General features: G+C 44.8%; 54 protein-coding genes and 2 tRNA genes (1 of these 56 running past the window's edge). 28 read left to right on the forward strand and 28 right to left on the reverse strand.

What is annotated here, in order from left to right; all coding sequences use genetic code 11:
* Positions 1 to 143 precede the first annotated feature (143 nt).
* On the reverse strand, positions 144 to 1,196 hold the full coding sequence (gene ompA, locus EDC16_RS10885; protein ID WP_132967887.1) for a porin OmpA: 1,053 nt from the start codon (positions 1,194 to 1,196) through the stop codon (positions 144 to 146).
* A 376-nt stretch (positions 1,197 to 1,572) separates the two neighbouring features.
* Between ompA and ydiJ the strand changes: the two genes are divergently transcribed.
* Genes ydiJ through hemH form a run of 3 tightly spaced genes read left to right on the forward strand, consistent with a single transcriptional unit; the run spans position 1,573 to position 6,100 of the window.
* Positions 1,573 to 4,644, forward strand: coding sequence for a D-2-hydroxyglutarate dehydrogenase YdiJ (gene ydiJ, locus EDC16_RS10890; protein WP_132967888.1), 3,072 nt, complete (start codon positions 1,573 to 1,575; stop codon positions 4,642 to 4,644).
* Positions 4,645 to 4,674: 30 nt separating this feature from the next.
* On the forward strand, positions 4,675 to 5,130 hold the full coding sequence (locus tag EDC16_RS10895) for a PaaI family thioesterase (protein WP_132967889.1): 456 nt from the start codon (positions 4,675 to 4,677) through the stop codon (positions 5,128 to 5,130).
* Positions 5,117 to 6,100 carry a ferrochelatase gene (gene hemH / locus EDC16_RS10900; RefSeq protein WP_132967890.1) on the forward strand — a complete coding sequence of 328 codons (984 nt, stop codon included), beginning with the start codon at positions 5,117 to 5,119 and terminating at the stop codon, positions 6,098 to 6,100. Before EDC16_RS10895 ends, hemH begins: the two co-directional genes overlap by 14 nt.
* On the opposite strand, the gene tilS is transcribed toward hemH, so the two are convergent.
* From tilS to EDC16_RS10925, 5 genes are all read right to left on the reverse strand, one after another.
* Positions 6,097 to 7,404 carry a tRNA lysidine(34) synthetase TilS gene (tilS, locus tag EDC16_RS10905; RefSeq protein WP_132967891.1) on the reverse strand — a complete coding sequence of 436 codons (1,308 nt, stop codon included), beginning with the start codon at positions 7,402 to 7,404 and terminating at the stop codon, positions 6,097 to 6,099. The two genes, hemH and tilS, sit on opposite strands and share 4 nt — an antisense overlap.
* 339 nt (positions 7,405 to 7,743) lie before the next feature.
* Entirely contained in the window at positions 7,744 to 8,607 is an 864-nt protein-coding gene (pdxY, locus tag EDC16_RS10910; RefSeq protein WP_132967892.1) for a pyridoxal kinase PdxY, read from the reverse strand.
* 120 nt (positions 8,608 to 8,727) lie between these two features.
* Complete coding sequence (gene accA, locus EDC16_RS10915) at positions 8,728 to 9,681, reverse strand: acetyl-CoA carboxylase carboxyl transferase subunit alpha (RefSeq protein WP_132967893.1); 954 nt, start codon at positions 9,679 to 9,681, stop codon at positions 8,728 to 8,730.
* A 374-nt stretch (positions 9,682 to 10,055) separates the two neighbouring features.
* On the reverse strand, positions 10,056 to 13,529 hold the full coding sequence (dnaE, locus tag EDC16_RS10920) for a DNA polymerase III subunit alpha (RefSeq protein ID WP_132967943.1): 3,474 nt from the start codon (positions 13,527 to 13,529) through the stop codon (positions 10,056 to 10,058).
* Positions 13,530 to 13,560: 31 nt separating this feature from the next.
* Positions 13,561 to 14,913 carry a cation:proton antiporter gene (locus EDC16_RS10925; protein WP_132967894.1) on the reverse strand — a complete coding sequence of 451 codons (1,353 nt, stop codon included), beginning with the start codon at positions 14,911 to 14,913 and terminating at the stop codon, positions 13,561 to 13,563.
* Positions 14,914 to 15,036: 123 nt separating this feature from the next.
* Between EDC16_RS10925 and EDC16_RS10930 the strand changes: the two genes are divergently transcribed.
* Positions 15,037 to 15,927 carry an endonuclease/exonuclease/phosphatase family protein gene (locus EDC16_RS10930; RefSeq protein ID WP_132967895.1) on the forward strand — a complete coding sequence of 297 codons (891 nt, stop codon included), beginning with the start codon at positions 15,037 to 15,039 and terminating at the stop codon, positions 15,925 to 15,927.
* Positions 15,928 to 16,464: 537 nt separating this feature from the next.
* On the opposite strand, the gene EDC16_RS12720 is transcribed toward EDC16_RS10930, so the two are convergent.
* From EDC16_RS12720 to EDC16_RS10945, 3 genes are all read right to left on the reverse strand, one after another.
* Positions 16,465 to 16,641 (reverse strand): hypothetical protein, encoded by a 177-nt coding sequence (locus EDC16_RS12720; RefSeq protein WP_165894236.1) that lies wholly within the window; start codon positions 16,639 to 16,641, stop codon positions 16,465 to 16,467.
* A 381-nt stretch (positions 16,642 to 17,022) separates the two neighbouring features.
* On the reverse strand, positions 17,023 to 18,066 hold the full coding sequence (locus tag EDC16_RS10940) for a porin (protein WP_132967896.1): 1,044 nt from the start codon (positions 18,064 to 18,066) through the stop codon (positions 17,023 to 17,025).
* 627 nt (positions 18,067 to 18,693) lie between these two features.
* Positions 18,694 to 19,770 carry a porin gene (locus tag EDC16_RS10945; protein WP_132967897.1) on the reverse strand — a complete coding sequence of 359 codons (1,077 nt, stop codon included), beginning with the start codon at positions 19,768 to 19,770 and terminating at the stop codon, positions 18,694 to 18,696.
* Between the two features lie 1,063 nt (positions 19,771 to 20,833).
* Here EDC16_RS10945 and galE point away from each other — a divergent pair.
* Both galE and EDC16_RS10955 read left to right on the forward strand, forming a co-directional pair.
* On the forward strand, positions 20,834 to 21,850 hold the full coding sequence (galE, locus tag EDC16_RS10950) for a UDP-glucose 4-epimerase GalE (RefSeq protein WP_132967898.1): 1,017 nt from the start codon (positions 20,834 to 20,836) through the stop codon (positions 21,848 to 21,850).
* A gap of 71 nt (positions 21,851 to 21,921) precedes the next feature.
* Positions 21,922 to 23,211, forward strand: coding sequence for an AmpG family muropeptide MFS transporter (locus EDC16_RS10955; RefSeq protein ID WP_132967899.1), 1,290 nt, complete (start codon positions 21,922 to 21,924; stop codon positions 23,209 to 23,211).
* Positions 23,212 to 23,280: 69 nt separating this feature from the next.
* Here EDC16_RS10955 and gloB read toward each other — a convergent pair whose 3' ends face one another.
* Entirely contained in the window at positions 23,281 to 23,979 is a 699-nt protein-coding gene (gene gloB / locus EDC16_RS10960) for a hydroxyacylglutathione hydrolase (RefSeq protein WP_132967900.1), read from the reverse strand.
* A 37-nt stretch (positions 23,980 to 24,016) separates the two neighbouring features.
* On the opposite strand from gloB, the gene EDC16_RS10965 reads away from it, so the two are divergent.
* Positions 24,017 to 24,766 carry a methyltransferase domain-containing protein gene (locus EDC16_RS10965; protein WP_132967901.1) on the forward strand — a complete coding sequence of 250 codons (750 nt, stop codon included), beginning with the start codon at positions 24,017 to 24,019 and terminating at the stop codon, positions 24,764 to 24,766.
* Here the strand turns inward: EDC16_RS10965 and rnhA are convergent.
* Positions 24,754 to 25,218: a ribonuclease HI gene (gene rnhA, locus EDC16_RS10970; protein WP_132967902.1), complete on the reverse strand. Its 465-nt coding sequence runs from the start codon at positions 25,216 to 25,218 to the stop codon at positions 24,754 to 24,756. The two genes, EDC16_RS10965 and rnhA, sit on opposite strands and share 13 nt — an antisense overlap.
* Before the next feature lie 157 nt (positions 25,219 to 25,375).
* Between rnhA and EDC16_RS10975 the strand changes: the two genes are divergently transcribed.
* From EDC16_RS10975 to EDC16_RS11005, 7 genes are all read left to right on the forward strand, one after another.
* On the forward strand, positions 25,376 to 25,639 hold the full coding sequence (locus EDC16_RS10975) for a type II toxin-antitoxin system Phd/YefM family antitoxin (protein WP_132967903.1): 264 nt from the start codon (positions 25,376 to 25,378) through the stop codon (positions 25,637 to 25,639).
* The gene (locus tag EDC16_RS10980) at positions 25,629 to 25,943 is read left to right on the forward strand and encodes a type II toxin-antitoxin system RelE/ParE family toxin (protein WP_132967904.1); all 315 of its coding nucleotides are present in this window, start codon (positions 25,629 to 25,631) and stop codon (positions 25,941 to 25,943) included. Before EDC16_RS10975 ends, EDC16_RS10980 begins: the two co-directional genes overlap by 11 nt.
* Before the next feature lie 16 nt (positions 25,944 to 25,959).
* Entirely contained in the window at positions 25,960 to 26,745 is a 786-nt protein-coding gene (gene dnaQ, locus EDC16_RS10985) for a DNA polymerase III subunit epsilon (protein WP_132967905.1), read from the forward strand.
* A 139-nt stretch (positions 26,746 to 26,884) separates the two neighbouring features.
* A tRNA-Asp gene (locus tag EDC16_RS10990) sits at positions 26,885 to 26,961 on the forward strand.
* A gap of 81 nt (positions 26,962 to 27,042) precedes the next feature.
* Positions 27,043 to 27,119: transfer RNA gene (locus tag EDC16_RS10995), tRNA-Asp, on the forward strand.
* A gap of 179 nt (positions 27,120 to 27,298) precedes the next feature.
* Positions 27,299 to 28,825 carry a ribosome biogenesis GTPase Der gene (gene der / locus EDC16_RS11000; RefSeq protein ID WP_132967906.1) on the forward strand — a complete coding sequence of 509 codons (1,527 nt, stop codon included), beginning with the start codon at positions 27,299 to 27,301 and terminating at the stop codon, positions 28,823 to 28,825.
* A gap of 54 nt (positions 28,826 to 28,879) precedes the next feature.
* Positions 28,880 to 29,842 (forward strand): AEC family transporter, encoded by a 963-nt coding sequence (locus EDC16_RS11005; RefSeq protein ID WP_416069080.1) that lies wholly within the window; start codon positions 28,880 to 28,882, stop codon positions 29,840 to 29,842.
* Position 29,843: 1 nt separating this feature from the next.
* Here EDC16_RS11005 and EDC16_RS11010 read toward each other — a convergent pair whose 3' ends face one another.
* A complete protein-coding gene (locus tag EDC16_RS11010) occupies positions 29,844 to 30,395 on the reverse strand; it encodes an NAD(P)H nitroreductase (RefSeq protein WP_132967907.1) in 552 nt (183 codons plus the stop codon).
* A gap of 117 nt (positions 30,396 to 30,512) precedes the next feature.
* On the opposite strand from EDC16_RS11010, the gene sppA reads away from it, so the two are divergent.
* Positions 30,513 to 32,378, forward strand: a complete 1,866-nt coding sequence (sppA, locus tag EDC16_RS11015; protein ID WP_132967908.1) for a signal peptide peptidase SppA — start codon at positions 30,513 to 30,515, stop codon at positions 32,376 to 32,378.
* Positions 32,379 to 32,450: 72 nt separating this feature from the next.
* On the opposite strand, the gene trxA is transcribed toward sppA, so the two are convergent.
* On the reverse strand, positions 32,451 to 32,777 hold the full coding sequence (gene trxA / locus EDC16_RS11020; protein WP_132967909.1) for a thioredoxin: 327 nt from the start codon (positions 32,775 to 32,777) through the stop codon (positions 32,451 to 32,453).
* 180 nt (positions 32,778 to 32,957) lie between these two features.
* Positions 32,958 to 33,950: a 2-hydroxyacid dehydrogenase gene (locus EDC16_RS11025; protein ID WP_132967945.1), complete on the reverse strand. Its 993-nt coding sequence runs from the start codon at positions 33,948 to 33,950 to the stop codon at positions 32,958 to 32,960.
* A gap of 156 nt (positions 33,951 to 34,106) precedes the next feature.
* Between EDC16_RS11025 and EDC16_RS11030 the strand changes: the two genes are divergently transcribed.
* Positions 34,107 to 34,337: a putative hemolysin gene (locus EDC16_RS11030; protein WP_132967910.1), complete on the forward strand. Its 231-nt coding sequence runs from the start codon at positions 34,107 to 34,109 to the stop codon at positions 34,335 to 34,337.
* A 48-nt stretch (positions 34,338 to 34,385) separates the two neighbouring features.
* Here the strand turns inward: EDC16_RS11030 and guaA are convergent, their stop codons facing one another.
* From guaA to guaB, 3 genes are all read right to left on the reverse strand, one after another.
* Positions 34,386 to 35,960 (reverse strand): glutamine-hydrolyzing GMP synthase, encoded by a 1,575-nt coding sequence (gene guaA / locus EDC16_RS11035; protein ID WP_132967911.1) that lies wholly within the window; start codon positions 35,958 to 35,960, stop codon positions 34,386 to 34,388.
* 167 nt (positions 35,961 to 36,127) lie between these two features.
* Positions 36,128 to 37,030: a DUF4299 family protein gene (locus EDC16_RS11040; RefSeq protein WP_132967912.1), complete on the reverse strand. Its 903-nt coding sequence runs from the start codon at positions 37,028 to 37,030 to the stop codon at positions 36,128 to 36,130.
* A gap of 118 nt (positions 37,031 to 37,148) precedes the next feature.
* Entirely contained in the window at positions 37,149 to 38,612 is a 1,464-nt protein-coding gene (gene guaB, locus EDC16_RS11045; RefSeq protein ID WP_132967913.1) for an IMP dehydrogenase, read from the reverse strand.
* A gap of 202 nt (positions 38,613 to 38,814) precedes the next feature.
* On the opposite strand from guaB, the gene EDC16_RS11050 reads away from it, so the two are divergent.
* Complete coding sequence (locus EDC16_RS11050) at positions 38,815 to 39,924, forward strand: pyridoxal phosphate-dependent aminotransferase (RefSeq protein ID WP_232517227.1); 1,110 nt, start codon at positions 38,815 to 38,817, stop codon at positions 39,922 to 39,924.
* A 37-nt stretch (positions 39,925 to 39,961) separates the two neighbouring features.
* Here EDC16_RS11050 and EDC16_RS11055 read toward each other — a convergent pair whose 3' ends face one another.
* The 5 genes from EDC16_RS11055 to EDC16_RS11075 form a co-directional block, all read right to left on the reverse strand.
* The gene (locus EDC16_RS11055) at positions 39,962 to 40,522 is read right to left on the reverse strand and encodes a cytochrome b (RefSeq protein ID WP_198362743.1); all 561 of its coding nucleotides are present in this window, start codon (positions 40,520 to 40,522) and stop codon (positions 39,962 to 39,964) included.
* Between the two features lie 115 nt (positions 40,523 to 40,637).
* Positions 40,638 to 41,984 (reverse strand): exodeoxyribonuclease VII large subunit, encoded by a 1,347-nt coding sequence (gene xseA, locus EDC16_RS11060; RefSeq protein WP_132967914.1) that lies wholly within the window; start codon positions 41,982 to 41,984, stop codon positions 40,638 to 40,640.
* 415 nt (positions 41,985 to 42,399) lie between these two features.
* Positions 42,400 to 43,614, reverse strand: a complete 1,215-nt coding sequence (locus EDC16_RS11065; protein WP_132967915.1) for a ribosomal protein uL16 3-hydroxylase — start codon at positions 43,612 to 43,614, stop codon at positions 42,400 to 42,402.
* Between the two features lie 28 nt (positions 43,615 to 43,642).
* On the reverse strand, positions 43,643 to 44,017 hold the full coding sequence (locus EDC16_RS11070; RefSeq protein WP_232517228.1) for an RnfH family protein: 375 nt from the start codon (positions 44,015 to 44,017) through the stop codon (positions 43,643 to 43,645).
* On the reverse strand, positions 44,010 to 44,444 hold the full coding sequence (locus EDC16_RS11075; RefSeq protein WP_132967917.1) for a type II toxin-antitoxin system RatA family toxin: 435 nt from the start codon (positions 44,442 to 44,444) through the stop codon (positions 44,010 to 44,012). The genes EDC16_RS11070 and EDC16_RS11075 overlap by 8 nt, the downstream gene beginning before the upstream one ends.
* Positions 44,445 to 44,676: 232 nt before the next feature.
* Between EDC16_RS11075 and EDC16_RS11080 the strand changes: the two genes are divergently transcribed.
* Positions 44,677 to 45,336 carry a hypothetical protein gene (locus tag EDC16_RS11080; protein ID WP_132967918.1) on the forward strand — a complete coding sequence of 220 codons (660 nt, stop codon included), beginning with the start codon at positions 44,677 to 44,679 and terminating at the stop codon, positions 45,334 to 45,336.
* A gap of 63 nt (positions 45,337 to 45,399) precedes the next feature.
* Here EDC16_RS11080 and EDC16_RS11085 read toward each other — a convergent pair whose 3' ends face one another.
* Positions 45,400 to 45,822 carry a type II toxin-antitoxin system HicB family antitoxin gene (locus EDC16_RS11085; RefSeq protein WP_132967919.1) on the reverse strand — a complete coding sequence of 141 codons (423 nt, stop codon included), beginning with the start codon at positions 45,820 to 45,822 and terminating at the stop codon, positions 45,400 to 45,402.
* Between the two features lie 39 nt (positions 45,823 to 45,861).
* The gene (locus tag EDC16_RS11090; protein ID WP_132967920.1) at positions 45,862 to 46,038 is read right to left on the reverse strand and encodes a type II toxin-antitoxin system HicA family toxin; all 177 of its coding nucleotides are present in this window, start codon (positions 46,036 to 46,038) and stop codon (positions 45,862 to 45,864) included.
* A 310-nt stretch (positions 46,039 to 46,348) separates the two neighbouring features.
* Here EDC16_RS11090 and EDC16_RS11095 point away from each other — a divergent pair, with 310 nt between their 5' ends.
* Together EDC16_RS11095 and EDC16_RS11100 are read left to right on the forward strand one after the other, a co-directional pair.
* The gene (locus EDC16_RS11095) at positions 46,349 to 46,627 is read left to right on the forward strand and encodes a type II toxin-antitoxin system RelE/ParE family toxin (RefSeq protein WP_132967921.1); all 279 of its coding nucleotides are present in this window, start codon (positions 46,349 to 46,351) and stop codon (positions 46,625 to 46,627) included.
* Positions 46,628 to 46,634: 7 nt separating this feature from the next.
* Positions 46,635 to 46,937, forward strand: a complete 303-nt coding sequence (locus tag EDC16_RS11100) for a HigA family addiction module antitoxin (protein ID WP_132967922.1) — start codon at positions 46,635 to 46,637, stop codon at positions 46,935 to 46,937.
* Here the strand turns inward: EDC16_RS11100 and EDC16_RS11105 are convergent.
* Entirely contained in the window at positions 46,934 to 47,665 is a 732-nt protein-coding gene (locus EDC16_RS11105; protein ID WP_132967948.1) for a copper homeostasis protein CutC, read from the reverse strand. The genes EDC16_RS11100 and EDC16_RS11105 overlap by 4 nt on opposite strands.
* A 127-nt stretch (positions 47,666 to 47,792) precedes the next feature.
* On the opposite strand from EDC16_RS11105, the gene EDC16_RS11110 reads away from it, so the two are divergent.
* The 7 genes from EDC16_RS11110 (at position 47,793) to EDC16_RS11140 (ending at position 54,780) form a co-directional block, all read left to right on the forward strand.
* Complete coding sequence (locus tag EDC16_RS11110) at positions 47,793 to 50,435, forward strand: GDYXXLXY domain-containing protein (protein WP_132967923.1); 2,643 nt, start codon at positions 47,793 to 47,795, stop codon at positions 50,433 to 50,435.
* Positions 50,436 to 50,506: 71 nt separating this feature from the next.
* Positions 50,507 to 50,785 carry a type II toxin-antitoxin system RelE/ParE family toxin gene (locus tag EDC16_RS11115; protein ID WP_132967924.1) on the forward strand — a complete coding sequence of 93 codons (279 nt, stop codon included), beginning with the start codon at positions 50,507 to 50,509 and terminating at the stop codon, positions 50,783 to 50,785.
* A gap of 15 nt (positions 50,786 to 50,800) precedes the next feature.
* Positions 50,801 to 51,067, forward strand: a complete 267-nt coding sequence (locus tag EDC16_RS11120) for a HigA family addiction module antitoxin (RefSeq protein ID WP_132967925.1) — start codon at positions 50,801 to 50,803, stop codon at positions 51,065 to 51,067.
* 116 nt (positions 51,068 to 51,183) lie between these two features.
* The gene (pth, locus tag EDC16_RS11125; RefSeq protein ID WP_132967926.1) at positions 51,184 to 51,768 is read left to right on the forward strand and encodes an aminoacyl-tRNA hydrolase; all 585 of its coding nucleotides are present in this window, start codon (positions 51,184 to 51,186) and stop codon (positions 51,766 to 51,768) included.
* A 43-nt stretch (positions 51,769 to 51,811) separates the two neighbouring features.
* A complete protein-coding gene (gene ychF / locus EDC16_RS11130) occupies positions 51,812 to 52,903 on the forward strand; it encodes a redox-regulated ATPase YchF (protein WP_132967927.1) in 1,092 nt (363 codons plus the stop codon).
* 233 nt (positions 52,904 to 53,136) lie between these two features.
* On the forward strand, positions 53,137 to 53,409 hold the full coding sequence (locus EDC16_RS11135) for an ACT domain-containing protein (protein ID WP_132967928.1): 273 nt from the start codon (positions 53,137 to 53,139) through the stop codon (positions 53,407 to 53,409).
* A 9-nt stretch (positions 53,410 to 53,418) separates the two neighbouring features.
* Positions 53,419 to 54,780 (forward strand): PFL family protein, encoded by a 1,362-nt coding sequence (locus EDC16_RS11140; protein ID WP_132967929.1) that lies wholly within the window; start codon positions 53,419 to 53,421, stop codon positions 54,778 to 54,780.
* Positions 54,781 to 54,828: 48 nt separating this feature from the next.
* Here EDC16_RS11140 and EDC16_RS11145 read toward each other — a convergent pair whose 3' ends face one another.
* Positions 54,829 to 55,128 carry a helix-turn-helix domain-containing protein gene (locus tag EDC16_RS11145; RefSeq protein ID WP_132967930.1) on the reverse strand — a complete coding sequence of 100 codons (300 nt, stop codon included), beginning with the start codon at positions 55,126 to 55,128 and terminating at the stop codon, positions 54,829 to 54,831.
* Between the two features lies 1 nt (position 55,129).
* Entirely contained in the window at positions 55,130 to 55,459 is a 330-nt protein-coding gene (locus tag EDC16_RS11150) for a type II toxin-antitoxin system RelE/ParE family toxin (protein ID WP_232517231.1), read from the reverse strand.
* 201 nt (positions 55,460 to 55,660) lie between these two features.
* Between EDC16_RS11150 and EDC16_RS11155 the strand changes: the two genes are divergently transcribed.
* Positions 55,661 to 57,259: an ABC transporter substrate-binding protein gene (locus EDC16_RS11155; RefSeq protein ID WP_132967931.1), complete on the forward strand. Its 1,599-nt coding sequence runs from the start codon at positions 55,661 to 55,663 to the stop codon at positions 57,257 to 57,259.
* A 52-nt stretch (positions 57,260 to 57,311) separates the two neighbouring features.
* On the opposite strand, the gene bioD is transcribed toward EDC16_RS11155, so the two are convergent.
* Positions 57,312 to 57,671 carry the 3' portion of a dethiobiotin synthase gene (gene bioD, locus EDC16_RS11160; RefSeq protein ID WP_132967932.1) on the reverse strand. Its footprint extends 285 nt past the window's final position, so only the last 360 of its 645 coding nucleotides appear in the window; the start codon falls outside the window, past its right edge — the gene reads right to left on this strand; it ends in the stop codon at positions 57,312 to 57,314.

Consider the following 57,671-nt stretch of genomic DNA (forward strand, 5'->3'; position numbering starts at 1 on the left):
GGGAGGCGGCTTTAACATCGGAAACTCCTTAAAAGGCTTTTCCTTATTAGATCAAAGTCCTAGCAAAATGTCTAGGACTTTGTCAGCAGTCTGAAACCCGGCTATACCGGGTTTTTATTAAGCTAAAAAACTGCTAGCAAATATTACATAGTGACGGTTTTCGCACCTTGAACAGATACTTCTACACGACGATCCGGGGCTAAACAAGCGATCAACGCTTTACGACCTTTCACAGTGTCACAGTTGCTGCCGGTAACCGGATTTGCTTTACCATAACCTACTGCAGTCACGTTAGTTTGCTCAACACCTTTAGAAACCAAGTAGTTTGCTACTGTTTCAGCACGTTTTTCAGACAATTTTTGGTTGTAAGCATCAGAACCGATACGGTCTGTGTAACCCGCTACATTGTAGTTAGGGCTTGCTAAACCTGAATTGGCCACTTCTGTTGTCATGCCGTCCAATGCCTCAGAACCACCAGCTTTTAAGCTAGATTTGTTGAAGTCAAACAGCACATCTGAACTGAAAGCAAATTTTTTGGTAACCACTTCAGGTGCTGCTACACCTTGGCCGAAACGGTATGAAAGGCCGGCAGTAACAGAGCCGACATCCGGACGGTAATCAGTTGACAATGAGTTAGATTTTTTACCTACATTATTCAACCATTGATATTCAACACGTAACGCCAAAGATGGCATGATTGCATATTCCAAACCACCGGCAAAGACGGCTGAAGTGCTTAAGTCATGACCACGACGTCCAGGGAACCCTTCACCGACAAAACTGTCGTCATAGGTTTTGTAGTCAGAACGCACTAATGCCGCACCAACACGGGCATATACATCTAAATCTGCCAATACCGGATAGCTGGCTTTCAACGTCAGGTGTGTACCATGAGCAGTGTGCTTACCGATAGTTTGTCCTTTATATTTCACTTTGTTACGACCAAAATCGTCATAACCCAGCTCAACGGCTAAATTATCAGTAATTTGGTAACCACCGAACACCCCGTAAGTTACGGAGTTACGTTGGTGACCTGTTTTTAAGCCATCTAGACGCTCAAACTGAGTCAACCCGTCATGATAAGATGCCCAACCGGCTTTTGCACCGGCATAGAATGTGTTTGCTTGCGGAGCAGCTTGTGCGGCTGATGCCAAAGCCAAACCTGAAATAGCCAATACAATTGCAGTTTTTTTCATTTTAAATTTCCTCTTCATTTAGTTGAGTTTTGACCGATCGATATATTAATTAAAAGTAATCGGTTAAAAGCGAACAGATCGAGTAAAATATGAACCTCAGTCAGTTCTATACCCAAATAGCGTTCTGAGTATGCTTTTATTATTATGGTCAATTGCGCTAAAATCAACCTAATTAGATTAATAATCTCAAATTTCGAGTGATTTTTAATCAAATTTACTAAAAAACAAACAATTTCGTTACATCAATAACATTTTTTTTGGCCATTCAATTGATTAATTTTTTATCTTTTTGCTTTTTTTCTACCCTTTTTCAGATTTTAATTATGTTATATTAATACAAACATCAACAGACCCTACTTAAACACGGATACCAACCATGATACCCCGCTTGCACACCGTTCCTCGCTTAAATGACAGCACTGCAAACTATCTGACCGCTCTGCGCCAACAAAACTTCGAAGGCGATATCGAATCCAGTTATTCAGCACGTTTAAGCCTTGCAACAGATAACAGCGTCTATCAACAGCTGCCGCAAGCCATTCTATTTCCCAAAACCGTAGCCGACATCGTGCGTTTAACGAAATTAGCGCAACGAGAGGAATTTTCAGCGCTAACATTTACTCCGCGTGGCGGTGGCACCGGCACTAACGGACAAGCACTGAATAACAATATTGTTGTTGATCTTTCACGCCATATGAATCAAATTCTGGAATTTAATCCGGAACAGCGCTGGGTTCGGGTGCAATCCGGCGTAGTAAAAGACCAGCTAAATCAATATCTGCAACCATTCGGATTATTTTTTGCGCCGGAACTTTCCACCAGCAACCGTGCCACTATCGGCGGAATGATCAATACCGATGCCTCCGGGCAAGGCTCATTGCAATACGGTAAAACCTCAGATCACGTCCTTGCTTTAAAATCGGTATTGGTTGACGGTCAAATATTAGAAACCGATGGCTTTGCCAGTACAGCGTTGGAACAAGACAGCCTGACACTGCCAACGTCGGCACGCCAACTACATCAACAAATTTACCAACGTTGCAAACAAAACCGTAGCACTATTCTAAATGAACTGCCACAGCTCAACCGTTTCTTAACCGGCTATGATTTAAAAAACGTCTTTAGCGACGATCTCAGCCACTTTAATCTGAGCCGCATTTTGACCGGCTCGGAAGGTTCGCTGGCATTTATTTGTGAGGCAAAACTTAACTTATTGCCGATTCCGAAATACCGCACTTTAATCAACATTAAATATAATACCTTTGATGCGGCGTTGCGCAATGCGCCATTGATGCTGCAAGCCAACGCACTGTCGGTCGAAACTGTCGATTCCAGCGTACTCAATCTGGCAAAACAAGATATCATCTGGCATTCAGTCAGTGAGCTATTGAGTGAAAATGCCGACAATCCGATTTTAGGGCTAAATATCGTCGAATTCGCCGGAAATCTAGAAAAAGCGGTTGAAAAACGGGTCAGCGCCCTATGTCAGATTTTGGACGAGCGAATTCGTACCCAACAAGACGGCATCATCGGCTACCAAATTTGCAGCGATTTGCCTTCTATCTTGAAAATTTACGCCATGCGAAAAAAAGCGGTCGGCTTGCTCGGCAACAGCAAAGGCGCGGCTAAACCGATTCCGTTTGTTGAGGACACTTGCGTACCGCCACAACATTTGGCGGATTACATCAGTGAATTTCGTGCCTTACTTGACCAACACGGTTTGCAATATGGCATGTTCGGTCATGTCGATGCCGGCGTATTACATGTTCGTCCGGCACTGGATTTATGCAATCCGCAACAGGTTAAACTGTTCCAAACCATTTCTGATCAAGTGGTCGAGCTGACGGCTAAATACGGCGGCTTGATTTGGGGTGAACACGGTAAAGGTATGCGTTCCGGTTACGGCGAACGTTTTTTCGGTGAAAGATTGTGGCAAGAGCTGCGTTATATCAAACAGTTATTTGATCCCAACAACCGCCTGAATCCGGGAAAAATTTGTACCCCATTAGGCTGTGAAACCGCACTTTATCCTATCACCGCCCAAATGCGTGCCGATTTCGACCGCCAGATTCCGCTGCGCCTACGTGAAGAGTATCAAGGTGCACTCAACTGCAACGGCAACGGGCTGTGTTTTAATTTTGATGTGCACAGCACCATGTGTCCGTCAATGAAAGTCAGCGCCGACCGCACTTTTTCGCCGAAAGGACGTGCGGCATTGGTGCGTGAATGGCTACGCTTGTTAAGCGAACAACAAGTTACACCAGAGCAGTTGGATTTCCGCCAAGCACAGCCGGTCAAATTGCGTGATTTTGTTGCCAAAATACACCATAGTTGGCGTAGAAAACAGGGCGAATACGATTTTTCGCATGAAGTCAAAACGGCAATGGATACCTGTCTGGCCTGCAAAGCCTGCGCCAGCCAATGCCCGATTAAAATTGATGTGCCGAGTTTCCGCGCGCAATTCAACCATTTTTATCACACTCGCTATCTGCGACCGTTGAAAGATTATGTGGTCGCCAACGTGGAATATGCTGCGCCGCTGATGGCGAAAGCGCCTCGCTTTTTTAATTTTTTTACCACCGCCAAACTCACTGGCTATTTGGCAGAAAAAGCCATCGGCATGGTCGATTTGCCCAGCCTCAGTTCGCCATCATTGCAACAACAATTGGTCGAAATCGGTTATCAGGGCTACTCATTGGAGCAGTTAGAAAAACTGTCCGCTGCCGAAAAAGCGAAGATGTTGTTGATCGTACAAGACCCGTTCACCTCGTATTACGATGCCAAAGTGGTGGCCGATTTTATTCAACTCAGTCAAAAATTGAATTTCAAGCCGGTGCTGTTGCCGTTCAAACCAAATGGCAAAGCACAACATATCAAAGGCTTTTTGCAGCGTTTTGCCAAAACCGCACGTACGCAGGCGGAATTTTTAAGCCGTTTAAGCAAACTCAAGCTGCCGCTGGTTGGGGTTGACCCGGCAATTGTGTTGTCCTATCGCGAGGAGTATCCGCAAGTGCTGCAACAACAAAATGATTTCCATGTGTTGACTGCGCACGAATGGCTAGTGCAACAGCTTGACTCAAACCGGCTCGACAAGGCGATTGCCACTAAAAGCAGCGAAAACCGCACTTGGTATCTGTTTCCGCATTGCACCGAAGCCACCGCCATGCCAAATAGTCCGAAGCAGTGGCAACGCATTTTTGCTTGTTTTGGACAAACCCTGTTCAGCGAAACCGTCGGCTGCTGCGGCATGGCTGGTACATTCGGTCACGAAAGCCAGCATTTAAGCATGTCGCAAGGGATTTATCAGCTCTCTTGGCAACAAAAACTGACAAAATACGATGCAAAATTCTGCTTGGCAACCGGCTACTCTTGCCGCAGCCAAGTGAAGCGAATGGAGGGCTGGCAGCCGCAACATCCGTTACAAGCGCTGCTCTCACTATTAAATTAATAGGCAATAAAACTCTCGGAATCATACAATATGTGGAAAAAAACGTTATCATTACAACAGCTGAACCAATTTTGTCAACAAAGTGCGGTCAGCCATTTGGGCATCCGTTTCAGCGCACAAGGGGAAAATTGGCTGGAAGCGCAACTGACAGTCGATGAGCGCAGCTGCCAGCCGATGGGCTATTTGCACGGCGGTGTGTCTGCACTGTTAGCAGAAACCGTTGCTTCACTTGCCGGGTTTTGTTGTGTAGATGACAATTTTTTGGTGGTCGGCACAGAAATCAACGCCAGCCACCTGCGTCCGGTGAAAAAAGGCAACACCGTCACCGCCAGAGCCACCCCCGCCAGATTGGGGCGCAGCACGCAAGTGTGGCAAATTGATCTGCGCGACGAACAACAGCAACTATGCTGTAGCGCACGCTTAAGCTTGGCTGTAGTCAATAAACAGACCCTAACACAAAAAGGAAAAGAGCATAATGAAAAATAAAATCGGGGTGTTACTGGTCAATCTAGGCACGCCGTCAGCCCCTACTCCAACAGCAGTCAAACGTTATCTGAAACAATTTTTGTCTGATCCCAGGGTGATTGATCTGCCTCGCCTACAATGGTCAGTGATTTTGAATGCCTTTATTTTACCCAGACGTGCGCCGCGAGTTGCCAAGCTGTATCAAGCGATCTGGACCGAACAAGGTTCACCGTTGCTGGCTATCGGACGTGAACAGGTGCAAAAGCTACAGCACTATTTTACTGCACGCCAGCCGAACTTGATTATTGAACTTGCGATGACCTACGGCGAGCCGTCGATGCAAAGTGCGGTCGACCGCTTAATTGCACAACAAGTACAAAAAATTATCGTGCTGCCGCTCTACCCACAATACAGCAGCACCACCACCGCCAGTGTATTTGATGCTTTTGCCGATGCATTAAAATCCCATCGGGCGATGCCTGAAATTGCCTTTATTCACCATTATCATCAACATCCTTTATATATCAAAGCGTTGGCAAACAGCATTCGCCCTAAATTGCAATCGGATGAACTGCTGATTTTCTCTTTTCATGGCATCCCTGAACGTTATCAACAAGAGGGGGATTACTATGCCGAGCATTGTCACCAAACCGCACTTTTGGTGGCGGAGACATTGGAATTAACGCCAAACCAATGGCAAGTGACTTTCCAGTCACGTTTCGGCAAAGAGCCATGGCTCCAGCCCTACACGGATGAAACGTTGCAACAACTGGCGCAAAACGGACAAAAAGCGCTGGCAATAGTCTGCCCGGGCTTCGCGGTGGACTGTTTAGAAACCATAGAAGAAATTGAAGAAGAGAATCGCGAAATTTTTCTGGATAACGGCGGCGAACGCTACCAATATATTCCGGCACTGAATGCCAGCGATGAACATATTGAGCTGTTGGCAACGCTGATCGAAGCCCAGCTGCCCTCTGAGCACATCGCTTAAACCGTCGAAAATACGCCCAAGGCGGCAATCAACTTGTCGCCATAAAACAGCAACGGCGTGCGCTGCCGTTGCCACGGCGGAATACCATACTGCTGCCAGATTTTTTTGATATCGCTATTGGGGCGATTTGCTGCCAACCGCACTTTGCCCGAATAAGCAAACCGAATTTGAATCAGTTGGTCCGCAACTGGTTTTGCCACACAGTAGCGGCGCTGCTGCCCCGCCTGTTGCCAAAGCACACATAACTGTTCCGCTTGTTGCTGAAAAACCAGTGATCCCAAATTATCCGGCAGCTCGATCGGCTGATCAAAGTGCGGTGTGATCACACAATCAGTGATATCCTGATAAATATCCGTGAGATACAGCCGCTGCTGATAGCGGCGAATCACACTATCCGCCAACTGCAATTGCGGCTGCTTGTCGGTTTGAGCCAACACCACATTTTCAATCAACTGGGTAAGTTGCAACTGTGACGGCATCATCAGTGCATTTTTCTCCAGCCAAAGGCGCAATAAAAACTGCTGCTTATGCCGCGAGTAATCAGCAAAACCGCTGAGATCAAAAGTGCGGTCAGCAGCCCGATAGTGTTGTTGAAACAGTGGCAACAGCAACTCTTCTAACAACTGTTGCTGTTCAAAACAGTGTTGTGCCGAACGCTGCAAGGTGCTGTCGATTTGTGCCCAGCGTTGGCGTAATGTCGGCAGAATGTGATTACGCAAAAAATTGCGATCATAGCGGTTATCCTGATTGCTTTCATCTTCAATCCAGCGCAGCCGTTGCTGTTGTGCATATTGCTGCAATTGCATTCTAGACATCGGTAACAACGGGCGAAAAATCGGCATTTGCCACAATTCAGACCGCACTTGCATAGCCGACAACCCCTTCACCCCACTGCCACGTTTTAACGCCAGCAACAAGGTTTCGCTTTGATCATTCAAATGATGGGCGGTAACCAACAGTTCATCAGCTTGCAAATGCTGTTTAAAAATCCGATAGCGAGCATTTCGCGCCGCTTGTTCAAGGTTGCTGTTCTCTGCCAACCGCACTTTCTCGATGATCAGCGGAATTTGCAGTTGTGCACATTCTTGCTGACAATGTTGCACCCAGTTATCGGCATTTGGACTTAAGCCATGATGAACATGAATCGCTCGCAGTTGGATTTGCGGTAGTTGTAGTTTCAGTCGGGCGAAAAGCGATAAAAGTGCGGTCGAATCCAATCCGCCGCTATATGCCAACACAAAAGAGGCTTGTGTCAGCCGATGCTGCTGCAAAGTGCGGTGTAATTGAGAGAGAAGATCTGGCATACTTTTTATTTTTCGCTCATATGTGGTGGATTGTTTTAAATTCCCTTCTGCGGTGCCTGAGCATGTATGAAATTTGTAGGGAAATTTTTCTTGTGTTTGAGGAGCAAAGCGACGAGTCTTAAAAATTTTCCGTTAAGCAAATTCATACTAAGCGAAAATTAGCACCGCAATAGGGTCGCCTTTCTTTTGCTTCCTTTTCTTTGGCGAAGCAAAGACAAAACCTTTCGGTTTTGAATGTTGCCTTTAGGCAACAGCCCATAGGGCGAGCTTGCGAGTAAAAGGAAGTCGCCATCGGCGAAATCCGATAGCAATATTTAATTGAACGAGATTAGTCTGAAACTAACTAATCTTAACGGCTTTATACTGGCTTTGCGGCTGCATAATCAGGTGACGCGCCGCGACGATTTGTAATTCGTATTTGCCACTTTGTTGGGTCACGCTCATCACATCATTTACCGCATTGGCAGTGTGTTCAAATGCCTCTAAGTCCGATTTGCCGTTTAACAAATTTGCCAAAAACACGCCACTGGTCAAATCGCCAACCCCGACCGGGTCACGGCCGACAAATTCGTGCAGCGGACGACTGATATGCCAAATCCCGTCTGGGGTTGCCAACACCATTTCAAACTGGCTGGCATCTTTACCGACTTTGCTCAAGTGTTTGACCAACACTTTTTTCACCCCTTTTGCCAACAGAAATTTAATCGCTTCGATTGCCTGTTCAAAATTCTCAACGGTTAAACCGGTTAATTCACGCAATTCAACCAAGTTAGGTGCCAATAAATCAGCCGCCGGCAAGGCGTGTTCGACCAAAAATTCCGCCACCCCCGGCGCAACGATGCAGCCTTTGTCAGGGTGTCCCATCACCGGATCGCAGAAATAGATCGCATTCGGGTTGAGGGCTTTAATCCGATTAACGGTATTTAAAATCTCTTGTCCCTGTTCCGCTGCACCAATATAACCAGATAGCACTGCATCACATTCATGCAATGCGTCAATCTCGGCAATCCCTTGTGTGATTTCAGCAATTTGCTCCTTGGGAATCACCATGCCTTTCCATTTTTGATATTGGGTATGGTTGGAAAATTGCACTGTGTTTAACGGCCAGACATCAATGCCCAGTAATTGCATCGGCAATACTGCCGCTTTATTACCGGCATAGCCATACACCACATGAGATTGAATAGATAAAACGTTTTTCATTAAATAACCTTTGGTAAATAAAGAGAAAAGATAAATAGGGTTTATAGATAACGAGGATAGGCTGGCTTATCATTGTAGGGGGATGAATCCCCCTACTTTTTTATCAAAAAATAACCGGAGTTAACAATACCCGTAACCCATTAGTCGCTGATAGCGGCGATCTAATAATGATTGTTGATCTAATACTTCCAGATCACGTAAATCGCTTAACAACCGTTGTTTTAATTTTTCTGCCATTAACGGAACATCACGGTGTGCGCCACCTAACGGCTCAGCAATAATATTGTCGATCAGTTTCAGTTCCAGCAAGCGTTTTGCCGTAATCCCCATCGCTTCTGCAGCAAGCGATGCTTTGTCAGCACTCTTCCACAAAATTGAGGCACAGCCTTCCGGTGAAATGACGGAATATGTGCTGTATTGCAGCATGTTGACTTTGTCGCCAACGCCGATTGCCAGCGCGCCGCCGGAACCGCCTTCGCCGATCACGGTGCAGATCACCGGCACTTTCAACATCGACATTTCCCGCAAATTGCGCGCAATCGCTTCCGATTGTCCGCGCTCTTCGGCGCCCACGCCCGGATATGCCCCCGGCGTATCAATAAAAGTGATAATCGGCATGTTGAAACGTTCGGCAAGTTGCATCAAACGCAAGGCTTTGCGGTAACCTTCCGGTGCCGGCATACCAAAATTGCGTTTGACTTTATCTTTTACCGTGCGCCCTTTTTGGTGTCCGATAATCATCACCGGTTTGCCTTCCAAGCGAGCAATACCACCGACAATCGCCTTGTCATCGGCAAACGCACGATCGCCGGCAAGTTCTTCAAAATCCGTAAAAATCTGGTGGATATAATCCAGCGTATAAGGACGCTGTGGGTGGCGTGCCATTTTGGAAACCTGCCACGGATCGAGGTTGGCAAAGGTTTTCTTGGTCAACTCTTGGCTTTTTTTACGCAAGCGTTTGATTTCATCATCAAGATTGATTTTGTCATCCTGTTGAGTAACAGCGCGCAGCGACTCAATCTTTGCTTCCAGCTCGGCAATCGGTAGTTCAAAATCTAAAAATTCGTGATTCATTGTTCTTCCTGCATAATCAATAAGTAGTGATGATTAATTCATAATTCAAGCAATTAGATATCAGATGAATGTAGGGCGGATAGTTAATCCGCCCCTACGCAGCCTAATCGCTAACGAATCATGTTACTAAATTTGGCATATTTTAAGCTATTTCTGCGCTGATGGCTAAATTTTATTTTCCTAAGCCAATTATATATTAGGGTCTGTTGATCTTTGTTTATAATTTGAGCTATAGACTGTTTTTCGTCAATACAAGGCAAAAGTTGTGAAGTTTAGTCATTCTAAACGAACAGCTTTTAACGCAGTAGTGGCGAAAAAGCGTCATAGTCCTACGGATTGTGTTTAAAATATAAACAAAGATCAACAGACCCTAGCTATTCAAACTCCAATTCAACCTGATTTTCGCCCAGCATTTCAGTGAGTTGATCGAGCAAATCATCGTGTGGCTGCACCCGCCACTGCGTGCCTAGCCTCAGCAACGCTCTGCCTTGCGGACTTTGATAATAAATATGCAGCGGCATAACACCACCACTATACGGGCTGATGATCGCTTTAAAACGACGCACAAAGTGCGGTGTAATTTGTTCTTGTGTCAGGCAAATTGCCAAACTTTTGGCATAGCGGCTACGGGCTTGATCCAGTGGCAGCAGCTCGCGCACATTCATTTTCAGCCCTTGGGTAAAATCATCATGGCTGACCTGCCCGCTGATGATCACAATTTGATCTTTTTCCAAATATTCGCCGTAGTTTTGCAAAGCATCACTGAACAGTGTGGCATCTAAGCGTCCGGAGCGGTCATCTAGCGTGATAATACCCAAGCGGTTGCCTTTTTTGGTGACGGCGATCCGCGAATTCACAATCAAACCACACGCCGTGCTGATTTGTCCACGACGATTCGGCTGGAGTTCACTGATACGATGTGAACTGTAGTGCGACAGCTCTTTTAAATAACGGCTGATCGGGTGACTGCTGAGATACAGCCCCAAGGTTTCGCGCTCACCGTCCAAAATGGTTTTTTCCGACCATTTTGGGGTGTTGGCATAAGCCGTTTCAACCGCTTCCGGGGCAGCGGTCAGCACGCCGAACATATCCGCCTGCCCCATCGCTTCGTCTTTGGCATGTTGATCAGAGGCTTTCAGCGCATCCTGTAAATTTTTAGCCAATGCCGCACGGTGTGGTCCTAATTTGTCAAATGCACCGGACAGAATCAAACTGTCAAAGGTGCGGCGATTAATTTTTTTCAAATCGACGCGCGCGCACAGATCAAACAGATCTTTAAAACGACCGCCTTGTTCACGGGCTTCAATGATTGCCGTGATCGGGCCTTCCCCCACCCCTTTAATCGCACCAATACCGTAAACAATTTCGCCTTTTTCATTAACACTAAAACGGTGGTTGCCGTTATTAATATCCGGCGGTGTTACGGTCAATCCCATCCGCAAGCATTCGTCATAAAGCCCGACAATTTTATCGGTGTTGTCCATCTCGGAAGTCATCACTGCTGCCATAAATTCTGCCGGATAATGCGCTTTCAGCCATAAGGTTTGGTAAGACACCAACGCATACGCCGCCGAGTGGGATTTGTTAAAACCGTAACCGGCAAATTTTTCCACCAAGTCGAAAATTTTCATCGACAGATCGCCATCAACATTATTATTGATCGATCCCTCTTTAAAAACCGAACGTTGTTTTGCCATCTCCTCCGGCTGTTTTTTACCCATCGCACGACGCAATAAATCTGCACCGCCCAACGTATAGCCGGCAAGCACCTGTGCGATTTGCATTACTTGCTCTTGATACAAAATAATGCCGTAGGTCGGTTCTAAAATCGGCTTGAGTGATTGATGCTGATATTCGGCATCGGGATAAGAGATCTCCTCATCGCCGTGTTTACGTCGGATAAAGTTGTCCACCATGCCTGATTGTAACGGACCGGGACGGAATAGCGCCACCAAGGCGATAATATCCTCAAAGCAGTCCGGTTTCAGGCGTTTGATCAAATCTTTCATACCGCGTGATTCCAACTGGAATACCGCCGTGGTTTCAGCTTTCAGCAACACTTCAAAGGCTTTCTGGTCATCCAATGGAATGCGATCAATATCGATCGGGGCTTTGCCCTCTTTTTGCAAACGGGGATTGATCATATCAACCGCCCATTTAATGATGGTCAAGGTGCGCAAGCCCAAAAAGTCAAATTTGACCAAACCGGCATATTCCACATCGTTTTTATCAAAATGGGTAACCGGATGCAGCCCTTCCGGATCGCAATACAACGGTGAGAAATCAGTGATTAAGGTCGGGGAAATCACCACACCGCCGGCGTGTTTTCCGGCATTACGGGTCACGCCTTCCAGTTTGCGCGCCATATCGATCAGCGCTTTCACCTCTTCATCGCTATTGTAAATCTGGTCTAACATCGGCTCTTCATCGAAGGCTTTTGCCAAGGTCATACCCGGTGTCGGCGGAATCAGCTTGGCGATTCGATCGACAAAACCGTAAGGGTGGCTCAACGCACGCCCCACATCGCGGATAACCGCTTTTGCGGCCATTGTTCCAAAGGTGATAATCTGCGAAACGGCACCACGCCCATACATTTCAGCAACGTGTTCAATCACCCGATCTCGCCCGTCCATGCAAAAATCCACATCAAAATCCGGCATCGAAACCCTTTCCGGATTAAGAAAACGTTCGAACAGCAAATCAAACTCCAGCGGATCTAGATCAGTAATTTTCAGTGCATAAGCCACCAATGAACCGGCGCCGGAGCCTCGTCCCGGTCCAACCGGAATATCGTTGTCTTTCGACCATTGAATAAACTCCATCACGATCAAGAAGTAGCCGGGAAAGCCCATCTGATTGATCACATCCAGCTCTATTTTTAACCGCTCGTCATATTCGGCACGCCGCTGCAACCGCACTTCAGGATCGGGGAACAGCGTTAACAGGCGCTGTTCCAGCCCCTCTTCAGCGCGTTTAACCAAATAATTTTCAGTGCTCAGTTCACCGGTCGGAAATTGTGGTAAAAAATATTCGCCCAAGTTAATTTTGACGTTGCAACGTTGAGCAATCAGCAAAGTGTTTTCAATGGCGGTTGGAATATCCGCAAACAACTCGCACATCTCCTGTTCCGAACGGAAATATTGCTGTTCACTGTATAATTGCGGACGTTTCGGATCGTCTAAGGTGAAGCTGTCATGAATTGCCACCCGAATTTCATGCGCTTCAAAATCTTCTGCCGTCAAAAAACAGACTTGATTGGTGGCAACTACCGGCAGATCCATCTCTTGTGCCAGGGCTATCGCCGCTTGGATGTAATTTTCTTCATCCGCGCGTCCGGTTCGGGTCAGGCTCAAGTAGTAGTGATCCGGAAAGTATTGCTGATAAAACGCAAGTGCGGTTTTGGCATTGTCGAGTTGCTGTTTCAGCAGGTATTTACCCACATCACCATTGCGGCCACCGGAGAGAATAATTACACCGTCACGGTGTTCAACCAACCACGCTTGATCGATAGTCGGCTTTTCCATGTAGCCACGCTGATAGGCTTGGGAAATCAGCAGGGTAATATTTTTATAGCCCAGATTATTTTTTGCCAGCAACGTTAAGGCAAAAGGTTCACTGTCGGGTTCGCGTTGCACAAGCACATCAACCCCGATAATCGGCTTGATCCCATTAGACAACGCTTCTCCATAAAAACGCACCAAGCCACAAAAATTACTGAAATCGGTCAATGCCATTGCCACCATTTGCTCAGCAGCACAAGCTTTAATCAGCGGTTTAACTTTCGCTAAACCGTCAATCATCGAAAAATCGCTGTGCACCTGTAAGTGGACAAAACGTGGCGGGGTCAAATTTTCATTGATATTTTGCGCTGACATAACGTTATTTAGACAAATAGGCGTTTAGATCATCGTTTTTGCGTGCCTTAGTTTCTGCAGTTGGTCGCAAGTAATCCTCTTTATTGGGATCTACTTTTTTGGCTTGTTGAATCATTTTTTCAATCGTCAAGCCTTGCACCAAAATCGAGAACATCACCACCGCATAGGTCATCACCAAAATCACATCACGTACATCTAACTGCGTTTCGCCAATCATTGCCGTCTGTGCCGGAATCGACAACGCCATTGCCAGCGCCAAGCCACCACGCAAACCACCCCATGTCATAATTTTTAAGGTGTAAGGATTGTAGGTTCTAAAACGGCTGAGTGCCACATAAGGAACCCACAGGCTAAGATAACGTGCCGCCAGACAAATTGGAATTGCCAGCAACATAAGCAAGAAGCTCTGCCAAGAGATATTAATCAGCAGCAATGCCAAACCGATCAGTAGGAATAATAACGAGTTGAGGAAGTGGTCGATCATCTCCCAAAAATGGTCCAAATAGCGCTGGCTCTGTTCTGAAAAACCTTTGTTACGCGTCCAGTTGCCGATCATAATCCCGGCAACTACCATAGCCAACGCACCTGACACTCCCATTGCATTGGCCAAAATAAAACCGGCAGTTGGAATCGTCAGGGTCAACAAAATTTCCATACTACCGTCATCGGTGGCAGAGATCAGCCAATGGGCGACCAAACCAAGAATAAAACCGAAAATAATACCGCCGATGGCTTCGTGCATAAACAGCTCAAAAATTCCTGCCACAGTGGGTTCCGCCCCCCCAAAAGCCACGGTAAAAATGGTAACGAAAATGACTAAACCAACCCCATCATTAAACAATGATTCACCCTCTACTTGCATCGACAATCGTTTCGGTGCGCGTAAATTTTTGATAATTGCCAACACCGCAATCGGGTCTGTCGGTGAAATCAAGGCGCCGAACAGCACACAATAGATAAAGCTGATCGGCAGTCCGATCAACAATGCGGCAAAGTAGATGAAGCCACCGATGATAAAGGTTGATGCCAAGGTAGAGAAAAGGGCAAAAATCGTGATTTCCCACTTTTGGTCTTTCAAAATCGGCAATTTAATCCCCAATGCACCGGCAAAAAGTAGAAAACCTAAAATCCCATTCAATAAAAAACTTTTAAAATCAATTTGTTGCATAACTCCAGTGGCAATATTTTCAATACTAAACCAACCGAGCTTTCCGCTTACCAGAAGAACCAACGACCCCACCATCGCTGCTGCGCTGATCGCAATAGTGGACTGGATCCGATCACTGATTTTACTGGTGATAAAGCCGATTAAAATAGAGAGTGCAGAGAGAAAGCAAATGTAGGTATAAATACCCATAGCAGAAAACCTCAGGCAGATAAGAATAGCAAGAACTAAATATGCAAATTAAAACAATTCGGTGATCAGTTGTAAAGTGATATATTGTGCTTCCGAAAGATTTTTCATGCTACAGAGGATTAAATGAAAAAATCACGTTTTTTTTTATTGGTGTTCGTCATTATCATAGGCTTGGGATATCACTTCCTGCGCCCACTGACGATTTTTAGTCAACCCAAAATTACGACTATCAATTTAGATACTGGCAACTACCAGCAGACCGCACTTTCAAATAACACCGTTTGTTTTCGGCAACATGCCGTAACGAAAGAGAATCTGGCGGAAAAAGCGCGCTATCAACTGCTTGTTTGGAATTTACACAAAGGGGAAGATCCCGGCTGGCAGGAAGCCATTCAGCGATATTCGGCACAAGCGGATTTCTTATTACTGCAAGAAGCGACCGAACAAAACCAAATACCGCACTTTTTATCCGCACCCGCCAGCTGGCACGGGGTGCAAGCCGGCACTTTTGCCTACCATGGCGATATGTCGGGTGTTATGTTGTTATCTCACCAATTGCCGCAACAGTATTGTGTCGGCAGTGAAAACGAACCTTGGATTCGGATACCCAAAATTGCCCAAGCCGCGGTTTATCCTCTCAGTAGCGAGCGCACTTTGTTAGTCATCAATCTCCATTTGGTCAATTTTGAATGGAATCCTGAAAACTACCACAATCAACTGCGCGAAATGTTTCATTTGGTCAGTCGGCATCAAGGTCCGATTATTCTCGCAGGCGATTTTAATAGCTGGAGTGGCAAACGCTTAGATTTAATCCAAACGCTGGCCAAACAATACGCCTTAAACGAAGTGCGGTTCCAGCCAGACCTGCGCCTGACCTTTATGGACAACCCGTTGGATCATGTTTTTGTGCGCGATATTGAAGTGCTGAAGGCATGGACTGAACCGAGCGACAGCTCGGATCACAACCCGTTGTTTGTGGAATTTGAGTTAAACACTATTGGCGATAACAAATAAATAAACAATCAAGTAATAATTGAAGTATAAAGGGTTTTTAGCTGATTGTCATTTACTGTATCTAGCAAATTAAAACCATGCTTCTGGTATAACTCAATTAGTTTGGGTGAATTTTCACATTCTAAAATAATAATACGCCCTCCAATCAAATCTTGTACTCCAGAGATAATTGCGTAAATCTCATTCAGAATATCACTTAATTTGATACCATTATTTTTAACTAAACTATTTTTACCAAGTTGACCAATTAAAAATACTTTTAACGTTTTACTACTTTTATTAAAACCATTGAGTTTTCTTATTAAAGTAGCAGAAAGGCTATCTGTATTAAGTATAATTTCTTTGAACGATAGTGAAAAATAGGCGAGAATCTCAGCGTTTTCTTGGTTAAGAATAAGATAAGTCCTAGAGATGGCCGATTTTTCAAATCTAACCCCTTTCTTTTATCTAAAAGAAAATTTTGAACATCACTATTTTATTGGCAAGCAAAAGATGAACGCAGCCAATTACACAATTCATCTTCACTGTATTTTTGAATTAACGCGCTAAGCTGGATAAGTGTTGTTTTAATAGCAGTAACCCTTTTTTATTTTCATCTTCTAAATTACGTGTAGAAACTTTAATTTTCACCGGGTTTTCAACGGAATCTAGCAATGCTTGAATGGCTTTCGGGTTATCTACTAAAAATTCTTTTTTAAAAGATGTCGTAGCCATAATTTAACCCCTATAGTTTATTTATATAAAATAGAATCACCAGATTCTATGTTTAGCTATTCTACCACTCAGAAAATCAATCATCAATCCTTGCAAGGGAAAGCAAGCTGTACTAGGGTCTGTTGATCTTTGTTTATAATTTGAGCTGTAGACTGTTTTTCGCCACTCTTTTTGCAAATAACTAAGGCAAAAGTTGTGAAGTTTAGTCATTCTAAACGAACGGCTTTTAACGCCGCTGTAGCACCAAAAGTAGTGGCGAAAATAGCCATAGTCCTGCGAATTGTATTTAAAATATAAACAAAGATCAACAGACCCAAATCCTATAAAAACAAAAAGCCGGAATCACCCGGCTTTATGAATTTATTGCTTTTTTTCAAAGACTTAGAAGAACACGCGCAAACCTACACCTGCGTAGTTGTCGGTGTCTTTACCGCCGCCAATTTCAGCATTGTATTTGGCTTTGAATGAGCCGCCTTCGACATAAGTGATCACATTTTTATGTAATTTATAGTCTGCACCAACAATCCATGCACGCAAATTCGCTGCTTTTTTCAGATCGACTTGATCCGCTCTGCCCCAAATGTATTGACCGTAAATTGAGGCATTATCCAGATATTGATATTTCAGACCTAAACCGATTTCGCGTTTTTTGTTAAACGGTAATTGGCTGACAGTACTATTGCTCATAGAACGATAAGTGATTGAATCTACACCGTTAGTCGATTTATTTTGTGAATAGTCAACCGCAATCGCGAATTTGTCCACCACCAACTCAGAACCGACGGTGAAAGCATTCTCTTTGTGTTCTGCCACGTTATTGGATTTCACTTGGCTGAAACCACCGTTCAGATTTAATTGGGTATTCGCTGCCAGATCAGCAGTATAGAATAACGCTGCGCCCCAACCGGCTTTGTTGTTATACTCATCTTTGTCAGCTTCACCGAACATATAGTCTAAACCAAAGCTGAAACCTGACCACTCAGCGCTACGGAATTTAACCGATTTGTTAGCGCTGGTTTGAGTTTGGTTGACGCCACCCAAATCGTAAGTGTAGTCAGACAGACCCACATCATCCAAGTTGGTTAATTGACGTCCGAAGGTGATTGTTCCTACACCATCTTGTTTGAAACCGGCATACAAACGTTTGGTTTCTACATCGTTAAATCCGTTTTCGTTGTCTTTTTCAAAACGGAATTCAATGTTAGCCAAAGCGCTTAAGCCGCTGCCCAGATCTTGCGATCCTTTCACAACTAAACGAGAACCCTTATTTTTCAGATCCGCACGCTCACCGGAGTCCTTGCTTAACAACACACGCAAAGAACCGCCCACTTCGACTTTAGCGCCGTCTTGGTCATACACCACTGCGGCATTGGCTGATGTTGCTGCGACTGCTGCAACAGATAATGCGATTAATGTTTTTTTCATAATAGTTGCCTTTTTAGGTTTGATTTAAATCAATATATTTATTCGGTTGCTAGTACACAAATAAACAGAACTCATTTGAAATATCGCGCTATGAAGCCGACAAATTTCAAAGTAGTCACATGGAGCATACTGACAGAGTCTATTTTTACTGTCAAGACCATATAAAAATAATGATATTTTAAATAATTAAAAATATCAATATATTATACATATGTAACATTAATGTTATTTTTTATTTACCTAGTAGTTTATTGAATGAAAATCCAACAAAAAATCCAAAATGCGTAAACCGCATAATGAAAAATTACAAAAAAATTATAATTTTTAGTCTTTTAGAGCAAAACCCACCTTGTACGACAAACCGTACAAGGTTACGCATAAGTCAGCCGCTTTGCGGCTGTAGGGTTAGACAACACTTTATGAAAGTTAAAACACACGCTCTTGCTGATAAAGCAGGGCGATTATATATCGCCCCGAACCGCACTTTGCATTTTTCTGTTATTGATTAATCGCTTATACCGCACTTCGTAAACAAGCAGATAACTAATTCGCCCAAGTCTTCCGCGCAAAAACGAAAAGGTCGGCATAAGCCGACCTTGTTTAACATTTTTCTGTATTAACAGATGATTAGAAGAATACGCGTAAACCTAAGTTAACTGCGTTATCTTTCCATACTGTATTTCCAGCTTGTTTACCTTTGATGGTGATACCTTCTAAGTATGTTACTACGTTTTTGTGGATTTTGTAGTCAGCACCTAAGATAAAGCCGTTGAATTTAGTATCAGCTTCGTCCAGCGCTTTACCTTTACCCCATAACCATTCGCCATAAACTTTAGACGCATCAGTTACTTGATATTTCAAGCCCAACTCATACTCATTGATTTTGTGGTATTTAGTCAGGATAGCTTTACCACCATCATCTTTCTTAACCACACGGAAAGTTACACCTTGTGCTTTATTATCTGTTTTACGTTGGGAATAATCAAAACCGACAGCGAATTTATCATAGCTCACTCTCAAACCTGAAGTGAAGCCTTTCTCTTTGTAGTTACCTTCAGCTAGTGTGCCGCTAACAACAGTTGCGTCTGTAGAACGATTGTCTTGGCTGAAACCTACTGCAGCATCAATACCTAAATCACCGAATTTATTGTTATATAATGCACCGACTACATAACCACGGTTGTTATTTACCTTAACAACTTGTCCATTAACTTCTTTGGTTTTTGCAGAATTACCGAACAGGTAATCAACGCCGAAGCTAAAACCACCGAAATTAGCTGAACGGAAATGAGCTACTTTATCACCAGAGTCCGTTACTTTATTGATACCACCAAAATTATAGGTAAAGTCAGATTGTCCCAGCTCATCACCGATAGTCAACAATTTACCAAATGTTAATGTACCAACACCTTCTTGTTTGAAACCAGCCCATAAGCGAGAAGTTTTAGTATCGCTACTAAAATCTGGACGAATTTCCAATTGACCAACCGCACTTAAACCATTGCCTAAATCTTGTGAGGCATTAACCGTGATACGGGAACCGTTATTTAATAAATCAGTACGTTTGTCTTTGGCTTTTTGTAAAACTAAACGAACAGAACCGCCAACTTCTACTTTAGAACCGTCTTGGTCATAAACCACTGCTGCATTTGCGGAAGTTGCGGCTACCGCTGCTACTGCTAAAGCTACTAATGTCTTTTTCATGATAGTCTGCCTTTTTACTTTAATTTAAAATGAATTTATCTATGTTGCTAGTGCATAAATAAACGGAACTTAATTGAACTTTACATTAATTATGTTGTCCAACTCGGTTTTTAATTTCCGAGGTCATACTGACAGAATCCATTTTTCGTGTCAACCCTAGCCCGCCTTTAGAAAATAAACAGCAATACTATATATTTCAATAGATTAAGATAAACGATTGCTCACCAATGAGCATTTTACATACAAACACCCCCTACTTTTGGAGTGTTTTATTCATCACTTATTTTGTAAATTATGTTACATTTTAACATAACGCATTGATTTTAAATAAATAAAATAAGTTAGCACTTTAAGGGCTCTCAATAAATAAACACCAAAAGTAAAGTTCAACTTTTTTATGTGATCGAGATCATATTTCTGACAGAAAGATACTTTCCAATGTAATTTAATATTTATGTTTTCCCTATCATGTTGCTACAAAACAATAAAACGGCATAAATCAATAAAATTCTGCCCAGACTTTCAACAAATTGCTGTGATTATTGCTGTGATTAAAGTGCGATCTGACTGCCGCTGTAAAAAATAAACATTTTATCAATAGCAGAAAACTAGGAACTCTTGATCTTTTGTGTTTATAAATCAAGCAAAAAGAGTGTGATTTTATCCGACAGCGACCTACGGTCGCAATCGGTTAAGCATTGATGAGAGGCTTTGCCTCTCTGAAGCAGCCGCAAAGCGGCTGATCTATGCGTAACCTAGTACGGCTTTGCCGTGCTAGGCTAAAAGGATTAGTTTTAGCTCAAATAATATACTTAAAAGATCAACACACTCTAAGAAGTGCTGTTCGGGGCGATATATAATCGCCAGCTACTTTACCAGCAAGATCGAGCGTTTAATCCTACAGCTGCAAAGCGGCTGCCCATGCTTAACCTTGTACCACTTGCCCTGTAAGGCTGGTAACAATTTCTCGGTACTGTTAGCCGATATTTCTGCCACAATAGTGCATGAAATTATTTAAAAAAAGTCTTACACTAAGCACTACTTTTTCATTCAGGAGAATATTATGGCGATTTTAGTTACCGGCGGTGCCGGTTATATCGGGTCACACACGGTAGTCGAGCTGTTGCAAGATAATCAAGAGGTGATCATTCTCGACAATTTGTGCAATTCTTCACAGAAATCCCTGCAACGGGTTGAGGCCATCACCGGCAAAAAACCAACGTTCTATCAAGGGGATATTCTCGATTCGCATATTTTGCAAACTATTTTCCAACAACATTCGATTGATTCGGTGATCCATTTTGCCGGCTTGAAAGCCGTTGGCGAAAGTGTGCGTAAACCGATCGAATATTATCAAAACAATGTGCAAGGCACGATTAACCTGCTGCTTGAGATGCGTAAAGCGGAAGTGTTTAATATTGTGTTCAGCTCTTCCGCCACCGTGTACGGCGATCCTGAAATTGTACCGATTACCGAAAACTGCAAAGTCGGTGGCACCACCAATCCATACGGCACGTCTAAATTAATGGTGGAACAAATTTTAGCGGATGCAGCCAAATCAGATCCACGTTGGAGCATGATGATTCTGCGCTATTTCAATCCGGTCGGTGCGCATAAGAGCGGTTTGATCGGTGAAGACCCGAATGGTATTCCAAACAACCTGCTGCCGTATATCAGCCAAGTTGCCATCGGTAAATTGCCACAACTGTCAATTTTCGGCAGTGACTACAACACCCCGGACGGCACCGGCGTGCGCGACTATATCCATGTGGTCGATTTGGCACTAGGGCATTTAAAAGCGCTTGCCAAACACAAAAACGACAGTGGCCTACATATCTATAACTTGGGCACCGGCATCGGTTATTCGGTGTTGGATATGGTGAAAGCCTTTGAACAAGCTAATGGTATCAACATTGCGTATAAATTGGTCGAGCGCCGTCCGGGCGATATTGCCACTTGTTATTCCGACCCAAGTTTAGCCGCCGAGCAGCTGGGATGGAAAACGCAATATTCGTTGCAGCAAATGATGCAAGACACTTGGAATTGGCAAAAAAACAATCCAAACGGCTATCGCGATTAACCTTTAACGGGCAGACGACTCAGGATCTGCCCTGAAATACACCATTTTCTCTATTTTATTGGAGTCGCCTTATGGCTGAAACAGAACAAAAAAGAAGTGTATTGTCCCAAATTTTCACCCGTAAAATGCTGATTTGCGTTTTCACCGGCTTCAGTTCGGGTTTGCCATTGTATATTTTGATTTCTCTGATTCCCGCATGGTTGCGCTCGGAACAAGTAGATCTTGCCACGATCGGCTTTTTCGCCCTCACCGGTTTGCCCTACACTTGGAAATTTCTTTGGTCACCGCTGCTCGACCGCTTTATTCCGCCATTTTTGGGACGGCGACGTGGCTGGATTTTGATCTCGCAGTTGTTGTTGATCGTCTCTTTGGGACTGTTTGGTTTTCTCGATCCGAAAACCCAAAGCGGCTTGCAGTTGATCGCTGCCGCCGCCACATTGGCCGCATTCTTTTCTGCCACGCAAGATATTGTATTGGATGCCTACCGTCGTGAGATTTTATCAGATAGGGAGCTGGGCTTGGGCAATTCAATTCATGTCAACGCCTATCGAATCGCCGGTTTTGTGCCCGGCTCGTTGTCGCTGATTTTGGCGGATTACCTACCGTGGTCAACCACCTTTATGATTACCGCACTTTTCATGCTGCCCGGCATTTTGATGACGCTGTTTTTAAGCTACGAGCCAAAAATCGATCTGCCACCACACCGCACTTTAACCGACACCTTCACCAAACCGTTCAATGAGTTTTTCAGCCGCAAGGGTGTGATCAGCGCTCTGGGCATTTTAAGCTTTATTTTCCTGTATAAATTCGGCGACAGCATGGCGACCGCACTGATCACCCCCTTTTATCTGGACATGGGCTTCAGCAAAACCAATATCGGTATTGTGGCTAAAAATGCCTCAGTCTGGCCGATGTTGCTTGCCGCCATTGCCGGCGGAGTTATCATGCTGAAAATTGGCATCAATCGGGCATTATGGCTGTTCGGTGTGGTGCAAATTGTGACAATTTTAGGTTTTGCTTGGCTGGCGTCTTTTGGTCATTTTGAGGTGGTCACCACCAAAGAGTTGATTATGTTGGGCGTCGTGGTAGCAGCAGAATATATCGGTGTCGGGCTTGGCACCGCAGCATTCGTCGCTTTTATGGCACGCGAAACCAACCCGCTGTATACCGCCACCCAATTGGCGCTGTTCACCAGCCTTGCGGCATTGCCACGCACGCTGTTTAATTCGCAAGCCGGTGTGTTGATTGAACATTTTGGTTATTACGACTATTTCTGGTTCTGCTTCTTCCTCGCCGTGCCGGGCATGCTCTGCCTATTCTGGGCAGCCCCGTGGAATGGTGACAGAAAGACGGAAAAATAGTAAAAGTTCGGGCGGAAAATATCCGCCCTTATATCTACTTTTCGTATATTCTAACTATTGTCAACCGTTTTAAAACCGATCCTTGGCTTGGCGCAAACGGATAAAGACGTCCAGTGTATCGACTTGTAAAAACGGGTTAATTTGGCGTTCCAAGCCTAAGGTTGTCGGTAAGCTGGGTTGGTTGGCGGCTCTCAGTTGTTCTACCCTCTGCAATTGCTGTGTGACCGCACTTTGATCTGCCACTGCCGTTAAAGCAAAACGCAAATTGCTTAAGGTATATTCATGGGCAGCACACACGATTGTGCTGTCCGGCAATGCTTTCAAACGCTGTAGCGCAGCAAACATCGCTGCATAATCACCGGTGAAAACTCGCCCGCAACCGCCGGAAAAAAGTGTATCGCCACAAAAAAGATGGTCGTCCAGCACAAAGCTAATATGTTGCGCAGTATGTCCCGGTGTGGCAATCACCTCAATCGTATAGTTGCCGATCTGCACTTTTCCCGGCTCGACCAGCACTGTTGCTAACTCAGCGACTTCCGGCGAACCGTATACCGCCAAATTGGGATAGTGCTGTTTCAACGCTGCAACACCGCCGATATGATCCGCATGTCCGTGCGTGAGCAGGATTGCTTGTGGCAGCAGATGATTGCGGTTCAAGTAATCTATCACCGGTTGTGACTCTGACGGATCAATAATTAAAACCCGATCGTTTTGCTTGGCATACAGCCAAATATAGTTGTCATTTAGTGCCGGTAATGGTATTAACATAGCTTGTTCTCCGTTTAATAAACAAGGTGATCAATTGATGAAATGGCGCGCAAAATATCCGTATTCTCTGCCCTTGCCGACCTCTTGGCAGCAGCTGAAGCAAGGTGATTATTATTGTAAAACACTGAATGACTATTTCAAACCCTGGTTTGCAAAGGTGTACGGTCAGCATATTTTAAAAATCGGCGGTTTGAGTGCCGAACTGGAATGGGACTGCCCCAATCAGCACGCAATTGCGCTCTATCCTGAGTTTCCAGAGCATACCGCTTTAGACCATCATTCCATCGTGCAAGCCTGCCCGACTCGTTTGCCGTTTTATGAAAATGCGATAGACGCCTGCTTGTTGGCCAACACCCTAAATTTCAGCCAAGATCCGCACCAGCTGCTGCGCGAAGCTACTCGCGTGTTGAGCGAAGACGGCTATCTGTTTATTTCTCTGTTTAATCCGTGTAGTTCGTTGTTGTTTAAACGCCATTTAGGGCTGAAAAACCACAGCTCACCCCATCGCTGGCAGATTCGAAAATATTTCACTTGGCGGATTATTGATTGGTTGGAATTACTCAATTTTGAAATCGTACAACAGACCACTCTCGCCAAATCGTCAGCAATACCGCACTTTTGCCGTCGCTTTTATGGTAATAGCGGACAGTTGGCAGTGATTGTGGCTCGAAAACGTACCATTCCGCTCACGCTCAATCCACAAAAAGTGCGGTTCAAAGCGCCAGTGTTTGCACCTGCCAATGTGTTGACGCGCTCTAAAGAGCGTTGCCGTATTCAATCCGGCTGATAACCGGAGTCCTCTTGGCTCGGCGCTTCTGCCCCTTGCCTTGCCAATTGGTCAACTTGTTCGTTTTCAACATGTCCGGCGTGCCCTTTGACCCATTGCCAGTGAATTTGATGCCGCTGAATCGCTTGATCGAGCCGCTGCCACAAATCTTGATTTTTAACCGCTTTTTTGTTGCTGGTCAACCAGTTGTTGCGTTTCCAATTGTGGATCCATTGGTTGATGCCGTTTTTCATATATTGGCTGTCGCTGTACAACCGCACTTTACAACTCTCGGTTAAACTCTCCAGCGCCACAATCACCGCCAACAGCTCCATGCGGTTGTTGGTGGTTAACCGATAACCTTGCGAAATGGTTTTTTCATGCTGTTTATAGCGCAACAACACCCCGATTCCCCCCGGACCGGGATTACCCAAACAGGAACCATCTGTGTATATCTCTATCTGTTTCATCATCTTGCCGAATTCTTGTCAACATTCAATTTAATTCTGAAATCATAGCTTAATTTGCTAAAATTCCCTAGCTGCAAACGTATCGGTTGCCTAAAATCGTTCGATTCAATTACAATGAATCAAATTTGGCATGTTTTTAATGCAATAGAGAGGTCAAAATATGGAAGCGATAACCGCAAACCAAGCAAAAGTTCATTTTGGCAGCGTGCTGTTAAAAGTGCAGGATCAAGCCGTGCAAATCAATAAAAACGGCAAACCGGTGGCGGTGATGATGTCGATGGCGGACTACGAAACGATGGAAGCTCTGAAACTTCATTTTTTACAACAACGTGTCCAGCAGGCAAAAAATGAGATTACCAACGGGCAATTAACTGACGGCAACGATTTTTTCACTGCGCTGGAAAACGGACAATATGACGGATAATGCTGCCTTATACCACTTATCCGTTCATGCCAAACAGGATCTGATTCAAATTCGGCACCATTCCAAGCTAAACTGGGGCGAAATTAAAGCACAACGCTACTTGAATATATTAAAACAAACCCTCTCCTTTTTGGCACTCAATCCGGCATTGGGCAAAAAACGAATAGAGTTGGGTGATGATGTTTTCAGCTTCCCATGTGAAAGCCACATCATTTATTACATCAAACACCACTCAAATATTGTTATTTTAGCCGTACTGCATAAAAGAATGGTACCGAAAAACCATTTAAGCAACAAGCGTTAACCCAACGGTAAAACCTATGACAACAAAAAGTACGCCTCAAATCATACCGCAGCGCCAAGTGGTGCTGGATACTGAAACCACCGGCATGAACCAGTTCGGTGCGCACTACGAAGGACATTGCATTATCGAGATTGGTGCGGTCGAATTGATCAACCGCCGTCTGACCGGACGCACCTTTCATGTTTATATCAAACCCGATCGCGAAGTGGATCCTGAGGCGATTAAAGTGCACGGTATTACCGATGAAATGCTGGCGGACAAACCGCCCTTTGCCGATATTGCCGCTGAATTTATCGAATTTATCCGCGATGCCGAGTTGATTATCCACAATGCGCCCTTCGATGTCGGCTTTATGGATTATGAATTTAGCAAACTGGCTGCCACCAAACAGATTAAAACTCACAAAATCAGCTTAATCACCGACAGCCTAGCGATGGCACGCAAAATGTATCCCGGCAAACGCAACAATTTGGATGCGCTATGCGATCGTTTAAATATCGACAACAGTAAACGCAGCCTGCATGGGGCGTTGCTCGATGCCGAGATTTTGGCCGATGTGTATTTGCAAATGACCGGCGGGCAAGTCAGCCTGTTCGACGAAGAACATACTATCGAAAATATGTCTCACACGGCATCGAATCACAACGTGTCAACAAATAGTAGTCTAACTGCATCAAAAAATGCGTCATTACGCACCATTTTACCTGACGACGAAGAACAGCAAGCGCACCGAAACTACTTTGAGCTGCTGCAAAAGAAAAGTCGCAATAACTGTATTTGGTTGAAACGCAGCGAGCATTAAGCGATATACTTTCACACTCAAGCACCAAAAAGTGCGGTTTTGCAGCGATTCGCTTATGGATTAAGCAATTGAAAATAGTTTTAAAAAAAAGGGTTGACTGCAACTGCATAGCCCTTTATCATTCGCCTCACTTAATCGCGGAGTGGTAGTTCAGTTGGTTAGAATACCTGCCTGTCACGCAGGGGGTCGCGGGTTCGAGTCCCGTCCATTCCGCCACTAATTTTAGAACGCATAGTTCATACATTAACGTTAAGACTGTGCGTTTTTTATTGCTTTAAAATTCAGATTATTCAATGTGGAGTGGTAGTTCAGTTGGTTAGAATACCTGCCTGTCACGCAGGGGGTCGCGGGTTCGAGTCCCGTCCATTCCGCCATTTTTTCAGCCCGATATATTAATGTCGGGCTTTTTATTTTCCTAAATTAAGCAAAATGCATAGGGTCTGTTGCTCTTTGTTTATAACTTTCGCTATTCGCCACCCTGAAAATTCGGTATCATCTTGCAACATCACCCCATAATAAATATGACGACAGCTTTCGTCCATCGAGGTTTTATATGACTCCTGTAGTTGCCCTAGTCGGGCGCCCTAACGTAGGCAAATCCACACTGTTCAACCGTTTGACCCGCACGCGTGATGCGTTGGTCGCCGATTTTCCCGGGCTGACTCGTGATCGCAAATATGGTCATGCGCATATCGCCGGACATGATTTTATTGTGATTGACACCGGCGGTATTGACGGCACGGAAGAAGGCGTGGAAGAGAAAATGGCGGAACAGTCGCTGCTGGCAATTGAAGAAGCCGATGTGGTGCTGTTTATGGTGGACGCCCGTGCCGGGTTAACGCCGCCGGATATCGGCATCGCCAATTATCTGCGCCAGCGGGAAAAAACAACCGTGGTGGTTGCCAACAAAACGGATGGTATTGATGCGGATTCACACTGTGCTGAATTTTATCAATTGGGTTTGGGTGAAATTGCGCAAATCGCAGCAGCACAAGGACGCGGCGTCAACAATTTAATCGAAGACGTGCTGGCGCCATTTGCCGAGCAATTACAGCAATCTGAAAATGAGCAGCAACAGCAAAGTGCGGTTGAGGATCAAGAGTGGGATCAGGATTTTGACTTCAATAATGAAGAAGATACCGCACTTTTAGATCAGGCATTGGCAGAACAGCAAGATGACGAAGATGCAGAACAAGATCTGCATAAAAATATTAAAATTGCAATTGTCGGGCGCCCAAATGTCGGTAAATCGACCCTAACGAATCGCATTTTAGGCGAAGATCGGGTGGTGGTTTACGACTTGCCCGGCACCACACGCGACAGTATCTATATTCCGATGGAGCGTGACGGTCAACAATACACCATTATCGACACTGCCGGAGTGCGCAAACGTGGCAAAGTCACGCTTGCGGTAGAAAAATTCTCGGTGATTAAAACCCTGCAAGCGATTCAAGATGCCAATGTGGTGCTGCTGACCATTGATGCCCGTGAAGGCATTTCCGATCAGGATTTGTCGCTGCTCGGCTTTATTCTGAATGCCGGGCGTTCGTTGGTGATTGTGGTCAATAAATGGGACGGCTTAAGCCAAGATGCCAAAGATCAGATCAAATCTGAGTTAGATCGCCGTCTGGACTTCATTGATTTTGCACGAATTCATTTTATTTCCGCCCTGCACGGCAGCGGTGTCGGCAATCTGTTTGAATCGGTACAAGAGGCTTATCAATGCGCCACTAAGCGTTTCTCCACTTCAATGCTGACCCGTATTTTACAAATGGCGACTGACGAACACCAGCCGCCGCTGGCCTCCGGCAGACGAATTAAGCTGAAATATGCCCATCCGGGCGGGCACAATCCCCCGATTATTGTGATTCACGGCAATCAGTTGGACAAACTTGCCGACTCTTACAAACGCTATTTATCCAACTACTATCGTCGCAGTTTGAAAATTATCGGTACCCCGATTCGGATTCAATTTCAAGAAGGCAGTAATCCGTTTGCCGGACGGCGCAACAGCTTGACCCCGAATCAGCTGCGCAAACGTAAACGCTTGATGAAATTTATCAAAAAAGCGAAAAAATAGTCACTGCCCCGCCCTTAAACGGGCGGTTTTAGTACACTGTCATTAGATGGGAACATGATGGAAAGCGGATTTATCGCCTCAATGTTATTTTCGGCAAGCGTAACCCTGCCGAATATTTTAATGCTGATCTTGGGTATCTATCTGAAAAAAATCGGTATGATCAATGACCATTTCAGCAATCAAGGTTCAAAGCTGGTGTTTAACATCACCCTACCGGCGCTGCTTTTCCTCAGCATCATCAAAAATCCAACCGATTACAACTCGCAACTCAGTGTGGTCGGCATCGGCATTTTGGGTACTTTAATCCTGTTTATATTGGCAGAACTGTTCGCCGCCCGTTATGTCAACGACAAAAAAGAGCGTGGTACTTTTGTGCAAGGTGTGTTCCGTGCCAACAGCGGCATTATCGGCTTATCACTCTGTGCCAATGCTTACGGCTCTGCCGGCTTGGCGATTGCTTCTGTTTATACTGCGATTATCACCCTACTGTTTAACGTACTGGCGGTGATCACCCTCAGTCGTTCTTTAGCGGAAGGCGGCAAGACCAACTTTCTTTATATTTTCCAACAGTTGATTAAAAATCCGCTGATTTTGTCGATTATCGCCGCATTAATTTTCACCCGTTTAGGTTTTAGCTTGCCGCAGACGCTGATCAGCACCGCCGACTACTTGGCGGATATGACACTACCGCTGGCGCTGCTTTGTGCCGGTGCCAGTTTGAATCTAAGAAATATGGACGGCTCTTCGCGAGTAGCGATCTGGTCGAGTATCGGGCGAGTTTTGCTTGCGCCGCTGCTGATGGTGTTGATTGCCCGTTTGTTTGGTTTGCAAGGGATTGATTTAGGCGTGATTTTCTTGATGTCTGCCACTCCGGCAGCCGCAGCCAGCTATGCGATGGTCAGGAGTATGGGCGGCTATGCCAAAACCGCCGCCAATATTATTGGGATCACCACCTTCGCAGCCATGTTCGGCTCGTCAATCGGAATTGTGATTCTGAAACAATTGAATTGGATGTAACTTAAAGGTAGCTGACATACGGTGATACATCATGGATTTTGGCTTTTTCCAATTTTTGTTCCGCAGTGCCCAACATCAACAGCGCAATCACTTTATCCTGAGCTTCGCAGCCGAACGCTTGGCGCAGTTCGCTGCCATCAATCCAAGGGCCGCTGACCCAAACATTGTCAAATCCCTGGGCATTGGCAGCAAGCTGCATCGCATAAGTGGCACAACCTGCCGTCAACATTTGCTCCCAGCCCGGCACTTTGCCAATCTCATTATTAATTTTGGCGATCACCGCGATAATCATTGGCGCGCGATGGCTGACATCAGTGGCTTTTTTCTTGCGTTCTTCCCCCTGATTCAGCTCTTCGACCGCACTTTGCAGCAGTTGCTCCAACACATCTTGCCCCTGTTTTTCAATGATGACAAAACGATAAGGTGTCAAGCGGCCGTGATCCGGTGCATGCAATGCAGCTTGCAAAATATTGTCCAACTGCTCGCCCTGCGGTGCCGGCGCAACCAATTTTTTATTTGAACGACGAGTTAGCAATAACTCCAACGCATCCATCTTGATCTCCTTTTTTCATTCAATTCTTTGCTTCATTCGGTAAAAATTATTGCTACAATATATACTATTTTCATTTAATTAAGAATTATTCTTTTTTTAAGTTTTAAGGAGATCCGAATGAGGGCTTTGGCGAGACTGATTAAATTGCTGTGGCGCGGGCTTTGCTTTATCCGTGACTTAGTGATGAATGTTTTTTTTATTTTGTTTGTTATGCTCTGTTTTACCTTGGTCGGTATATTTCTGCAATCCTCAAGCTCCACCCCCACTATTAAAGAGGGCGCATTATTACTGAACTTAGACGGCTATCTTGCCGACAACCGCCCAGAAAGCAGTTTATTAGATGCAGTGCGTGAATTTGACCAGCGCCAGATTCCGCAGCAAATCTCAACTTTCGATGTGGTTGATGTTATCCAGCACGCTGCCGTTGACGATAAAATCAAAGGTATTGTACTGGATTTGAACTATTTTGAAGGCGGTGATATCCCGTCACTACAATTTATCGGACAGGCACTAACCGAGTTTAAAGCACAAAATAAACCGATCTATGCGATTTCCTCTCGCTATTCGCAAGCGCAATACCTGCTGGCAAGTTATGCTGATGAAATTTATATCAATCAACTGGGTGATGTCAGTATTTTTGGTTTGACTCAAAACAGTTTATATTTCAAATCATTAATCGACAAATTAGAGATTACGCCACATATTTTCCGGGTCGGAACCTACAAATCGGCGGTGGAGCCTTTTCTGCGCAATGATATGTCTGCCGAAGCCAAAGCCAATAACCGCCTTTGGGTCGATCAAATGTGGCACAACTATTTAACTCTGGTTGCCAAAAACCGAGGAATTGAACAAAGTGCGGTATCGCCTACGCCACAAACATTTTTGCAGCAACTGAAAGCCCTAAACGGCGATAGCACTGAATATGCTAAACAACGCGGCTTGGTTAATGCTGTGATGAATAACGGCAACATCAGCCACAAACTTAGCGATATTTTTGGTTTTAACTCTGACCGCAGCGACTACCAATACACCCTGTTTAGTGACTATCTGGCGACACTACCTGATCGCAACAGTGACCCGACCGCTGACAAAATTGCCGTGGTCAATGTCGAGGGTGAGATTATCGATGGCATCAGCACTGACGGTTCCGCCGGGGGTGACAGTATTGCCGCCTTGTTGGAAAATGCAATGCGTGACCGCCTTGTTAAAGCTGTTATTTTACGGATTAATTCTCCCGGCGGCAGTATGGTAGCTTCCGAAGTGATCCGCCAGAAATTAGTTGAACTACGCCAACAAGGTATTCCGGTAGTCGTTTCCATGGGTGGTTTGGCAGCGTCCGGTGGCTATTGGATTGCAACCGAATCAGACCACATTGTTGCTAACCCAAACACCTTGACCGGCTCAATCGGCGTTTTCTCGGCATTTTTCACACTGGAAAACACCTTAAATCACTGGGGAATTAACAGTGACGGTGTCAGTACCGGTCCGCTAGCCGAACAAAATCTGGCACAGAATTTATCGCCAGAATTAAGCCAATACTTTCAACTAGGGGTAGAACACGGCTATGATAAATTTTTGCAGATTGTTGCTGACAGCCGTAAATTAACTAAAACGCAGGTAGATGAGATTGCACAAGGGCGAATTTGGCTAGGACAAGACGCCTTAAAAAATAAATTAGTCGATGAATTGGGCGACTTTGACCGTGCGATTGATGCCGCCTTAACACTAGTGAATGAACGTCGTTCTGAAGGCAGTGCAGAAATCGATTCTCTTCCGTTACAATGGTTTGTCGATGAACAACCCGATCTCATCAATCGCTTCTTGAATCGTAGCCAAAGCAAGATACAAAGTGCGGTATTGTCACTTTTCGGGATCAAAGCACAGCAACTGAAACCTATAAAAAGCCAATTAGGCTTGCTGAAACATTTCAATGATCCGAAAGGACAATATATCTATTGTCTGGACTGTGGCATTAATTACTAAAACAGCACAATCCATAAAAAATCCCCTTAGATCAAAACGAACTAAGGGGATTTTTGCAGAATAGTTGATTAATTAAGCAATAGACTTCTCAATCAACGCAATTAATTGATTCTTCGGTAACGCACCGACTTGAGTCGCCACCGCTTTTGCTTCTTTAAAGATCACTAATGTTGGAATGCTACGCACACCAAATTTTGCTGCCACTTGCTGACTTTCATCAACATTAATCTTCACCACTTTCACTTTTCCGTCTAATTCGACGGCAATATCGTCCAGAATCGGCGCAATCATTTTGCAAGGGCCACACCATGGCGCCCAAAAATCCAAAACAACCGGCAGGTTGGATTGTAAAACATCTTGTTCAAAACTGGCATCAGTGGCATGTACTACTTCACTCATTGTATTTTCCTTAGGTTAACTGTTTATACTATTTACTTGACTATTTCAGTACGGTATAAGATAAGCGCTTCTGTGCGGATTTTCAAGGCATATCCTAAAATAATCCTATCGCTTTTACCGATTTATATTAACTTGCTTTGCTATTCTACGCCGATCTCAATATTATGGCATGCTAAATAATCAACTTTTTACTTCATTTGGGCTTTCAATATTTCTGACTAAGTCGGCAATATTATGCAGCGTCACTTCGGCAATACTGGTCAGCGCCTCTTCGGTTAAAAATGCTTGGTGTCCGGTCATCAATACATTATGTGATGCGGTCAACAACGAGAACGTATCGTCCAGAATCACTTCGTTCGATTTATCTTCAAAGAAGAGATCGCGCTCATTTTCATATACATCAATCCCCAAACCACGAATTTTACGGGTTTTCAAGGCTTGCAGCGCATCGTTAGTATTAATCAATGAGCCACGGCTGGTATTCACAATCAACACACCGTCACGCATTTTAGCAAAAGCCTCTTTGTCCAACAGATGGTGGTTTTCAGCCGTTGCCGGGCAGTGTAAGGTGATCACATGTGATTGGGCATACAGCGTCTCCAAATCGACATATTCCGCCCCTAGTTCGACCGCTGCCGGATTGATAAAGGGATCATAAGTCAGAATATTCATGCCGAAGCCTTTCAGGATCCGCATCACTGCAACCCCGATTTTGCCACTACCGATCACCCCGGCAGTACGTCCGTGCATATTAAATCCTATCAACCCTTCTAACGAAAAGTTGGCATCACGAGTACGGTTATAGGCTTTATTAATCCGACGATTCAAGGTCAACATCAACCCGACCGTGTGTTCCGCCACTGCCTCCGGGGAATAGGCCGGCACACGCACCACTTTCAAACCGAACTCTTTTGCCGCCTGTAAATCCACATTATTAAAACCGGCACAACGCAGCGCCACAAATTTAACCCCAATTTGCGCCAATTTCTGCAATACATGACGATCAGCAATATCGTTGACAAAAATACAGACCGCATCCGCCCCCTCCGCCATTTTAGCGGTGCGCTCGTTGAGCAAGAAATCATAAAATTCCAACTCAAAACCATATTTGACATTGACCAGCTCAAAATAGTTTTTATCATATTTTTTAGTGCTATAAACCACGACTTTCATCATATTCTCCCGATAGAAAAACTGCACTCAATGTAACAAATTTTGATAAATTCAACAATAGTTGAGTTTAAGTGTGCGATATTTAAACAGTTATTTTTGTGTTATTATACGCTCAATCCTTATCCTTGAGCCATTATTGTAAGAAACGGAGTAAAAATGAAAAAACAAATCTTAGCCCTTTCCACAAGTGCGGTACTTGCCGCCTGTGCTGCTGAAACCGGCGAGTCCCCTGCCATTGGTATGCCGAATCCTGCTTCTGAATATTGCGTGCAGCAAGGTGGTAAACTAGAAATGAAACAAAATAAAGACGGCAACGAATACGCACTGTGCCATTTACCGGACGGACGTGTGATCGAAGAATGGGAATTGTTTAGAAGCCAGAAATAACAAGATAAAAAGCCTCAAAATTCGAGGCTAATTTATTGATTATAAAAGCTATTCCCATTCAATCGTCGCAGGCGGTTTACCACTGATATCATACACCACGCGCGAAATGCCATTCACTTCATTGATGATACGGTTAGAGATTTTACCAAGCAAATCATACGGCAAGTGCGCCCAATGAGCGGTCATGAAATCAATGGTTTCCACCGCGCGAATCGAAACAACCCAATCATATTTGCGCCCGTCGCCCATCACGCCAACCGATTTCACCGGCAGGAACACGGTGAAAGCTTGGCTGACTTTGTGATACCAATCGGCGTTGTGCAGTTCTTCGATAAAAATCGCATCGGCACGGCGCAGAATATCGCAATACTCTTTTTTCACTTCGCCCAACACCCGCACGCCTAAACCTGGTCCCGGGAACGGATGGCGGTATAGCATTTCGTATGGTAACCCCAACGCCAAACCGATTTTACGTACCTCGTCTTTAAACAGCTCTTTTAACGGCTCAACCAAGCCTAACTTCATGTAATCCGGCAAGCCACCGACATTGTGGTGCGATTTAATCACATGTGCTTTGCCTGTTTTTGAGGCGGCGGATTCGATCACATCAGGATAAATCGTGCCTTGTGCCAGCCATTTCACATTGGCTTGTTTATGCGATTCTTCGTCAAACACGTCAACAAATACTTTGCCGATCACTTTGCGCTTGGCTTCCGGATCGGCGACACCTGCCAGTTCGTTTAAAAAACGATCTTCGGCATTAACATGAATAATATTCAACCCGAATTTATCGCCGAACATCTCCATCACTTGCTCCGCTTCGTTTAAACGCAACAAGCCGTTATCAACAAATACGCAATGCAAATTTTTGCCAATCGCGCGATGCAGTAAAAGTGCGGTCACCGACGAATCCACACCACCGGACAAGCCCAAAATCACTTCGTCATCGCCCACTTGCGCTTTGATCCGTGCCACCGCATCTTCGATAATATTTTCTGCCGTCCAGCGGTTTTCGCAGCCACAAATATTCAGGACAAAATTTTGCAATAGTGCCAGACCGCTCTTGGTGTGGGTGACTTCGGGGTGGAACTGCACCCCGTAAAAACGACGATTTTCGTCCGACATCGCTGCAATCGGGCAAGTGGGTGTGATGGCGGTGATTTGGAAATCTTGCGGCAAGCGGGTCACTTTGTCGCCGTGGCTCATCCAGACATCTAATTGTGATACACCGTTTTGTGATAAACTGTCTTGCAAATCGGCAAACAAACTGTCCGCCGCTTGCAATTCCACAGAGGCATAACCAAATTCACGGTGATCAGAATTTTCAGTCAACCCGCCCAGCTGCATTGCCATGGTTTGCATGCCATAGCAAATACCCAGCACCGGTACGCCCGCGTTAAACACATACTCCGGTGCGCGTGGGCTGTTATCTTCGGTGGTGCTCTCCGGACCACCGGAAAGAATAATCCCGCTCGGATTAAAGTCACGAATATCCTGCTCAGAAACATCCCAAGCCCACAATTCGCAATAAACTCCGATTTCACGCACCCGACGGGCAATCAGTTGGGTATATTGCGAACCGAAGTCCAGAATTAAAATTTTATGTTGGTGAATGTTGTTCATGTTTTCCCTTTGAGTTAAAACTTTGAGTTAAAAATTGGATTCCGTAAACGCTGGTAATTGAGCAAATAACAACGAATGGCAACGAATAGTAATTTAGTGTTTCTAGAATTCGAATTTGATAAAGATTGCCGAGCGTCACATTCAATCCGTTGCATCATGCCAAAATGTTATGTCAGTAAATTTTCCAACTCCTGTTTTGTCATTCCGTCAACAAGAATATATTTATCATCAATATGACGGTATTTATTTTTTGGTAGTTGCTTAATGAAATCAAAATAATTGAGTTCCCCCAGCATAGAATAAGTTTCAACATCATCGGGATCTTCAAAAACAACCAATGTCATCAGCCACTGACTAATTTCTTCATCTTTGATAAAGTGTAAATTACTAAATTCTACTGCGGGTTCGTAAGGCAGAATAGTTTCAGTCTGTTGCGTCAAGGTATAAGCAGCGATAATTTGTTGGTCATCATCTTTTTGATAAAAACGCTGCTTAGCAAAATAGGCATCCAAATATTGGTTTTCATAAAAAATATCTTCGAATACTTGAATTCTATCATCTGCATTTTTTAGTTTTTCAACCATATCAGAACTAAAGGAAACAGGATGATTGATACCGAAAATAGTATAGCCTTTATATTCAGGATTGATTAAATTTTTGATGCCGAAAAGAATATCGTTTTCGTAATTATAGCTGATATTATCCGCTGAATAACAAATGCCCTCTTCATCAACAACCTTGGTATTTAAATGCCGTGCTAAAGTTTGGATAAAATTGATGGCAATTTTCCAATCGGTTCTTGTGCTGGGGGTAAAAACTCGAACGTCATAGCTTGCGGTTTCTATCGAATAAGAGAGTTCAAAAGTGCGGCAACTTTTTCCTTCTTCGCCCAGATGTACACATTCAAATTCATCTAATGGTTTCACCAATAGTGCGTCGAATTGATCTTGATCAGTTGGGAAATCATAAATTGATAAATTATCGACTAATGAGGTGACTTCATCGACTGTCATTATTTTCATATTTCTAAATAAGGGCTTTTTATTTTTAATGCTGAATCTGCGGCTCATCTTATTTCCTTACTATGCAATATTTACTGTGCGATACTTACTGTGCGATAAAAAAAGCGGTTAATAAAAGAAGCGGTTGAATGAAGCTATGAGATAAAATTCAACCGCACTTTAAGCCTTATAGCGAACGATAATTCGGCGCTTCTTTGGTAATCGTAACATCATGCACATGGCTCTCTTTGATGCCGGCGCCGCTGATTTTGACGAATTCCGCTTTGGTGCGCAGTTCTTCGATGGTGGCGCAACCGGTTAACCCCATGCACGAACGCAAGCCGCCCATTTGCTGATGGATAATCTCCTTCAGCAGCCCTTTGTATGGAATGCGTCCTTCAATCCCTTCCGGTACGAGTTTATCGGCGGCATTATCCGATTGGAAATAGCGATCCGACGAGCCTTTGGTCATCGCGCCTAATGAACCCATGCCTCGATAGGCTTTGAATGCACGGCCTTGATACAGTTCAATTTCGCCCGGCGCTTCTTCTGTGCCCGCCAACATTGAGCCCATCATCACGCAAGACGCCCCGGCAGCAATGGCTTTGGCTAAATCACCGGAATAGCGGATGCCCCCGTCTGCGATCACCGGAATACCACGCCCTTGCAGCGCTTCCGCTGCATCGGCGATTGCGGTGATTTGCGGCACACCAACACCGGTCACAATACGGGTGGTACAAATTGATCCGGGTCCGATCCCGACTTTAACCGCACTTGCGCCGGCATCAGCCAACGCAATCGCCCCGGCTGCGGTGGCGACGTTGCCCGCCACAATCGCTAGATCAGGATATTTGGCACGAGTTTCACGCACCCGTTGCAACACACCTTCAGAGTGTCCGTGTGAGGAATCAATCAACAGCACATCAACGCCGGCTTCCACCAAAGCCTCAATTCGGCTTTCATTGCCCGGCGCCGCACCAACGGCTGCCCCGACCCGCAAGCGGCCAAATTTGTCTTTGCAGGCATTCGGTTTGCTTTCGGCTTTTTGGTAATCTTTAAGGGTGATCATCCCAACCAGTTTAAACGCATCGTTGACCACTAACACTTTTTCAATCCGGTGAGCGTGCATTAACGAAAATGCCTCTTCGCGCGGTTCGTTTTCTTTCACAGTGACTAACCGCTCTTTCGGGGTCATCACCGATGTGACTGGACGATCCAAGTCGGTGACAAAACGTACGTCACGCCCGGTGACGATTCCAACCAATTCGCCATTTTCAGTAGTCACCGGATAGCCGGCAAACCCATTCTTTTTGCTTAATACTGCCAAATCACGCAAACTCATGTCTGGGCGCACTGTAATCGGGTCGGTGACAATACCGCTTTCAAACTTTTTCACACGACGCACACGATCTGCTTGGCGTTCGATGCTCATGTTTTTATGGATGAAACCGATGCCGCCCTCTTGTGCAAGGGAAATCGCCAATTTCGCTTCGGTGACGGTGTCCATCGCCGCCGACAGCACCGGAATATTTAAGCGAATGTCTTTGGTTAAGTAGGTGGATAAATCTGCAGTGTTTGGTAAAACGGTGGAATGGGCGGGAAGCAGTAAAACATCATCGAATGTTAGGGCTTCTTTCACGACTCTTAGCATGGCAATATCTCTCTAATTGGAAAGTTGAAGTAAAAATATTGCGCTCGGATTATACAGATCTTCATTTGAGTTGTGAATTTTTTCTTTCGCTTTTTTCCGCTGCTATTTTTTCGTACATTGGGCTTGAGCTCATGCCACGATTGCCGTAGCATGGCAACAATTTTTTATTGACAAGCAAGGATAGATGATGCGGTATGACAAAATGAGTGCATTTATTGTAATGGATATTGTGCGTGAAGCAGGGAAATACCCAAATGCCATTCATTTTGAAATCGGGCAACCCGATTTGCCTCCGTCGCCTAGGGTGAAAGCCGCATTACAAAGTGCGGTCGAAGATAACCGTTTCAGCTACACCGAAAGTTTAGGCTTATATGCGCTGCGTGAGAAAATTTGCCAATATTATCGCACCACTTATCAAATCGACATCGCCCCGGAACGTGTGCTGCTCACACCGGGCACCAGCGGCGCTTTTTTGATTGCTTATGCGTTGACGCTGGCAGACGGCGATAAACTGGGTTTAACCGATCCGTCTTATCCGTGCTACAAAAATTTTGCCCACATGATGGAAGTTGAACCGCACTTTATAGCGGTTGATAAAAGCAGTTGCTATCAATTAACTGTCGCACAGCTGCAAGCGCAAGCTGAAAAAATCCGCGCCTTGCAGATTTCTTCCCCTGCCAATCCGACCGGTAATATTTACAGCGCTGAAAATTTGCAAGCCTTAAATGAATATTGCCGTCAGCATGAAATTGCTTTTATTTCTGACGAACTGTATCACGGCTTAGTCTATGAAGAACAAGCCGCCACCGCACTGCAATTCAACCCTGATGCGTATGTGATCAACGGCTTTTCCAAATATTTCTGCATGCCCGGCGCACGCTTAGGCTGGATTATCGTGCCGCAACACAAAGTGCGGGAAGCGGAAATTATTGCACAGAATATCTTTATCTGTGCACCGACCTTGAGCCAATACGGCGCATTAGAAGCGTTTGATCATGCGTATTTAGCCCAAATCCAAAATACTTTCCGTGAACGACGGGACTATCTATATAACGAACTAAAACAGCTTTTTACCATCGAATTTAAACCGCAAGGGGCGTTTTATCTGTGGGCGGACGTATCGCATTACACCGATGACAGTTATCGCTTTGCCAAAGAAATGCTCGCTGAAATTCAAGTGGCCACCACCCCGGGCATCGACTTCGGTACAAACGGCACCAAGCACTACCTGCGTTTTGCCTATACCCGTGAGATTGCCCATATGCGCGAAGGCGTGGAACGATTGAAAGGTTGGTTGAAATCGAAAAAATGATAAGGCGGCAATTGCCGCCCGTTAGGTTATTTGATGATTATTGGTTTTTAAAACCCAGCATTCGTTTTAGGGTGTTGTTTTTATCAATAATATGGTGTTTCAATGCGCCAGCAACATGCAACAAAATCGCAGCCAGCATAATGGGAAGCAGGCTTTCGTGAACTTCACCGGCAATGCTCGCCAAGTCCGGATTTAACGTTTGACGCTGACCGTCCACTAGATTTGCCGACATCAAATCCAAACCAAATAGTTGCAGCCCGTGACCACCACCGATCGAGAGCAGCATTCCGGAAATCGGGAATGCCAATGTGCCTAAAATCAAAACCCAATGTACCAATTTTGCCAAAGCCTCTTCCCAGCTTTTGTGTTGCGCAACCGGTTGCGGCCAGCCATTTTTCCAGCGCCATAACGCACGGATCACAATAAAGAAAAAGATAAAAATGCCCAAAGATTTATGGGTTGGGTACAAATCATAACTGCTGGTTTCAGTCATATAAACCCCTAAACTCATCAAACCGAGGATAAAAAAGGCAATTAGCCAATGCAGTGAGAGAGTGATATGCGACAGGCGTTCGCGCGTATCTTTCATTTTTGACATACCATGTTCCTGTGAGTAAATATTGTTTTAAATAAAAATGCGTTAGCGGGCGACTATTATAATCAGTTCGCCACTAAAGCATAGCAGAAATTAGTTAAAATTTGCTTAAGCGCCACTATACATCAGACGTATCCGGCGAAATGTCAATCACGCGACTCACCACTGCGCCACGGCTGAAACGGGTGGTGATGTTGTCACCCAAATGCAACTGGCGACTGTCTACAATCGCCTTGCCCTGTGCATTTTGGCTGATCGAATAGCCCCGTGCCAGCACATTCAGCGGGCTTAAGCTGTTCAATTTGGCGCAAGCACCGGAAAATTGGTACTGTTTAACGCTCATATTCTTTTCAATCGCGGTTGCTAACCGCACTTTCCATTGTTGCAAATGCTGCTGCTGTTGTCCGATAGGATAACGCAATGGATTTTGCTGTAGTCGCTGCTGTAAATTGGCGTGACGATTAATCTTGCGATCCAGCTGTTTAGTCAGCGCTTGTTTTAAACGCCAGAGCAATTGCACGCTTTGCTGGCGCTGAAATGCCAATTGTTTGCTTGGATGCTGGTTGGCAAGGCGTAGTCTTAAGCGTTCCAACCGTTGTTGTTGGCGGTTGAACAAGCGATCAAACGCCATTTCCAAATGTTGTAGGCTATATTGTAAGCGTTGCAGCAGCTCTTTATGATCTCGGCTAACCATCGCCGCCGCTGCTGACGGCGTTGGTGCGCGTAGATCAGCCACAAAATCAGCGATAGTGACATCCGTTTCATGCCCGACGGCACTGATAATCGGGATCTGCGAGGCAAAAATCGCTCTTGCCACCGCTTCTTCATTAAAGCACCACAAATCTTCCAACGAACCGCCGCCACGCCCGACAATCAGCACATCTGCTTCTTGACGTATATTCGCCAGCTCGATCATTTGTACGATCTCCGCGGTGGCATCTTTGCCTTGCACTTGCGTCGGGTAGATCACCACTTCTAAACTGGGATCGCGCCGTTGCAGCACCTGCAAAATATCTTGCAGCGCCGCACCGCTCTTCGAGGTCACAATGCCAATCCGGCGATTAAAGTGCGGTATCGGTTTTTTGAGTTGTTGTGCAAACAAGCCTTCCGCAGCTAGCTTTTGTTTCAGTTGTTCAAATTGTTGCTGTAATAAGCCGTCACCGGCAGGTTGCATGCTGTCGATAATCAGTTGGTAATCGCCACGCGGTTCATACAAGCTAACCGTTCCACGCACCAGCACTTGCATACCGTTCTGCGGACGAAAACCCACTCGGCTGTTTTTCATACGGAACATGGCACAACGCAGTTGCGCATTTTCATCTTTGAGGCTGAGATACCAATGCCCGGACACCGGTTGGCTGAAGTTGGAAATTTCCCCGGTCAGCCAAATATGCCCAAGCTGCTCTTCCAGCAATAAGCGTGCGGTTTGATTGAGTTGACTGACGGAGTAGATGGTGTTTTGCATGGGATTACCGTTATTATATGATTATTTTCGTATTTTTATCTTTTATCTTAAGTTAACTATCGGATTTCGCCGATGGCGACTTACTTTTCTTCGCCAAAGAAAAGTAAGCCAAAGAAAGGCGACCCCAGTTGTAGTGCGACTCTTCGCCTTTGCTAATTTCTACGGTCAATTTGTAAACTTGCCTGCTACGCAGGCTTCGAACACGACAAATTGACCTTGAAATCTTCACGCAAACGCTCAGGCACTACAGATGGGGAATTTAAAACCAAACGCACCTCACTTTCATTTTTCTTTCTATTTTTAAAATCTCATACTTTCCGTCGTGTTTTTCTGCTTCCCTTGTGAACCACATTAGAGGGTGTAAAATTTAAAAGAAAGTCGCCGCAAAGCGAAATAACAGTAGCAATAAATAAGCCTACTCCCCCAGCACCAACCAACCGTTTTCCAGCCAACTGCACAGCGAATCCAACAACAGATCCTGCGCCATTTCATCATCACAATTTGCGACATAATCTTGCAAAGCCGCCCAATCCAACACAACGCCGTTTGCCAGATCTTTTAAAACCGCACTTTCCAGTTCGCTTAACTCGTCTAACCATTCGCCATTGACGTACAATGCAAACGGCTGTTTGGTATAAAGCATTTTACTGTTGCTGTCCTGCTGAATGGTTGCACCGTCTTGTAACATCTCGCTCAATTCTTCCGGATAAAATTCATCGTCCGATTGTAATAACTCATAACGACGGCTGCTGACCGCAGTTGCCACCGCATGCTGAAATAATCGATCAAACTCTGGCGACTGGCTCAGATGATCCAACAATTGCTGTTTCATATTCTGCACCATTGCCGGATCCAGTTGCGCCAATAGTTGAGCATTTGGCGACAAACGCAACGGAATATTCAACGATGCCGGATTAAAGTGCGGTGTCGGGTGGCAGATCGCATCATTGATATTGTCGATCAAATCGCCCAAATTCGGATAACGCAACCCGAACGACACCGTCAAACAGTCATCCTGCGCCACGCCGTAATGCGACAAACGTGACGGCACATACAGCACATCGCCCGGCGCCATCACTTCATCCAGCAACAAATCGCCCATCTCATCAAAAATTCGAATCGGTTGATTGGGTTTGAATTCGGTGCTCGGGTCGCACCATTTGCCGAGTTGCCAACGACGATGTCCGTATGCCTGCACTAAAAATACATCGTATTCATCATAATGCCGCCCGACCGAGCCGCCTTGCGGCGCATACGACACCATAATATCGTCACGCTGCCATTGCGGAATAAAACCAAATGCTTGCCATAATTCGCCTAACTCCGGTGACCACTGTTCCAAATTTTGCACCAACACCGACCACTGCGGCGGCAATTTGCTAAAATCTTTTTTGTTTAATGGGCTGGTTTTCAGTGTCCACCGCTCTTCGCCCTGCGGATCTTGTTCGGTTTTCAACAAGCGTGCCGTCACCTCGTCCTGCTGTGCCAAGTCAATAATATCTTGCGGTTCAAGCAAGCCAACGATTTGCGGCAAGCCGTTTTTAATCAACAAGGGTTTTTTCTGCCAATATTGTGCAAGAAACTGCTCGGCACTGATTTCATTCGGAAGACAATAAGCGATTTTTGACATGGAGTTATCCTTTTAATTTAAAGTCTGTTTATGCTTGTTTTTTAGCCAACGCTTTGGCTTCGGCACGTTGCTGTTTTTCTTGCGCCTTTTGCGCGTCTAATTCTTGTTTTTGTTGCTCGGCACGCTTGCGACGAATCTCTTTCGGATCGGCCAGCAACGGACGGTAAATTTCAATCCGATCGCCGTCTTGCAACACATCGGTCAATTTTGCCAAACGGCTGAAAATGCCGACGCTGTTGCTGCGCAGATCAATCTCTTTATATTGTTCCAAAATTCCCGATTGTAGAATCGCATTTTGGATAATCGTGCCCGGTTCAACTTGATAACTTTGCAGAAAATAGCTGTCCGGTAGCGCATACGCAATTTGAATCGTAATGTTGTCTACTGTCGTTGGTTCAGACATCGTACACCTCTTTGGCGCGCTGTTTAAACGCATCTATCATCTTCATCGTCAGCTGTTCAAAAATTTTGCCGAATACCGCACTGATTAGCGCACTGGAAAATTCAAAATCGAGTTTCAACCGAATTTGGCAGCTGTGTTCATCAATTTCATCAAACTGCCAATAGCCTTGTAAGAAACGGAACGGCCCTTCGACCAGCTGCATTTGGATCTGTTTATTCGGTTGCATAGTGTTGCGGGTGGTAAATTGTTGGCTAATTCCGGCTTTGCTGATCACCAACTGCGCCGTCAATTCATTTTCATTGCTAACCAATGTTTGGCTGGCAACACAACCCGGCAGAAATTCCGGATATTGTTCGTAATTATTAACCAATTGATACATCTGCGTTGCGCTGTAACCCACCAACGCCGATTGATTAACGGACGGCATGAGATTCCTACTTATAGCAAAAAATAATCTGCGTAATATACGCTATGGAATGGGGAAGATCAAACGAGAGACGCTGCCAATCTAAAGAATCATTATCGCTAATTTAATCGGTTCAAAAGTCACTTTTTCTTTTCAGATTAACAAATTAATAATAAAAGTATCGTTGCGCTTGACATCCCCCCCTTTAAAGTAGGATAACAAAACTGTTTATTTTCTTCTTTAAGGGATCATTATGCAACAAAATAAATCACAACAAATCCTAAAAATGCTCAACCAAGTTAATTGGGTTTATCGTATCCTATTTTGGGTTATTATTGCTTTCTTTGGTTTAATTGTGGTCGAGAATTTTATCCAAGGTTTGACTAATGGCATTATTACCTTAATCATCTCTATTTTTGTCGCCTTGTTCTTAATTAAACTGGTTTTCGGTATTATCAATTTAACCTATGCCAATCTACAATATACTCGTTGTCTGAAATTAATGAATGAACAGCTTAGAGAATCCGGCATTTCCACCACCTTATCGCAGCAATCAAAAGTACCACCTAGCCTGTTTGCCATCGATACCGCCAACAAATTACTGTTTATCAATAACCAACAGACTGATTATGAACCGCTTGTCTTTGATAAAGCAAAGTTAATTTCCGCAAAAGTGGAACGGGAATCAACCGTTCACACCACGACGAAGCATAAAGGCAATGTCGCCGTATTTGGCTCATCATTTGGTTATAACTTCGGCAGTAAATCAACCTCCACCAGCCATATTACGGAAACTGCTTTTTTAGAATTGCAATATTTAACCGAGCAGAAAACCAGTTTTACTCTTGTTATTCCCTATGGCGGCAATCGTCGTGGCGCAGAAGAAGCATTGAATACAATCCAGCAGTTCTAGAGTAGTATTCCTAACCAAGGGAATAAACTTCCTTTGGTTAGGAATAAATGACGTTATTATCCATTATGACAAACTAACACTTAAATTAAGCTTCTTGCCTAAAGCTGAAAATGCACGTCCGATCGTGTCAATTTTGGTGGTGTGGTTTAAATTTGTGATCCGCTGCATTTCCTGCGGTTTTACCTTAATACGCCTTGCCAATTCCACATTACTAATATTTTGTGCGATCATTTCATTTAGCAGTAACACTTTTGCCGCCACACTGAGCGGCAATTCAATCAGATATTCTCCCTGCTGCACCGCACTTGGTGAAGGCACAGCACGATGATCTTCAAAATAAAAATCCATTGCAGTCAATAACGCATCTTTTGCCATAAAAAATGCATCGTCCAAATCATCACCGCAAGTAATCGCTTCGGGAATATCACGAAAAGTGACATTATAACCGCCACCCTCTTTATCAAATTTTGCCGGATAGAACATCATTACCTCTTACCGATTAACAGCCAAAAATTTATATTAATATTACTTAAGACCTAATTGCTTTTTAACTGCCTGAACTGTCCCCGTTTTTATCTCTTTCGACGGATGACGAGGGAGCACCGATTGTTTGCCGTTAAGATACAATCTGATATGATTCGAACCCTCTTTTTTCTCAACACCCTGCGCAATTAGCCATCTTAAAAACTCACGTTGTTTCATCCTTCCCCGTGGTTTTAAGATAAATTTAAAATAAACAAAAATGATTATTTCGTCAAGAAAAACAAACAAAAATGTTGATTTATTTTTCTTGTCTTAAACAAATAATGGCGTAAGAAAAATCAAGCGACAAACAGATTAAACCTATTTTTCGATCTAGATCGTAGAATAATATAACAAGTCTTTTTATTTATAAAAAATTCATTTAAAAACAATTGGTTGTTTCTTAAATTAAATATTTAATGCAAGAAACGATTCAAACCATTTCAAACCGTAGCGCTATACGCTACAATATTATATAAATTAGGTTAAAATGATTATTTATTTTAAACATAAAGGACTAAAACTATTTTTTGAAAGCGGAAACAAATCAGGGATTCAAGCTTCTCAAGCGAAAAAAATTGCCCGGATTCTCGCTCGCTTAGATAGTGCTAAGACAATAAATGATATGAATTTACCAGACTGGGGCTTACACCCGTTACTCGGAAAAATGCCAGATTATTGGAGTGTAAAAATAAATGGAAATTGGCGTATCACATTCAAGTTAAGTAATGGTCATGCAGAAATTGTTGACTACCAAGATTATCAGTAGGAAAACTATGATGATGTACAACCCACCACACCCCGCTGAAGTTATTCGTGACGATATTCTGCCTGAGTTGGGATTAAGCGTCACTGAAGCAGCAAAACAATTAGGCATCAATCGTGTCACTTTATCTCGCCTGCTAAATGGCAAAGCCGCAATCAGTGCAGAGATGGCACTGCGCCTACATATTTGGTTGGGGGAAGACAGCCCCAGCCCTGAAAGTTGGTTACATCAACAAGCCGAATATAATTTATGGAAAGCTAGCCAAAAAGGGCAGCTAAATGTGTTGCCTGCTAAATTGGTTACGCTTGGTTAATCCCTAATCGCCGCCAGCACTGCCTGTAATTTTTTGCCATCGGTGATGTTGATCTGTTGATCTTGTCGGCTGTCTTTGCCCATGCTTGGCGCTTCGTTGAGCAACATGGCGCTGTGGCGATAACCGCCGGCGGAAAGGTGCAGCTCTTGTGCACCGCTAATTTGCAAAATTTGCCGTGCATTGTTTGGATTCACGCCGGCGCCGGGCATAACCGAAATGCGTTGATCCGCTTGCTGTACTAAAGCTCGAATCAATTCGACACCTGCGACCGCACTTTGCTGTTGTCCGGAGGTTAACAGTCGCTCGCAGCCCAGTTCGATAATCTGTTCAAGTGCGGTTTGCGGATCACGGCAGAGATCAAAAGCACGGTGGAACGTCACGCCCAAGCCATCGGCACAGTCAATCAAGCGTTGACAAGTCGGTATGTCAATCTCGGCGTTTTCGGTTAATGCGCCAATCACCACCCCCTGCAAACCGCACTTTCGCGCCAAACGGATATCCGCCTGCATCATTTGGACTTCGGCTTCACTGAACAGAAAATCCCCTGCGCGTGGACGGATCATTAAATACAGTGGAATTTGCGCCGCTGCGAGCGCACGTTCGATCAAGCCATAGTTCGGCGTTATTCCGCCCAACGCCAACGCGCCACACAGCTCGATTCGATCAGCACCGTATTTTTGTGCGATATGGATCGATTCGATATTGTCCACACACACTTCTATCGTAATCATGCCATTCTCCTTTTTCTGCTTTAGAATCAATCTTAACAAGATTACTCCAAAAAAGTAATTGCTTGTTAAACAATCCAAAAGAATTTACTATCATTAGGCTCATCAATAATAAACAGGTGAAACTATGCAGAATAAACTTCTCTTTACTGCCTCTTGGCCAACGTATTTATTGATCCTCACCACGCTCACCGCCGCCGGTTTTCTCAGTAGCGGAGTGGTCACTTGGATTGCCGCCAATTGGGATTATTTCAGCAAATTCACCAAACTGTACGCCACTCAAGGTCTATTCGCCAGCAGCATTGCCGTCGGAATATGGGTTTATTACCGGGAATACCGTAAACTCGGGCAAGTGCGGTTGAAATTCGTCAGCAGCACCTTTTTCTTTATTGCCGCCGTGCTGATTGGTGCCTTGCTCGCACTGATTGGGCAAATTTACCAAACCGGCGCCGATCCTTGGCAGCTATTTGCACTATGGTCACTGCTGCAAATCCCGTTACTGCTTGCACTGCCCAATGCCGCAGCCGCATTATTACTGCTCACAACCAGCAATTTGAGTTTAGCACTGTATCCCGACCTGCTCTGGTCGTATGAATATTTTTTATATTTCATGCTGCTGCTCAATCTGGGTTTTGTGATGCTAAGCGAAGTTTTCAGCAAATCGCTACATGATCAAAATTGGTATATCAGCTCCAAAGTCAGCAACACCGTGCTGATCGTGTGTATGACTTTGCTTTGTCTCAACAACCCAAACACCGCACCGTTAGTCTGGTTGCTCGCTGCCGCAATGCTTTATTATTACCAGCAACAGCGCCGTGATTTGTTTAACCAGAGCGGTTACTGGGCTTGCCTGTTATTCAGCGTTGATGTTTTTATTTTAAAGATCACTAATTTTGAGATTAGTGGGATTTTTGTTGCGATTCTCGTCACCCTTGGCGCCGCCATCGTGCTCGGAATTCATTTGAAAAAGCAATATGTGCAACAAGCGCAAGGTATGCCGTGGCCGCTACAAATCCTGTTTACCACGCTGGCAATCATCATCACGCTGTTGACGATTGCCTTTCTGTTTACACTGGACATTTTTGAATCGGATAAGCTATTTCTGATCGCCTCGCTGGTGTTTGTTGCGCTTGGCGCATTCCTTTACTACTCGCGCAAAGCCAATGAATATGCTAGCGGTCTGCTGCTGATGATCGGTTTGGGGCTGTATGTTTTTCACTATTTGATAAATTATTTCTTTGACTACCCCCATGACAATCAACTTTCAGTGCTAAATGGCGATTTGCTCGGAATGATCATCATCAGTCTGCTGTGTTACCTGTTGATTACGATCAATTGGGTTAAAACCGGCAGCCTTATCCTGCTGCTGTTTACCTTATTGTACACGTTTAGTGCGCAAAACGGTTACCTGTATGGATTCCAATCGGAGCAAGGGCTGCAAAACAATTTCTGGACTTTGGTGTTTGATTATTATGCCGGTTATTGGCTAGCGCTCGGCAGCTTAATCTTGTTCGGTTTGAGCCTGCGCCCAAACCGTTATCATACCCATATCCAAAGTGCGGCATGGGCATTTTGGCTGGTTTATATCGGTTTTATCTTCAAACCGGATATTTATCTCAGCTTAGGGACTATAGAGGCAGGCCCATTACCGACACCGAACAGTTTTAGCGAATTTGTCCAGATCATCAGCAATGGTTTGTTCACCGCACAATCTTGGCACTGGACTCACCTGATCCTGCTGCTGATTTGTCTGTCACCGGTGATTATCCAGCTCTGGATCAGCCGTCAACAACCATTGAAAACACAAAGTGCGGTCATCGTTGCCCTTGTGTTGGCGATTTTCGGTTTGGCTTTTGTCGCCTCGCCAAGTATTTTAGTCGGCTTCAGTTTGCTGCTACTGGCTTATCTCAACCACAATCGGTTGCTGTTTGGTTGCGTTCTGCTGGCGATAATCGGGTTTTTAGCGAAATATTATTACTGGCTGGATTTGCCGCTGCTGTATAAATCTTTCTTATTGCTAGGCAATGCGATTCTGTTTCTTTTAGCCGCACTGTATTTGCAACGTCAACACCGTCGTGCAACTGCGGTTGCAACGGCTGCACCAAGTTATCAAGGAAAAATCGGTTGGTTGACGCCGTCACTTGCGCTGCTCACCCTGCTGCTGACACTGGCTATCGGCAATTACAGCATTCAAAAATATGAAAATGTACTGACTCACGGCAAGTCGGTGATACTCGCCTTGGCACCTGTTGATCCGCGCTCAATTATGCAGGGCGATTATATGGAACTCAACTACGACTTGATAAACCAAGTGCGGTCTGAAATTGATAAACAGCAACAAGAAAAAAAAGCCGAATTTAATATCGACAACCCCTACCCGATTTATGATCAAGAGAATAGCGAGAGTGATGCGATCAAGGCTGGCCAAGAGGATGAGCAAGCAGCTTATGCACAATTCGCACAATGGCAGGATCAACGCCCGACACAGCTATACGCACTGTTAAAACAAAACGCTGACGGCAGTGCCGCACTTTGCCGCTTGGAAGAAGCCTTGCCGGAAAATTATCATGACTGCATTGCCGATGTTGCCATCAAGCTGCGTATTGATGACTACAATATGCTATGGCGCCTAAAAATGCCCGGACAACAATTCTTCTTTGCCGAAGGACAAGCCGCCCACTTTCAACAAGCACAATATGGAGAATTTCGGGTGCTAAACGGCATAGCGTTGTTATCACGTTTGTTGGATAGTGAAATGAAAGGGTTGTAGAGCAATAAATTCAGCTTGACAAAATCGACTGTATAGTAGATATTTACATCTGAAAAAAGTAAGGTTTATTGATGATTAAATCCTTTAAGCACAAGGGGCTTGAAAAATTTTTCACTACCGGCTCAACTGCTGGTATTCAGGCAAAACACGCCAACAAGCTCCGAATTCAACTAACTGCATTAAATAATGCTAAACAAGCAGAAGATATGAATGCTCCGCCTTGGAAATTACATTCACTAAAAGGCAATTTGAAAGGGCATTGGTCAATTACGGTTAATGGTAATTGGCGCATCACCTTTAAATTTGAAAATGGTCATGCAGAAATTGTCGATTACCAAGATTATCACTAGGAAAACACAATGAATATGTACAATCCAGCCCATCCGGGTGAAGTATTAAAAGCGTATTTAGAGGGCGTTACCGTTACCACTGCTGCTAAAAAATTAGGTGTGACACGGGTTACTCTCTCTAGAATTTTGAATGGTAAAGCAGGTATTTCGGCTGAAATGGCACTACGTTTAAGCCAAGCATTAAACACCTCAGCCGATATGTGGCTCGCTATACAGCTGGATTATGATTTATGGCAAGCTCGTCAGCATCAGCCAACTAACGTACAGTTAATGTTTACTTGAAGCAACTTATTGTTTTTAAAGTCTAAATTTCACTCTGTATTAAATCGTGAGAATAGCGTAAAATATGCGCCTATTTTTTAGCTCAATCCGTTATTAACGCAAACAGTGAAACTACCGTGTCCGAAATAAAACTTATCGTTGGTTTAGGCAATCCCGGCAGCCAATATGCACAAACTCGGCATAACGCCGGGGAATGGCTGTTGGAGCAACTCTGCCGCCAATATAACCTCTCGCTCACGCCGGAAAGCAAATTTTCCGGCAAAACCGCACGTACGCTAATATCAGGCAACGAAGTGCGGTTTTTACTGCCGACCACCTTTATGAACCTGAGCGGCAAAGCCGTTGGGGCATTGGCGAATTTCTATCGTATTCAACCTGAACAAATCTTGGTGCTTCACGATGAATTGGATCTGCCGCCCGGCACCGCCAAAATCAAACAGGGCGGCGGACACGGCGGTCACAACGGGCTAAAAGACATTATCGCCAACCTGGGTAATAACAAAAATTTCTACCGTCTGCGAATCGGCATCGGACACCCCGGCGATAAAAATCTGGTCAGCGGTTATGTCTTAAACAAACCGCCGAAAACTGAATTAAACTTGATCGAACAAACGATTGAAGAAGCCGCTATCAGTGTGGATATTCTGCTGACCGATGGAATCAGCAAGGCGATGAATCGTTTGAATGGATTTAAAATTTAACCCTAACCGTTGCCACTAACGGTTTTACCAAAAGGAAAATAGTATGGGATTTAAGTGCGGTATCGTTGGTTTACCGAATGTGGGCAAATCGACCCTGTTTAACGCTTTGACAAAAGCCGGCATCGAAGCGGCAAACTATCCGTTTTGCACCATCGAGCCAAATACCGGTGTTGTACCAATGCCGGATCCACGTTTAGATGCGCTAGCGGAAATCGTCAATCCACAACGGGTGCTGCCGACGACCATGGAGTTCGTCGATATCGCCGGTCTGGTTGCCGGTGCAAGCAAAGGCGAAGGCTTAGGCAACAAATTCTTAGCTAATATCCGCGAAACCGACGCGATCGGTCATGTGGTACGTTGTTTTGAGAACGACGATATTGTGCACGTTGCCGGTCAGATCAATCCGGCGGAAGACATCGACACCATCAATACCGAACTGGCGTTAGCCGATTTGGACAGCTGCGAAAAAGCCATTCAGCGTTTAACCAAGCGTGCTAAAGGCGGCGACAAAGAGGCGAAATTCGAACTGTCGATTATGGAAAAAATTCTGCCGGTACTGGAAAATGCCGGCATGATCCGCTCGGTGGATTTAGATAAAGACGAGTTGCATGCGATTAAAGGCTACAACTTCTTAACCCTGAAACCGACAATGTACATCGCCAACGTCAATGAAGACGGCTTTGAAAACAACCCGTATCTGGATCGCGTGCGTGAAATTGCCGCCAGCGAAGGCGCTGTGGTTGTGCCGGTTTGTGCGGCAATCGAATCAGAAATCGCCGAGTTAGACGACGAAGAAAAAAATGAGTTTTTACAAGAGCTGGGATTGGAAGAACCGGGCTTAAACCGCGTGATCCGTGCCGGTTATCAATTGTTAAACCTGCAAACTTACTTCACTGCCGGGGTGAAAGAAGTGCGTGCTTGGACCGTTGCCGTCGGCGCCACCGCCCCGAAAGCCGCCGCCGTGATCCACACCGATTTTGAAAAAGGCTTTATCCGCGCCGAAGTGATCGCCTACGACGATTTCATTCAATTCAAAGGTGAAAACGGCGCCAAAGAAGCCGGCAAATGGCGCTTGGAAGGCAAAGACTATATCGTTAAAGACGGCGATGTGATGCACTTTCGTTTTAACGTGTAATCCATTTCTCACCAAGAGAATTGATCAAGCAAAAGTAGGGGGCGAATTAACTATCCGCCCGTTTGCGAAGTGCGGTATAAGCACTTAATCAATAAAGGAAAAATGCAAAGTGCAGTTCGGGGCGATATATAATCGCCCCCTACTTTTGCAATATAAATTGTGCATTTTAATCTTTTCCAACCGCTTAAATATTATTGATAACCAGCTTTTTACCACTATAAATAGAGGAAAAAATGAACAACTCAGTATTAACCGTAATCGGTAAAGATCGGATCGGGATTGTATATGATGTGGCGAAATTATTAGCTGAACAGCAGATTAATATCGTCAATATTAGCCAACAATTAATGAATGAATTTTTTACCATGATTGTGTTGGTCGATACCAGCGCGTGCGCCAAAGATTACCAAACGTTAGCGGCATTTTTTATTGAAGAAGGTAAAAAATTGGGCTTGGAATTGCGCTTGCAAAATACCGATATTTTCAATGCCATGCACCGGATTTAAGGATTGAACATGAGCAACAGTATTCAGTCTTATGAAATTTTAGAAACGCTGAAAATGGTGTCGGATCAGCATTTTGATGTGCGCACCATCACCATCGGCATTGATCTACACGACTGTATCAGCCCCGATTTGGCGACCTTAAACCAAAATATTTTCAACAAAATTACCCATGTCGGCAAAGACTTGGTACAAACCGCTAAAGAGTTGTCGGCAAAATATGGTGTGCCGATTGTCAATCAGCGCATTTCAGTGACGCCGATTGCGCAAATCGCTGCCGCCACTAAAGCAGACAGTTATGTCTCGATTGCCCAAACCTTGGATCGCGCCGCCAAAGCCATTGGCGTGTCGTTTATCGGTGGCTTTTCGGCGTTGGTACAAAAAGGCATGAGCCCGTCGGATGAAGTGTTGATTCGTTCGATTCCAGAAGCAATGAAAGTGACCGACATTGTCTGTAGTTCGGTCAATATCGGCTCGACCAAAGCCGGAATCAATATGGATGCGGTGAAACTGGTGGGCGAAATCGTAAAACAAACCGCCGAAACCACACCGGAAGGCTTCGGTTGCGCCAAATTGGTGATTTTCTGCAATGCGGTTGAAGATAACCCATTTATGGCGGGCGCCTTTCACGGTTCCGGCGAAGGCGATGCGATCATCAATGTCGGTGTTTCCGGCCCGGGCGTGGTCAAAGCTGCGTTGGAAAGCTCGGATGCAAAAACCTTGACTGAAGTTGCCGAAGTGGTGAAAAAAACCGCATTTAAAATTACCCGTGTTGGTGAACTGATCGGGCAAGAAGCCAGCAAACGCTTAGGTATTCCGTTTGGCATTTTAGATCTCTCGCTGGCGCCAACCCCTGCCGTCGGCGACAGCGTGGCACGGATTTTGGAGCAAATGGGCTTGAGCGTGTGCGGCACACACGGCACCACCGCGGCTTTAGCGCTATTAAATGACGCTGTCAAAAAAGGCGGCATGATGGCATCAAGTGCGGTCGGCGGTTTGAGCGGTGCCTTTATTCCGGTCTCTGAAGATGAAGGCATGATCAAAGCGGCGGAACAAGGGGTGCTGACACTGGATAAACTGGAAGCGATGACTGCCGTTTGTTCGGTTGGGTTGGATATGATCGCCGTGCCGGGCTACACCACTGCCGCCACCATTTCCGGCATTATCGCCGACGAAGCGGCAATCGGCATGATCAACAGCAAAACCACAGCGGTGCGGATTATTCCGGTGCCAGATAAAGATGTTGGCGACAGTGTGGAATTCGGCGGTCTGCTTGGCTATGCGCCAATTATGCCAATCAAACAAGGCAATTGCGAAATCTTCATCAACCGCGGCGGACGCATTCCAGCGCCGGTACAAGCGTTGAAAAATTAATTGAGCAACCAAAGTGCGGCCAGAATCTAATCTGAACCGCACTTAGTATTACAAATCAAAGCCAACCCGTGTTCCATCAGGCAAGGTCACATCTAAGCTGAGTTTCCCACCCAAACCATTAATATACCGTTTTAAAGTAGATAAACGTGGATCATTATCCGGCTGCTCCATTCTGACAATTGCCGGTTGCGATACCCCCATTATTTCTGCCAATTCTTTTTGTGACATATTCAGTTTATCACGTAACATATTCAGTGTGATTTTACGGCTTTCTTCTTCGACTTTAGCTTTAACCCATGCTTGTACTTCCGGACTTTCTTTTGCCAATAACTCTTGAAATGTTGCCATACTATTTCCTTTTTAAATTATCTAAATGCCTTTGAAATTCCATATCCGCAATTTTAAGCATTTTTTTATAAAATTTCTGTTCATTTAACCCTGTTTTATCCCCTGCACAAAAGACAATTGCCTGTTGAATAGGGTCAAATGCAAAAAACGCTCTTACCGGATTTCCCTTGTGCTGTATCCTCAACTCTTTCATATTATTAAAAACCGAAGCTTTAACGGTATCTGCATAAGGACGACCTAGTTGTGGTCCATACATTTCCAATAATGCCATTGAAGCCAAAACCGCTCTTCTAAGCTCCTCTTCTTGTGCGAGATACCATTCATCAAAAATCTACGTCGTAATAACTTGCCACATTCTTCCTCCAGGCTATTCTTGTAGTCATAATATAATCTATTCATTATATTTTCAATAACACTTCATATAATCCTTTTCGTTCTAAGATAAGCCAATTGGTTATTTCTACTTTTAATTTTTTGCTGTATGTTAGGGTGGTTTGATATTTGTTTATCGACTATTTAACAAGGAATCCCAATGAAATCAACCGCACTTTTCTCTTTGACTGCACTTGCACTCTCATTGTCTGCCGCCGCCCAAGCGGCACCGCATACGTTGATTAACTGCATCAGCAACTCGCCCGGTCAATTCAGCCCGGCGATTATCAATGATGCCAATGATTTCAACGCCAGTTCACAACAGGTTTATGACAGTTTATTGGCATTTAAACCCGGCTCAACCGAGATCGAACCCGGATTAGCGGAGCGGTGGGAAATCAGTGATGACGGTTTGAGTTACACTTTTCACTTGCGCAAAGGGGTAAAATTTCATGCCAATAAGGAATTTAGCCCGAGCCGCGATTTTAACGCCGACGATGTGTTGTTTTCTTATTTGCGCCAAGCCGACAAAGATCATCCGTTCCACCATGTTTCCAGCGGAACCTATTTTTATTTCAACTGGATGGCACTGCCAAAGCTGTTGAAATCAGTCGAAAAAGTCGATGACTACACAGTGAGAATCAACCTGAACCAAGCCTATTCGCCATTCTTGAAAATTGTGGCGATGGATTTTCTGTCAATTTATTCCAAAGAGTATGCCGATAAGATGTTGGCAGCAGGCAAGCCGGAAGCAATTGATAAAACACCGATTGGCACCGGGCCGTTTGTGTTTCAAGGCTATCAATTGGATCAAGCGATTCGCTACAGCGCCAACGCCGATTATTGGCGTGGCAAAGCCGATATTGATCGCCTGATTTTCAGCATCACGCCGGACGCTACCGCGCGTTACGCCAAATTGCAAACCGGTGCTTGCGATGTCATTGATTTCCCGAATATCGCCGATATCGAACAGATGAAAAACAATCCTAAAGTGCGGTTATTTGCCAAAGAAGGGCTAAATTTAGCCTACATCGGCATCAACCACCGCAAAACGCCGTTGGAAAATGTGAAAGTGCGGCAAGCCCTGAATTATGCCACCGATAAACAGGCGATTATCAACGTGGTTTATCAAGGCGGCAGCGGCGTGGCGGCAAAAAATCCATTCCCGCCAAGCGTGTTGGGCTACAACGATACGATTGAAGATTATCCGTTTGATTTAGAAAAAGCCAAACAATTGCTGGTTGACGCCGGTTATGGCGATGGGTTTGAAACTGAAATTTGGGTGCAGCCGGTGGTGCGTCCATCCAATCCGAACCCACGCCGCACTGCGGAAATTTTGCAAGCAGATTGGGCGAAAATCGGCATCAAAGCCAACTTAGTCACCCACGAATGGGCAGATTTTAACAAACGCACCCGTGAAGGCGAGTTTTACACCGGTACTTACGGCTGGACCAGTCGCAACGGCGATCCAGACAATTTTTTAGCGCCATTGCTCGGTTGTGAAAACGTCGGCGGCACCAACTACGCCGGCTGGTGCAATGCGGAATTTGAAAGTCTGATTCAGCAAGCGGTCACCACCTCTGATGAGGCGCAACGAGCAGCGTTATATCAACAAGCGTTAGTAATTGCCAAACAACAGGCCCCGTTGATTCCGCTAGCACACTCAGTCAACTATGTGCCGACCAGCCTACGGGTACAAAATTTCCAACAAAGTCCGTTTGGTTATACTGCATTTTATGGGGTGAAAGTGGCGGATTAAATCCATACGTCATTTCCTTCCGCCACACAAGGCGGAAGGAAACTCGACGAATCTAAACCACTTCCCCCAACTCAATAAACTCCGCCTGCGGAAAATGTGTGGTTAAATAGCGCTGCAAATAAGCTTGGGTTTCGTTTTCAATAATCGGGTCGGTTTGCGGATAGTGGTTGTAAATCAACGCTTGCAGCGCAATGCCACGCTGTTGGCAGACTACAAGGCTTAATAAAGTGTGGTTGATGCTGCCCAGTTTGCCGGAAGTGACCAAAATCAGTGGATAACTTTGTTGTTGCAAATAATCCAGTGTAGTCAATTCATTATTCAACGGCACCGCCAACCCACCGGCGCCTTCGATCAAGACCACGTCATACTGCTGCGCTAAAATTTGTGTATCGGCCGTGATCTGCGCCAAGTC

The organism is Testudinibacter aquarius (assembly GCF_004342725.1).
In the GTDB taxonomy this organism is placed as follows: Bacteria; Pseudomonadota; Gammaproteobacteria; order Enterobacterales; family Pasteurellaceae; genus Chelonobacter; species Chelonobacter aquarius.

What these genes read in the sequence shown, in the direction of transcription:
- der (WP_132967906.1), top strand. Translation starts at nt 27,299, where the DNA reads ATGACTCCTGTAGTTGCCCTAGTCGGGCGCCCTAACGTAGGCAAATCC.
- EDC16_RS11110 (WP_132967923.1), top strand. Translation starts at nt 47,793, where the DNA reads ATGCAGAATAAACTTCTCTTTACTGCCTCTTGGCCAACGTATTTATTG.
- EDC16_RS11010 (WP_132967907.1), bottom strand. Translation starts at nt 30,395, where the DNA reads ATGGATGCGTTGGAGTTATTGCTAACTCGTCGTTCAAATAAAAAATTG.
- rnhA (WP_132967902.1), bottom strand. Translation starts at nt 25,218, where the DNA reads ATGATGAAACAGATAGAGATATACACAGATGGTTCCTGTTTGGGTAAT.
- guaA (WP_132967911.1), bottom strand. Translation starts at nt 35,960, where the DNA reads ATGAACAACATTCACCAACATAAAATTTTAATTCTGGACTTCGGTTCG.
- EDC16_RS10980 (WP_132967904.1), top strand. Translation starts at nt 25,629, where the DNA reads ATGACGGATAATGCTGCCTTATACCACTTATCCGTTCATGCCAAACAG.
- EDC16_RS11005 (WP_416069080.1), top strand. Translation starts at nt 28,880, where the DNA reads ATGATGGAAAGCGGATTTATCGCCTCAATGTTATTTTCGGCAAGCGTA.
- ychF (WP_132967927.1), top strand. Translation starts at nt 51,812, where the DNA reads ATGGGATTTAAGTGCGGTATCGTTGGTTTACCGAATGTGGGCAAATCG.
- EDC16_RS11065 (WP_132967915.1), bottom strand. Translation starts at nt 43,614, where the DNA reads ATGTCAAAAATCGCTTATTGTCTTCCGAATGAAATCAGTGCCGAGCAG.
- accA (WP_132967893.1), bottom strand. Translation starts at nt 9,681, where the DNA reads ATGAATCACGAATTTTTAGATTTTGAACTACCGATTGCCGAGCTGGAA.
- EDC16_RS11120 (WP_132967925.1), top strand. Translation starts at nt 50,801, where the DNA reads ATGTACAATCCAGCCCATCCGGGTGAAGTATTAAAAGCGTATTTAGAG.
- EDC16_RS11070 (WP_232517228.1), bottom strand. Translation starts at nt 44,017, where the DNA reads ATGTCTGAACCAACGACAGTAGACAACATTACGATTCAAATTGCGTAT.
- EDC16_RS11040 (WP_132967912.1), bottom strand. Translation starts at nt 37,030, where the DNA reads ATGAGCCGCAGATTCAGCATTAAAAATAAAAAGCCCTTATTTAGAAAT.
- EDC16_RS11115 (WP_132967924.1), top strand. Translation starts at nt 50,507, where the DNA reads ATGATTAAATCCTTTAAGCACAAGGGGCTTGAAAAATTTTTCACTACC.
- galE (WP_132967898.1), top strand. Translation starts at nt 20,834, where the DNA reads ATGGCGATTTTAGTTACCGGCGGTGCCGGTTATATCGGGTCACACACG.
- EDC16_RS10940 (WP_132967896.1), bottom strand. Translation starts at nt 18,066, where the DNA reads ATGAAAAAAACATTAATCGCATTATCTGTTGCAGCAGTCGCAGCAACA.
- EDC16_RS11100 (WP_132967922.1), top strand. Translation starts at nt 46,635, where the DNA reads ATGATGATGTACAACCCACCACACCCCGCTGAAGTTATTCGTGACGAT.
- EDC16_RS11055 (WP_198362743.1), bottom strand. Translation starts at nt 40,522, where the DNA reads ATGTCAAAAATGAAAGATACGCGCGAACGCCTGTCGCATATCACTCTC.
- guaB (WP_132967913.1), bottom strand. Translation starts at nt 38,612, where the DNA reads ATGCTAAGAGTCGTGAAAGAAGCCCTAACATTCGATGATGTTTTACTG.
- EDC16_RS11050 (WP_232517227.1), top strand. Translation starts at nt 38,815, where the DNA reads ATGAGTGCATTTATTGTAATGGATATTGTGCGTGAAGCAGGGAAATAC.
- EDC16_RS11025 (WP_132967945.1), bottom strand. Translation starts at nt 33,950, where the DNA reads ATGAAAGTCGTGGTTTATAGCACTAAAAAATATGATAAAAACTATTTT.
- pdxY (WP_132967892.1), bottom strand. Translation starts at nt 8,607, where the DNA reads ATGAAAAACGTTTTATCTATTCAATCTCATGTGGTGTATGGCTATGCC.
- gloB (WP_132967900.1), bottom strand. Translation starts at nt 23,979, where the DNA reads ATGTTAATACCATTACCGGCACTAAATGACAACTATATTTGGCTGTAT.
- EDC16_RS11075 (WP_132967917.1), bottom strand. Translation starts at nt 44,444, where the DNA reads ATGCCGTCCGTTAATCAATCGGCGTTGGTGGGTTACAGCGCAACGCAG.
- EDC16_RS10945 (WP_132967897.1), bottom strand. Translation starts at nt 19,770, where the DNA reads ATGAAAAAGACATTAGTAGCTTTAGCAGTAGCAGCGGTAGCCGCAACT.
- trxA (WP_132967909.1), bottom strand. Translation starts at nt 32,777, where the DNA reads ATGAGTGAAGTAGTACATGCCACTGATGCCAGTTTTGAACAAGATGTT.
- ydiJ (WP_132967888.1), top strand. Translation starts at nt 1,573, where the DNA reads ATGATACCCCGCTTGCACACCGTTCCTCGCTTAAATGACAGCACTGCA.
- EDC16_RS10965 (WP_132967901.1), top strand. Translation starts at nt 24,017, where the DNA reads ATGAAATGGCGCGCAAAATATCCGTATTCTCTGCCCTTGCCGACCTCT.
- tilS (WP_132967891.1), bottom strand. Translation starts at nt 7,404, where the DNA reads ATGCCAGATCTTCTCTCTCAATTACACCGCACTTTGCAGCAGCATCGG.
- EDC16_RS11145 (WP_132967930.1), bottom strand. Translation starts at nt 55,128, where the DNA reads ATGGCAACATTTCAAGAGTTATTGGCAAAAGAAAGTCCGGAAGTACAA.
- EDC16_RS11135 (WP_132967928.1), top strand. Translation starts at nt 53,137, where the DNA reads ATGAACAACTCAGTATTAACCGTAATCGGTAAAGATCGGATCGGGATT.
- EDC16_RS10975 (WP_132967903.1), top strand. Translation starts at nt 25,376, where the DNA reads ATGGAAGCGATAACCGCAAACCAAGCAAAAGTTCATTTTGGCAGCGTG.
- EDC16_RS11085 (WP_132967919.1), bottom strand. Translation starts at nt 45,822, where the DNA reads ATGATGTTCTATCCGGCAAAATTTGATAAAGAGGGTGGCGGTTATAAT.
- ompA (WP_132967887.1), bottom strand. Translation starts at nt 1,196, where the DNA reads ATGAAAAAAACTGCAATTGTATTGGCTATTTCAGGTTTGGCTTTGGCA.
- EDC16_RS11095 (WP_132967921.1), top strand. Translation starts at nt 46,349, where the DNA reads ATGATTATTTATTTTAAACATAAAGGACTAAAACTATTTTTTGAAAGC.
- EDC16_RS10925 (WP_132967894.1), bottom strand. Translation starts at nt 14,913, where the DNA reads ATGGGTATTTATACCTACATTTGCTTTCTCTCTGCACTCTCTATTTTA.
- EDC16_RS10930 (WP_132967895.1), top strand. Translation starts at nt 15,037, where the DNA reads ATGAAAAAATCACGTTTTTTTTTATTGGTGTTCGTCATTATCATAGGC.
- xseA (WP_132967914.1), bottom strand. Translation starts at nt 41,984, where the DNA reads ATGCAAAACACCATCTACTCCGTCAGTCAACTCAATCAAACCGCACGC.
- EDC16_RS10955 (WP_132967899.1), top strand. Translation starts at nt 21,922, where the DNA reads ATGGCTGAAACAGAACAAAAAAGAAGTGTATTGTCCCAAATTTTCACC.
- EDC16_RS11030 (WP_132967910.1), top strand. Translation starts at nt 34,107, where the DNA reads ATGAAAAAACAAATCTTAGCCCTTTCCACAAGTGCGGTACTTGCCGCC.
- sppA (WP_132967908.1), top strand. Translation starts at nt 30,513, where the DNA reads ATGAGGGCTTTGGCGAGACTGATTAAATTGCTGTGGCGCGGGCTTTGC.
- dnaQ (WP_132967905.1), top strand. Translation starts at nt 25,960, where the DNA reads ATGACAACAAAAAGTACGCCTCAAATCATACCGCAGCGCCAAGTGGTG.
- EDC16_RS10895 (WP_132967889.1), top strand. Translation starts at nt 4,675, where the DNA reads ATGTGGAAAAAAACGTTATCATTACAACAGCTGAACCAATTTTGTCAA.
- EDC16_RS11090 (WP_132967920.1), bottom strand. Translation starts at nt 46,038, where the DNA reads ATGAAACAACGTGAGTTTTTAAGATGGCTAATTGCGCAGGGTGTTGAG.
- EDC16_RS11080 (WP_132967918.1), top strand. Translation starts at nt 44,677, where the DNA reads ATGCAACAAAATAAATCACAACAAATCCTAAAAATGCTCAACCAAGTT.
- EDC16_RS12720 (WP_165894236.1), bottom strand. Translation starts at nt 16,641, where the DNA reads ATGGCTACGACATCTTTTAAAAAAGAATTTTTAGTAGATAACCCGAAA.
- EDC16_RS11140 (WP_132967929.1), top strand. Translation starts at nt 53,419, where the DNA reads ATGAGCAACAGTATTCAGTCTTATGAAATTTTAGAAACGCTGAAAATG.
- EDC16_RS11155 (WP_132967931.1), top strand. Translation starts at nt 55,661, where the DNA reads ATGAAATCAACCGCACTTTTCTCTTTGACTGCACTTGCACTCTCATTG.